28 protein-coding genes and 1 pseudogene (2 of these 29 running past the window's edge) are annotated in these 57,671 nt (G+C 68.1%); 19 read left to right on the plus strand and 10 right to left on the minus strand.

The genetic code is table 11. The annotated features are described in order from the left end of the window. The 5 genes and pseudogenes from EV278_RS03675 to EV278_RS24270 all read right to left on the minus strand — a co-directional run. A protein-coding gene (locus tag EV278_RS03675) for an OmpH family outer membrane protein (protein ID WP_132086764.1) crosses the window boundary here: on the minus strand, window positions 1-277 show its 5' portion. 254 nt of this gene lie to the left of the window's left edge; only the first 277 of its 531 coding nucleotides appear in the window; the start codon lies at window positions 275-277; its stop codon lies beyond the left edge, outside the window. A gap of 15 nt (window positions 278-292) precedes the next feature. Beyond that, window positions 293-730 (minus strand): outer membrane protein assembly factor BamE, encoded by a 438-nt coding sequence (locus EV278_RS03680; RefSeq protein ID WP_132086766.1) that lies wholly within the window; start codon window positions 728-730, stop codon window positions 293-295. A gap of 37 nt (window positions 731-767) precedes the next feature. After that, window positions 768-7,442 (minus strand): hemagglutinin, encoded by a 6,675-nt coding sequence (locus EV278_RS03685; protein WP_132086768.1) that lies wholly within the window; start codon window positions 7,440-7,442, stop codon window positions 768-770. A gap of 142 nt (window positions 7,443-7,584) precedes the next feature. Further along, window positions 7,585-8,166, minus strand: a complete 582-nt coding sequence (locus tag EV278_RS03690) for a hypothetical protein (protein ID WP_132086770.1) — start codon at window positions 8,164-8,166, stop codon at window positions 7,585-7,587. A gap of 1,736 nt (window positions 8,167-9,902) precedes the next feature. After that, window positions 9,903-10,880 (minus strand): annotated as a pseudogene (locus tag EV278_RS24270) (phosphatidylinositol-specific phospholipase C1-like protein); the annotation flags it as partial. 261 nt (window positions 10,881-11,141) lie between these two features. Between EV278_RS24270 and EV278_RS03700 the strand changes: the two are divergent. Then, entirely contained in the window at window positions 11,142-13,874 is a 2,733-nt protein-coding gene (locus EV278_RS03700) for a TonB-dependent receptor (protein ID WP_132086774.1), read from the plus strand. A 71-nt stretch (window positions 13,875-13,945) separates the two neighbouring features. Here the strand turns inward: EV278_RS03700 and EV278_RS03705 are convergent, their stop codons facing one another. After that, entirely contained in the window at window positions 13,946-14,686 is a 741-nt protein-coding gene (locus tag EV278_RS03705; protein WP_132086776.1) for a GntR family transcriptional regulator, read from the minus strand. A gap of 522 nt (window positions 14,687-15,208) precedes the next feature. On the opposite strand from EV278_RS03705, the gene EV278_RS03710 reads away from it, so the two are divergent. The 11 genes from EV278_RS03710 (at window position 15,209) to EV278_RS03760 (ending at window position 38,874) form a co-directional block, all read left to right on the plus strand. Beyond that, entirely contained in the window at window positions 15,209-17,878 is a 2,670-nt protein-coding gene (locus EV278_RS03710; RefSeq protein WP_132086778.1) for a TonB-dependent receptor, read from the plus strand. A gap of 181 nt (window positions 17,879-18,059) precedes the next feature. Beyond that, complete coding sequence (locus tag EV278_RS03715; RefSeq protein ID WP_132086780.1) at window positions 18,060-20,216, plus strand: glycoside hydrolase family 2 TIM barrel-domain containing protein; 2,157 nt, start codon at window positions 18,060-18,062, stop codon at window positions 20,214-20,216. Then, entirely contained in the window at window positions 20,216-21,865 is a 1,650-nt protein-coding gene (locus EV278_RS03720; RefSeq protein WP_132086781.1) for an alpha-L-fucosidase, read from the plus strand. Before EV278_RS03715 ends, EV278_RS03720 begins: the two co-directional genes overlap by 1 nt. A 15-nt stretch (window positions 21,866-21,880) precedes the next feature. Beyond that, on the plus strand, window positions 21,881-22,954 hold the full coding sequence (locus EV278_RS03725) for a glycosyl hydrolase family 18 protein (RefSeq protein ID WP_132086783.1): 1,074 nt from the start codon (window positions 21,881-21,883) through the stop codon (window positions 22,952-22,954). A gap of 10 nt (window positions 22,955-22,964) precedes the next feature. Continuing rightward, window positions 22,965-25,280, plus strand: a complete 2,316-nt coding sequence (locus EV278_RS03730) for a family 20 glycosylhydrolase (RefSeq protein ID WP_132086785.1) — start codon at window positions 22,965-22,967, stop codon at window positions 25,278-25,280. Between the two features lie 26 nt (window positions 25,281-25,306). Next, window positions 25,307-27,946, plus strand: a complete 2,640-nt coding sequence (locus EV278_RS03735) for a glycoside hydrolase family 2 protein (protein ID WP_132086787.1) — start codon at window positions 25,307-25,309, stop codon at window positions 27,944-27,946. Window positions 27,947-27,958: 12 nt separating this feature from the next. After that, a complete protein-coding gene (locus tag EV278_RS03740; protein ID WP_243692066.1) occupies window positions 27,959-30,586 on the plus strand; it encodes a glycoside hydrolase family 3 protein in 2,628 nt (875 codons plus the stop codon). Continuing rightward, entirely contained in the window at window positions 30,583-32,034 is a 1,452-nt protein-coding gene (locus tag EV278_RS03745; protein ID WP_132086789.1) for a glycoside hydrolase family 125 protein, read from the plus strand. Before EV278_RS03740 ends, EV278_RS03745 begins: the two co-directional genes overlap by 4 nt. Further along, window positions 32,031-34,358, plus strand: coding sequence for a GH92 family glycosyl hydrolase (locus tag EV278_RS03750; protein WP_243692067.1), 2,328 nt, complete (start codon window positions 32,031-32,033; stop codon window positions 34,356-34,358). The genes EV278_RS03745 and EV278_RS03750 overlap by 4 nt, the downstream gene beginning before the upstream one ends. Beyond that, window positions 34,355-36,784 carry a hypothetical protein gene (locus tag EV278_RS03755; RefSeq protein ID WP_243692068.1) on the plus strand — a complete coding sequence of 810 codons (2,430 nt, stop codon included), beginning with the start codon at window positions 34,355-34,357 and terminating at the stop codon, window positions 36,782-36,784. The genes EV278_RS03750 and EV278_RS03755 overlap by 4 nt, the downstream gene beginning before the upstream one ends. 14 nt (window positions 36,785-36,798) lie before the next feature. After that, a complete protein-coding gene (locus EV278_RS03760) occupies window positions 36,799-38,874 on the plus strand; it encodes an alpha-L-fucosidase (protein ID WP_132086791.1) in 2,076 nt (691 codons plus the stop codon). Window positions 38,875-39,017: 143 nt separating this feature from the next. Here the strand turns inward: EV278_RS03760 and EV278_RS03765 are convergent, their stop codons facing one another. Continuing rightward, window positions 39,018-41,951: a TonB-dependent receptor plug domain-containing protein gene (locus EV278_RS03765; RefSeq protein ID WP_132086793.1), complete on the minus strand. Its 2,934-nt coding sequence runs from the start codon at window positions 41,949-41,951 to the stop codon at window positions 39,018-39,020. Between the two features lie 385 nt (window positions 41,952-42,336). On the opposite strand from EV278_RS03765, the gene EV278_RS03770 reads away from it, so the two are divergent. The 7 genes from EV278_RS03770 (at window position 42,337) to EV278_RS03800 (ending at window position 53,735) form a co-directional block, all read left to right on the plus strand. After that, complete coding sequence (locus EV278_RS03770; RefSeq protein WP_132086795.1) at window positions 42,337-42,912, plus strand: RNA polymerase sigma factor; 576 nt, start codon at window positions 42,337-42,339, stop codon at window positions 42,910-42,912. Further along, complete coding sequence (locus EV278_RS03775; RefSeq protein WP_132086797.1) at window positions 42,890-43,846, plus strand: FecR domain-containing protein; 957 nt, start codon at window positions 42,890-42,892, stop codon at window positions 43,844-43,846. Before EV278_RS03770 ends, EV278_RS03775 begins: the two co-directional genes overlap by 23 nt. 122 nt (window positions 43,847-43,968) lie before the next feature. Continuing rightward, window positions 43,969-47,142, plus strand: a complete 3,174-nt coding sequence (locus tag EV278_RS03780; RefSeq protein WP_165916514.1) for a TonB-dependent receptor — start codon at window positions 43,969-43,971, stop codon at window positions 47,140-47,142. Between the two features lie 37 nt (window positions 47,143-47,179). Beyond that, window positions 47,180-48,871: a peptide-N4-asparagine amidase gene (locus tag EV278_RS03785; protein WP_132086801.1), complete on the plus strand. Its 1,692-nt coding sequence runs from the start codon at window positions 47,180-47,182 to the stop codon at window positions 48,869-48,871. 171 nt (window positions 48,872-49,042) lie between these two features. Beyond that, the gene (locus EV278_RS03790; RefSeq protein WP_132086803.1) at window positions 49,043-51,034 is read left to right on the plus strand and encodes a TonB-dependent receptor; all 1,992 of its coding nucleotides are present in this window, start codon (window positions 49,043-49,045) and stop codon (window positions 51,032-51,034) included. A gap of 329 nt (window positions 51,035-51,363) precedes the next feature. Then, on the plus strand, window positions 51,364-53,475 hold the full coding sequence (locus EV278_RS03795) for a beta-glucosidase (RefSeq protein ID WP_243692069.1): 2,112 nt from the start codon (window positions 51,364-51,366) through the stop codon (window positions 53,473-53,475). A gap of 62 nt (window positions 53,476-53,537) precedes the next feature. Continuing rightward, a complete protein-coding gene (locus EV278_RS03800) occupies window positions 53,538-53,735 on the plus strand; it encodes a hypothetical protein (protein ID WP_132086807.1) in 198 nt (65 codons plus the stop codon). 10 nt (window positions 53,736-53,745) lie between these two features. On the opposite strand, the gene EV278_RS03805 is transcribed toward EV278_RS03800, so the two are convergent. The 3 genes in view from EV278_RS03805 to EV278_RS03815 are tightly spaced (each overlapping or abutting the next) and all read right to left on the minus strand, a layout consistent with a single transcriptional unit that may run on beyond the window. Next, the gene (locus tag EV278_RS03805) at window positions 53,746-55,122 is read right to left on the minus strand and encodes an HlyD family type I secretion periplasmic adaptor subunit (protein ID WP_132086809.1); all 1,377 of its coding nucleotides are present in this window, start codon (window positions 55,120-55,122) and stop codon (window positions 53,746-53,748) included. Next, window positions 55,119-56,915 (minus strand): type I secretion system permease/ATPase, encoded by a 1,797-nt coding sequence (locus tag EV278_RS03810; RefSeq protein ID WP_132086811.1) that lies wholly within the window; start codon window positions 56,913-56,915, stop codon window positions 55,119-55,121. The genes EV278_RS03805 and EV278_RS03810 overlap by 4 nt, the downstream gene beginning before the upstream one ends. Further along, a protein-coding gene (locus tag EV278_RS03815; RefSeq protein ID WP_165916515.1) for a DUF11 domain-containing protein crosses the window boundary here: on the minus strand, window positions 56,912-57,671 show its 3' portion. The gene runs 2,603 nt beyond the window's last position; the window shows 760 of its 3,363 coding nt (coding positions 2,604-3,363); its start codon lies off the right edge, out of view; it ends in the stop codon at window positions 56,912-56,914. Before EV278_RS03815 ends, EV278_RS03810 begins: the two co-directional genes overlap by 4 nt.

A 57,671-nucleotide genomic window follows, 5' to 3' on the forward strand; every position in this document is an offset into this window, starting at 1 on the left:
GCCTCTGGAACTCGATCGGCGCGATCGCCGCTTGCCGCCCCTCAAGCGCCCGGCGCTGCACGTCGAGCGACGCCCGCCGCTGCGCCAGCTCGCTGTTCAGCGAGGCCTGCAGCTGGCGCAGCTGCACCTGCATCGACTGGCCGGCGCGCGAGGCGCCGATCGCCCCGACGCGCGACAGAAGGCACATGCCGGTGATGGGCGGCCCGAAGGTCTGGGCGGATGCTGGAGCACCGACCACCATTGCCAGGCCAATGACCAGTCCCCCGATCAAACGCATGTCGTCCTCGCCCGATCAGCCCGCGGCCGCGACCCGGTCCGCGCAGGATTTCTCCTGCCAGACCACCTCGGACACGGTGACATTGTAGTGCCCAGGCGGGCGGGTGAAGCGAATCTCCATCCTGCAGCGTACGCGTTCCACGCTGCCGGGCGCGACGGGAAAGAACAGGACGTAGTTCCACCGCCGCCGGACGCTCTCCGCGAAGTGCGGCGGGCCCAGCAGGGGATAGATGCTGAACTTGTCGACCCCGGGCGTGATCAGCCGCACGGACGTCGGGCTGACCGTCACGCCCAGCTTGTCACGCTCGCCCGGAACCTCGTGGAAGGCGGCGGGATCGACCGACGCCACATAGGTCGTCGCGGATGGGGAAGGGGTGTCGCGAGCGACCGCCGCGACCGGGCTCGCGAGGCTGAGTCCTGAAAGGATCGCAAGGGCGAGGCGCTTGGCTTTCATGGTGTCCTCCTTTGGAACGGGGCAAATGATGGCGGGATCAGAACTGGAAGCCGATGCCGAGATTGGCGCCGGTGCGTTCCTGGGTGTCGTAGGTCGCGCCAGCCTTGAGGATGGTGCGGCCGTCGTCCATGATCCGCGACAGGCCCATGGCGAAGGCGGATTGCCCGCCATAGGTGCCCGCGCCCAGGGAAAGCATGCTGCGGCCCGGTTCATAGGCCTGGGGCAGGCCCGCCGCCGCCAGCGCGCCCGCGTTGCCGGCGAAGGCCTCGCGCCGCGCCTTTGACATGTCGACCACGAAGCCCTGCATCCGAGCATCGGTGTAGGCGTTGGCGGTCGAGATCGCGTTCGACAGCCCGTCGTTGAGCTGCTGGACGTTGACCGCGTCGGTCGGCGCCACGCCAGCGGCGACATTGTGCAGCGTCGTCGCCTGACCGCCCGGATTGAACGTCACCGCATTGCCGCCGGCGTCGTACTGTACCGAATTGCTGGCCAGTTGCTGGACCTGGTGAAGTTGCGAGCCGTTCACCGCGTCGGTCGAGGTGGCGGTCACCGCGCCCGCCCCGACGTTGCGGACCACATTGCCGCCCATGTCCACGCTGGTGTTCTGGCCCACGGTCAGGCCGCCGTTGGCGTTGATCACCCCGTTGAAGGTCGGGTTGTCGGCCATGGCGATCTGCAGCTGAGCGCCGTTGAGGGTGACCACGGTGTTTGTCCCCGCGGTCACGTTGAGGGTGCCGTTGGACGGGACGTTGGTGGCCGGGCCGCCGTTGGCCTGGATGTTCCAGCCTGCGCCCGCCGTCTGGTTCAGGGCCTGCAGCGCGTCGTTGACGCTGCTGTAGTTGGCGCCGCCGACGTTGAGACTGGTGGTCACCGCGCCGGTCGTGGCGTTGTAGCTCGAATTGCCGCCCAGGCCGGCCGCCACGCTGTCGCCGAGATTGGTGACGTTGGAGCCGAGATTGGTGACGGTGTTCTCGACCGTGGTCACCCGGCCGTCCAGGTTGGTGACCGCCGTCGTCTGGGCGCCCAGGGCGTCCCCGACACTGGTGTAAGTGTTCCCGCCCACTGTGTAGGTGGGCGCGGTATAGGCTCCGGTCGTCGGGTCGTAAGAGGCTCCGCCGCCCAGCGCGCTGGCGGTGTTCTGGGCGACCTGGTTGAGCTGGCTGACGTTCACCGCGTCGGTCGGGGCCGACCCGGCCGCGACATTGGTGATTTGCCGCTCGGCGCCGGCGCTGCCCACCGAGACCTCGCCCGCCGAGTTCAGCGGCGCGGCCAGGCCGTAACCCGCATAACCGGTCCGCGAACCGATCGCGGTCGTCGCGCCCGCGCCCAGGGCGACGCTGCCCGAGAAGCTGGCGTTGGCGCCGGGGCCAATGGCGATCGACTGGATGCCGTTGGCGATCGAGTTGGTGCCCAGGGCGATGCCGTCGGCCTGCGAAACCTGGGCGTTCTGGCCGATGGCGGTTCCGCCCGGAGCGGTCATCTGCACGACCGCGCCATTGCCGATGCCGATGCCGTTGTCGCCGTTGACGACCGTGGTCGGGCCGACCGCCACCGAGTCCTGCCCGACCGCCAGCGAGTCGACCGCCGTCGAGTTGGCGTGGAAGTACCGCACCGGCGTCACCGAGACCGAGCCGATGGCGCCCTGCAGCTGGCGCAGGGTCACCGCATCCTGTGCGCTGGTGCCGTCGGCGACATTGGTGATCTGGCGATACTGGCTGGTCGTGGCGTTGCCGACCGAGACAGCGCCCAGCAGCGTCGCATCCGTGGTGTTGTAGGGCACGAAACCGATGCCGGCCGCGATCGTGCCCGAGACCGGCGCGATCGCCCGATCAGCGACCGAGCCGGAGCCCAGCGCCAGGGCGCCGTCGATGCTGGCGACCGCGTTGTTGCCCAGGGCGACGCTATCGGTGTTGTTGGCCACCGCCTGCGGGCCGACCGCCACGCTGTCGGTCCCAACCGCCTGGCTGTCGGCGAGGATCGAGCTGGCGCGGAAATACTTGATGCCGCCGCCGTTGTTGATGGTGGTGAGCTGGTTGGTGAGGCTGGTCAGGCCGCCATCGACCGCCGTGAGGCTGTCGAACAGCGTCGTATAGTTGCCGCCCAGGATGGTGTAGGTCGGTCCGGTGACGGTTCCGTCCGGATTGACCGTCGAGCCGCCGCCCAGATTGTCCGCGATGCTCTGGCTGACGCCGTAGAGCTGCGAGCCGTTGACCGCGTCAGTGCTGGTCGACGACACGGCGCCCGCCGCCACATTGGTCAGGTTCTGGGCCGCGCCCGGCGCGGCGCCGGTTCCCCCCGGCGCCACCAGGGCCAGCTGGTTGGCCGTTCCGGTCTGCTGCACCGGACCCGCCGTCCCATTGTTGACGCTGTTGGTCAGGTTGGTGATCGCGGTGGTGTTGCCGGCGATATCGGCGGTGTTGGTCGTCACCTGCTGGTTGGTGGCGAACAACTGGGAACCATTCACCGCGTCGGTCGAGCCGCCATTGAGCTGGCCCGCCGCCACATTGGTGATCGTCCGCTCGGCGCCGGCCGCACCGACGCTGACCGTGCTGAGCGGGGTGGTTCCAGCGAAGCTGTAGACGTTGCCGCCGATCGTCGCCCCGGCCGTGCCGACCGCCGCGCTGGTCGTGCTGCCCGAGCCCAGCGCGATGTCGCCGGCGTTGTTGGCCACCGCGTTCGGGCCGATGGCGACGCTGTCGGTTCCCAGGGCCTGGCTGTCGGCGAGGATCGAACTGGCATGGAAATATTTGATGCCCGCGCCGCTGTTGATGTTGGTGACTGTGCTGTTGAGATTGGCGATGTCCGTGGTGTTGGTCGTCACCTGCTGGTTGGTGGCGTAGAGCTGCGAGCCGTTGACCGCGTCGGTGCTGGTCGCCGACAGCGCGCCGGCCGCCAGGTTGGTCAGGTTCTGGGCCGCACCGGGCGCGGCGCCCGTGGCGCCAGGCGCCACCAGCGCCAGCTGATTGGCCGCGCCGGTTTGTTGCACCGGACCGGCCGTCCCATTGGTGACGCTGTTGGTCAGGTTGGTGATCGCGGCGGTGTTGGTCGCGATATTGGTCGTGTTGATCGTCACCTGCTGGTTGGTGGCGAACAGCTGCGAGCCGTTGACCGCGTCGGTTGAACCGCCATTGAGCCGGCCCGCCGCCACGTTGGTGATCGTCCGCTCGGCGCCGAGAGCGCCGATGCTGACCGTGCTGAGCGGGGTGGTTCCGGCGAAGCTGTAGGCGTTGCCGCCGATTGTCGCCGCGGCCGTGCCGACCGCCGCGCTGGTCGTGCTGCCCGAGCCCAGCGCGATGTCGCCGGCGCTGGCGATCGCCGTCGCGCCATTGCCGAGCGCGACATTGCCCGCGAGGCCGGCCGCGCCGGCGGTCGAGCCGTTGCCGAGCGCGATGCTGCCCTGGCCGATCGCGCGGTTGTTGTTGCCGATCGCGACGGCGCCGTTGGCCTGGTTGGCGACGGTCGCTGTGGCGGTCCCGTCGCTGTTGGCGATGTTGTTGGCGCCGCCGGTGAAGGCGCCCGCGCCGCTGGCGTAGCTGGGATCGCCGATCGCCACCGCGCCGTCGCCGAAGGCGGTGTTGGAGCGCCCGATCGCCACCGCGCCGCCGCTGGCCGTACCGGCGTTGGCGGTGCTCGCATTGCCGATGGCCACGTTCACGCCGGTCGCGCCGGTGCTGGCGAGGTCGCCCACCGCGACCGAAGATGCGCTGCCGACCGTGGCCCTGTAGCCCAAGGCGAGCGACTGGCTGAAGTTGGCCGTCGTGTTCTGGCCAATGGCGATAGCGCGAATGCCGGAGGCGGACGCTGGAGTCCCGAGGACGCCGCTCGCAGGGTTCCCGCCACCGATGGCAATGGCCCCGATTCCCGTCGCACTTGCCCCGGTCGGCTGGTCTGAGGAGGTCGCTCCTATCGCAATGGCGAAGGTGCCGCTTCCGATCGCCGCGTTCCCAAGCGCGACGCCGCCGGTGCCGGCTGTGGCTCTTCCCCCGATAGCCGTTGCGACGCCCGCAGTGGTCCGCGCCGAATCGCCGAGCGCAACCGAGCCAGTGGTCTGGCTGGGTATGCCCACGGCCTGATTGACAGCGCCGTTGCCGATGGCGACGCTGTTCCATGCGGCCGAAACCGCGCCCGATCCCATGGCGATCGAATTTGATCCGGTCGCGCCGTTGTTGCTGTAGTTGCCGCCCGTCACGCCGCCGTCATTGACGCTGAGATAGTGGATGGCGGTGGCCGTCACCGTATTGCTCAGCGTGGTCACCGCCTGGTTGGTGGCGAACAGCTGCGAGCCGTTGACCGCGTCGGTCGAGCCGCCGTTGAGCTGGCCTGCCGCGACGTTGGTGATCGTCCGCTCGGCGCCGAGCGCGCCGATGCTCAGCGTGCTGGTCGGGCCCGTGCCGGCGAAGTTGTAGGTGACCCCGCCGATTACCGCGCTGGTCGTGCCGACCGCCGTGGCGGTGACCGACCCCGAGCCCAGCGCGATGTCGCGGGCGTTGTTGGCCACCGCCGTGTCGCCGAAGGCCAGGGCGCCGGCCGCCAGCGCGCTGCTGGTGTTGCCGATGGCGACGCTGCCCTGGCCGACGACGGTGTTCTGGTAGCCGATGCCGACCGCGCCCTGCGCCGCCGTACCGGCGGTGCTGACCGCCTGGCCGCCGCCGCCGACCATGTTGGTGTTGCCCATCGCCACCGAGCCGTCGCCGGTGGCGGTGTTGTCCTTGCCGCTGGCCACCGCGCCGTTGCCGGTCGCGGTGTTGGGATCGCCGATCGCCACCGCGCCGTCGCCGCTGGCGACGTTGCCCGCCCCGACCGCAACCGCCTTGCCGCCCGTGGCGGTGGAGCTGCTGCCGATGGCGACGGCGTCGGCGGAGTCGGCGAGGGTGTTGGTCCCCATCGCAATGGCGTTAGATCCGCCCGCGAAGGAATTGTTCCCCAGCGCGGTCGCGCCTCCCACCCCGCCGGCCTGTCCGCCGTCTGATACGGCGTTAAAGCCCAGAGCGACGTCGTTGGTGGCCGTGGCGAAGGAATACGAGCCGATGGCGGTGCCGCTCGCGCCGGTGGCGATGGCGAGGTGGCCGATCGCCGTGGTGTCGGCCTGGGATGCGCCCACATCCGTGCCGATGGCGACGGCGTTCGCGGCGCCGGCGCTCGCCGTCCCCCCGGTCGGGCGCGTGCCGATATAGATGGAGTTCGCCCCGGACGCGACCGAGCCCAGGCCGAGCGCGATGGCGTTGGTGGCTGACGCGGCGGCGTTGTTGCCGACCGCCACGGACGAGGCCCCCGCGCTCTGGGCTCCCGAGCCCGCCGCGACAGAACCGACTCCGCCTGACACCGCCAAATTGCCCAGGGCGAGGGCGAAGTCGCCGGAAGCATTGGCGTTCGGGCCAAACGCCGCCGCGTGTTGCGCCGTCGCATTGGCGGCAGGACCAATCGCGGCGCTGTTAAGCGCCGATGCCACGCTTTGGCGTCCTATCGCAATGGCGTTGGTCTGAGACGCCGTCACGTCGGTGCCGATGGCGACGGCGCTTTCCGCGATGGCGCCCGTGCCCGAAATGGTGCGCGCGCCGAAATAGACCGAGTTCAGCCCGGTCGCGGCGGCCCCGCTTCCGATGGCCGCGCCATTGGTCCCTGTCGCCAGCGCGTTCTTGCCGATCGACGTCGTGGCGTTGCTGGCGACGCCGATACCGGCGTTGGTGCCGATCGCGATATTGTCGTTGCCCGTGACGAGGTTGCCCGCCGAGGCCTGCAGTGTCCCGTCATAGGTGACGGCGCCGTCGCCGGTTCCCAAGGCGAGGTTGCGTGTTCCAGAGACCCCCGAGCCGGCGCCCCTCATGACGCTGGGAACGCCGCCGCCAATGGCGGTGTTCTGGGCGCCGCTCACGAGCGTGCCGGCCGCGACGCCCATCGCGACCGAACTTGAATTGGCCACGGTTGAACCGGCGCCGGCGCCCTGACCGACCGCAACCGTGCTGCTGCCGATCGCCAGAGCCTGTGCACCCAGCGCGAGCGAACTGTTTCCCGTAGCCCGGGCGCCGTTTCCGACGGCGGTGGCGGCGCTATTCGTCGCTTGGCTGAAGCTGCCGATCGCGACAGCATTGGAGGAGGTCGCCTGGCTCGATACGCCAACGGCCGTCGCGGCGGCGCCGGCGGTGGCCGTTGAGCCGATGGCGGTTCCGCTGGCGGCGCTGACAGTGGAGTTGACCCCAAAGGCTGATGCTCCGTCCGCGAGGGCGCGGGCGTTGCCGCCGATGGCGAGGGCGTTGACGCCAGTCGCGTTCGCGAAGACACCCATGCCTATGGCGTTAAGGCCATTGACGCTCATCGAATAGCCGATGGCGATCGAAGCGTTGCCCGTTGCGCTGTTGGAGGTGCCCAACGCCACGCTTTCCACGCCATTGGCTTGGGTGCTGTTACCGATGGCGATGGCGTTTGCGGCTGACGCCGTGCCGCCGCCGGCCTGGTACTGCGCCTGGGCCGGGGCGGCGAGGCCGAGCGCGATGATCGCGGCCAGGCCGCCGATCGCGCTGGCCGGACGCAGCCCGCCGCCGGCGCCCAATGCGCCCAGGCCCAACCGGTCGCGCTTCAATCCAAGCACCCGATGGGCGTTGCGGAGCGCGGCCATCAGCCGGCGGCGTTGCGACCAGCGCGGCCCGTTTGCCCCGCCCGTCCAGTTGCGGACGAAACCAGCGAGACGACGATCCTTCGACACGTAGGTATTCATGGCTACGCTACCCCTCAATGCCGGCCCGCCAGCCCCTTGGACGTTGGCGAGAGCCGCGATCTGGGCCCGCTTCACTGCTCCCGTGCGGCGGGCGCCTGTCCGCACGATCGATCCTGCGAGCTTCGCCGACAGGCGGCGCGGTTCACTTGCGCTGGGTCATTCCGGACAGGGTGACCACCACGCAGTTGGAGCCGCTGGGGATCATCAGCGCCTGGCCCTGGGTTCCACCCAGTCGGTACTGCCAGACGCCCAAGAGGGCCTCGCCCGCCGTGCTTCCAGCCGGAAGGAGGCTGACGACCTCGGCGCACGGCTTCTGGAAGGGAGCCACGCGCACCAGATAGCCTTCGCATCCGTCAGCGCCGGGCGCGGCGAGGGCGATCCCGCCGGCGACCCCCTTGAGATCGGGCAGGTCGTAGCTCATGCCCATCACCCCTTGGACGATATGGGCGTCGGGGGCGCTTTTATCCGCTTCGGTCTTGACCGAGAACGCCGCCCCACGGGTAAGGCCCTGGCCGAGCGCCTCGTAAAGGTTCGCGCAGCTCTGCGCGCCGACCTTGTTGGCCTGGTCGCGGAAGACAGCGGCGTTCCCCTGGGCGGCGGTCGTCGCCGCAGCCGCGATGGGCGCTAGGAGACCAATGTCGACAACCAGCGCGAGCCCCACAACAGCCGCGAAAACGCGACGCCGGCGATTTCCGCCCGCCAATACTTCAGTCATCTTCGCCATTAGCCCTCTCTTTATGCCGATTAACGCCATTCTGGATGCCTTCGCTCCGGAAATGGCGTCACCTTCTCGCTTAGGTGGCATGCATTGCGGAGCGAACGGCCCAAAGCATTAACGAATGGTTAACAGGATGCTGCTGGTCCAGTTGAATTTATCGATATCAATTGCTAAAACGCCGTGGGAAATAGTATATCTATATTATAAATTGCGTATATATGGCGAGTTTCGACCGTCCTTTCCGCAAAATTACTTAAGATGAATTCAAAAATGGAGTTTAATTTCGATATTTCGGCGTATTTTGGTGACATGTGATGTATTTATAAGTATATATGGAAAAAAACGAAACGATCATTTCTCAAAACAGTGATGCTGAAGTTGTTGTGGGTGACGGGCTGTTTCTACAGGATTTGCCCCAGCGAGTTGGTAGTATAAATCGTATGATGGAATGGCGACGAGATATATGTGTTGCTGCGATATAGTTGACGGGGTGGTCGGGATTGCTGTCGGATGTGAATTGAAAATGGTTCTCGGGTAACGCTTGGCGCTTGTTCTATACTTATCTCTTATAGGTGCTTCGTATTGCAAACCGTCTAAGGGAATGTGTGCGTGGTGGCGCGTTCGTGGTTAAAGTAGACGAAATTCGGAGTAAATTTTTGCAAATCTGTCAAGAATGGAAGTATCTATTACCTTGGCGGTGATGCAAATGCCAGATGGTGGAGCAGTTTTGCATGTATAGATGAAGAAATGGAACGTAAAATAATGTTACATCATAAAATCTACCGAAATATATAGCGATTTTCCGAAATTATATAAGGATATAGAAGCGTAAATCAGGCTTTTATAAGTAAAGCTGAATCTATACGATTTCCGATTTGGCGTCGCTTTTTAAACGACAGTTTCGTCTCGATGATCGTCATCGTGGGCCGAACCGCCTCAAGCGAAGCTGTACCGTAGGGAGCGGGACGTTCTGGATTTGCTTTGCTTCCGTCCTCCGCCACCGGAATCGGCGTGACGGGAAACTCCGATTCCTGGGCCGCCGGTCATCGGGAGGGCGATCCAAGGGCCGCGTCCAGCTCCGCGCGGGCCATGTCCATGTCCCGACGGAAGATCGGCGAGGCGTGTTCCGCCGCATAGATCACCGCGCCGGCCTGGAGGCCGGCTTCCGTCGCGCTGAAGGTGTGCGAGCCGCAGACATAGCGGCTTTCGGCATAGTCGCGGCCCCGCGCGTAGAGGACGGCGGCGCGGGAGGGGGCCAGCTCGGCCAGGATCATCGCCACCTGCTCGCCATGGACGGAGTGCCCGGACGGATAGTCCGGATTGCCGGCCAGGTGGTCGCTCCTGGGCTCGCAGATCGGAGCGGCCTCCTTGCCGATATAGGGGCGTTTCGTCCCCCAGTAGGTCTTGGCCAGGCCGACCACCGAGCGATCCTCGCCGGCTCGTTCCAGCAGGGCGGTCAGCACCGGCGCGGCCTGGGGCGTCAGCCTTACGCCCAGGGCCTGGGCGAAGTGCTCGTACATGGAGCCGTCGACGTCGGCGGCGGCCTGGGCCCAGCGAGGCGTATCCTTCAGGGCGCGGGTCTGGTCGAAGATCGCCGCGTCGGCGACGGCGCGGGGCGAGTCTGGGGAGGGCGGCGGGGCCAGGATCCTGGTCAGGTCCGGCCGGGCCTGGGGTGTGAGATAGCCGCGCGCCGGGACGCCAGGTAAGGATTCCAGCGCCACGCCATCGCAACGATCGGCCGCCCGCACGGGGTTGCAGACGGCGACATCGCCTCCCGTCAGGCGCACGGTATAGCCGCTGGCGAAGCGCGGATCGGGCCAGAGGTAGTCGGTCGAGACATATTGCGCGCCGCTGGTCAGGGCGGCGCTGCGCTGCTTCACATCATTGTTTCGTGCGGCCCAGGTGTCGACGTCGGCGCGCGTGCGGACGATGAACCCCGCCTTCACGGCGGCGGCGATGCGGTCCTTCTGGGCGATCGGATCGTTGAGGGTCAGATAGGCCGCGTCCGGCGAGGCCTCGTCGGTGTTGACGAACATCGCGCGGCCCTCCAGCGATCGTCGCGTGCCCCGATAGGCCGCCACCTTGGCTGGGCTCTCATCCAGCGCGAAGAAGACCTTGCCGCGCGAGGCGGCCAGACTGGGCCAGCCGTCGGCCAGGACCGCCTCGCGCAGGGTGGCGCGCCGGCCGCGCACCAGGTCGGGGGTGATCAACTGACCGTTGTCGAACACCGAGCGGATCTCGGTGTCGAGGGCGTCGAACGTCTTTTCGTCGAAGGGCAGGGGGACCACCCCGCCGGGAAGGCTGGCCTGACCGTCCTTGGCGTTGAGCAGGATCAGGATCGGCACGTGGTCCGGATGGGCCTTGGACCAGGCCTTCACCTCGGTCAGGCACGCGACGAAGGTCGGGCATGAACTGCGGAAGTCGACGTCCGGCATGTGCAGGACCTTGAAGCCCGGCCTCGCCAGTGCGGCGGCGATGTTGGGCGACAGGACAGTTCCGTGCCCCAGGGCTGTCAGCGGTTTGGCGTAGAGGCCGCCGCGCGGGTCGGCGACGACGTCGATCTCCAGCTGTCTGGCCCCGGCGTCCAGCTGCTCGACCAATGGCCGGTGGGCATAGTCCACGCCCAGGGCGGCTTGTCCGCGTGCGGCGACCATGGCGGCCATTTCCTCGGGCGGGATCGCCAGCTTGTAGCTGTTATGCGTGCCAACGGTGGTGAGGTCGTTCATGTGCGGGGTGGCGGCGGCAGCGGCGCCCAGCATCAGCGCGGCAACGAGACTCAGCATGGGGCTCTCCGAAGGTCGCGGTCCGACTAGCGGCGCTCGATGACGGTTTCGCGTCCGTGGCGACGCCCCGCCGCTCCGACGTCACAAACCCTTATTCGAAACGAGAACGGGGAGTCACGGAACACCCCTAACGCCCGGCCTCTCGCCGGGCGCTCAACTTGAGCCTGTCTCCCTCCGGCGCCAGTACAGGGGCTTTTCATGTCACCAATCAAGAAGGCGCTGGTCATGAGCGCCGCGGCCGGCGTGCTCGTCACCGTTCTGCTCACCGGTTCGGCTCAGGCCGCCGAGGTCGCACCGACTTCCGCGCCGGCCGATCCGGGCGCAAACGCGGTCGACGAGGTGGTGGTGCAGGGCTTTCGCAAGTCGCTCGGCGCGGCGCGGGCGGCCAAGAAGGACAGCGCCATCGTCGCCGACGTGATCGTGGCCGAGGACATGGCCAAGTTCCCCGATCTCAACCTGGCCGAGTCGCTGCAACGCCTGCCCGGCGTGGCCATCAACCGCGAAGGCGGCGAGGGACGTCGGGTCAGCCTGCGCGGCCTGGGTCCCGACTTCACCCGCGTGCAGCTGAACGGCATGGAGGTGCTGGGCAACGTCGATTCGCCCATGGACAGCCGCGGCCAGACCTCGCGTGACCGGGCCTTCGACTTCAACATCTTCGCCTCCGAGCTGTTTTCGAAGGTCGATGTGCGCAAGTCGTTCTCGGCCGAGCAGGACGAAGGCGGCATGGCCGGCACGGTCGGCCTCTACACAGCCAAGCCGTTCGACTATGCGGGGACCAAGGCCGCCTTGTCTCTGCAGGGCGGCACCAATTCGGCGACCAAGGACTTTCAGCCGCGCGGCGCGGCGATGGTCAGCAAGAACTGGGACGACAGGTTCGGCGTCCTGGTCTCGGTGGCCTATTCCAAGCGTCAGACGCAAGAACAGGGCTACAACACCTACGCCGCCCCGACGACCAAGGCCCTGGCGGCCAATGTCGTCAATCTCAGCGCCGCCGACCAGGCCAAGGCCATGAACGGCGAACTGATCTTCCAGCGCGGCAATCGCCTGACCGTCTGGGGCTCGGACCAGGAGCGCCTGGGCGTGACGGCCGCGCTGCAATGGCGTCCGGTCGAGAACCTTACCCTGACCCTCGACGCCTTACACGGCAAGTTCACCAACGAGCGCGACGAGAACAGCCTGGCCACCCGCGCCACCCTGAACTCGACCATCCTGGGCGCGGCCACGCCCCATTCGGGCAATCTGGTCAGCCCGCCGCCAGTGCTGAACGCCATCCAGTACGACCGGTATAACACGGTCGTCTACGCCGATGTCGATAACACCGTCTTCGCCACCGAAACCCGCCGCCAGCAGACGAAAAACACCTTCGACCAGCTGGTGCTGACCGGCGAGTGGAAGGTCACCGACCGGCTGACGGTCGACGGCCATATCGGTCGGGAGACGTCGGACTATGACATTCCGATCTCGGACAAGTTCTATACCGAGGCGTTCGGGGGACTGATCACCGACTATCGCGGCGACACGGGCCACAACACCTACAAATGGAACACCACCGATCCGAACAACTACCGGGCCCACGAGATCGATTTTTCGGCCACCTACCAGAGCACCGAGTTGAAGAATGGTGAGCTGAACGCGGCTTGGGAATTGAACGACGCCCTGACCTTGAAGGCGGGGGGCTCGTATCGCGGCTTCGAGAACTCGGGCTTCACCCAGACCAATGACGACGTGAACAAGACGGCGTGGGAAAAGGGCGCGCTGGATGACCACGTCACCAGCTACTACACGATTTTCGACAAGCACCACGACCAGTCCTGGGTGAACGTCGACTTCGACAAGGCCCTGGCCTTCTACGGTGTCACCCGCACCCTGGGCGCGCCCAAGGCGATCTATCAGGTCGAGGAGGACACCAAGGCCGGATACGTCCAGCTGGACTGGAAGGCCGCCCTGTTCGGCAAGCCGGTGCGGGGCAATGTCGGCCTGCGCGCCTACGACACCGAACTGACCTCGTCGGGCGTCATGGCGGTCAAGGGCGTCAATACGCCGACCGAGGCCAAGAAGAGCTATTCCGGCGTGCTGCCGGCCTTCAACGTCGTGCTGGAAGTGTCAGACCAGTTCCAGGTCCGCGCCGCCGCGGCCCAGAACATCAACCGCCCGTCGCTGGCCGCCTATGCGATGAACGGCACGATCAGCGTCGATGGGACGAACGTGACGGTGTCGACCGGCAATCCCAACCTGAACCCCTACACCTCCGATGAGTTCGACCTGTCGGCCGAATGGTACTTTGGCGGCATCGGCATGCTGACCGCCGGCGTCTTCCACAAGAAGATCGACGGTCTAGTCAGCAGCCAGACCGTCAACAATGTCGCCTACGCCAGCACCGGCCTGGCCGAAGAGCTGTATCCGGGCGTCACGGGCTCGACGATCGTGACCTCCTACACGCGGTCGGTGAACCTCAACGAGGCGACCCTGACCGGCCTGGAGCTCAGCGCCCAGAGCGACTTCTTCTTCCTGCCGGGGCCGTTCAAGAACATGGGCGTCGTCGCCAACGTCACCTTCATCGACTCGGAGACGACCAACCTCGTCAACGGCAAGCCCCAGAAGGGCGCGATTTACGGAATGTCCGACCTGAATCACAACGTCACGCTCTATTACGAGACGGCCAGGTGGGGCGCGCGGGTTTCGTCGAACTACCGCTCGGACTACACGATCGATAGCGGCGGCTTCAAGGCCACGACCTATGTCGATGCCGCGGCCTTCTACCAGCTGACGCCGAGGCTGCGCCTGACGCTCGACGCCGTGAATCTCTCCAACGAGCGCGAGTCCCAGTACAACAGCTACAACAACGGGTTCGGCGCGATCGGCGCCCGCCGGCTGTGGAACGACACCACCAGCGGCCGCACGGTGTTCGTGGGCGCCAACATGCAGTTCTAGCTTCCGCAGAGACAGCCTCGCGGGGCCGCTCGAAGAACGCTTCGGGCGGCCTTTGCGATTCCGAAATCGCCCTACAGATTGTTGTTGAGCTCGGCGACGACGTCATAGGCGTCGCCGCGATAGTAGGATTGGGTGAACTCCGCCGCGCGGCCGTCCGGCAGGAAGCCGCGTCGTTCGATCAGCAGTCCGGCGTCGCCCGGACGAACGCCCAGCGTTTCGGCCTGCTCCCTGGTGAAGGTGACGGCGCGGAGGCGCTGCAAGGCCCTCACGGGCCGATAGCCGGCCTTGTGCAGCGCGTCGTACAGGGAGTCCTCCACCGCATCGAGCGAGGGCAGGCAGTAGGCCGGGATGGTCGAATATTCCAGGGCCATGGGCGAGTCGTCGGCGTAGCGGATCCGATGGAACCGGTAGACTGGCGCACCGGGAGACAAGACCAGCGAGAGCGATTCCTCGGGCGTCACGGCGCCGAGCGAACGATTGATCCAGGCGCTGTGGGGGCGGCGTCCTCGCGACAGCATGTCCTCCGAGAACGAGGACAGCTTGGAGAAGCTCTTTTCGACCCGGCCCGTGACGAAGGTGCCGGCGCCGCGGCGGCGGCTGAGGAGGCCTTCGTCGACCAGACCGCCGAGGGCCTTGCGCACGGTGATGCGGGAAACGGCGTATTCCTCGGCCAGGTCCCGCTCGGGCGGGATGGCGACATCCGGTGTCAGGACGCGGCGCTTGATCGCGTTTCGCACGACCCGCTGCAGTTGCAGGTACAGCGGCGTCGTGTCGTCAGCCTCGAGTCGACCCACGGTGTCGGAGAAGGACATGGGCTTGCCTAGGTCTTTCATGGGAAGCGAAGTCTCGGGCGGCTGGAAGGGATTAAAACGACCTGCCCCTTCCAGGGAGGCGGGCGGAGGGAAGGCTCACGTGGACCGTCCTGGAGTGACTAACCAGGCGCATACCACCTATGAGACCATTTTCAGCCCAATGAGCAACTAACATCAATTTGCTTTAATTACCACGTTCTGGCAGGGGCAAAACCGGCCAAGTGCGGTCTAAAGCCGCAAATTAACTCGCGCCATCGTCGCGAAAAAATATCATATATTACAATAGCTTATTTTCATTGTGGCCGAGATCCATCGCCAAAAACCGCCGGTCGTTTCAGAATTATATATGAAATTTAATTTACTAATTGACGAAAGTGGGAGCCCAAACGTAGGCTCAGGCTCGCATCAGGTATTCCAATGGTCCTGGATTGGTCTCTAGGGGTCTCGGAGCGCTTGAGCGGCTGTCGTGGCGACGGTCTGGCGAGGGTGGGTGCTGCGGCGCCCAAGGGGAGGGGACTCGAAATGAGCCTCAAAGCACATATTCTGCTGACGACCGCTCTGGCGGGGATGTTCGTGGCCGGCGCGGCGTCGGCCCAGACGGCCAGCGGCGCGACGACGGTCGACGAAGTCGTCGTCACCGGTCTGCGTGAGAGCCTGAAGAAGTCGATCCAGGTCAAGCGCGAGGCCAACGCGGTGGTCGACGTCATCACCGCCGACGGCGTGGGCAAGTTCCCTGATCGCAACGTCGCCGAAGCCCTGGCCCACGTGCCGGGTGTCAGCGTCGACCACCAGTTCGGCGAAGGCGAGCGGGTCGCGATCCACGGCACCGATCCGGCCCTGAACCGTATCCTGGTCGACGGCCACAGCATCGCCTCGGCCGATTGGGGCGGCAACCCGTCCGACCGATCGAGCCGCAGCTTCAACTATTCGCTGCTGGCGCCCGAGATCGTGGCGCGCGCCGAAGTGTTCAAGTCGCCGGAAGCCCGGATCGACGAAGGCAGCCTGGGCGGCACGGTCATCGTCCACACGCGCAAGCCACTGGACCTGGACGCCAATACGTTCTCGGGCTCGCTCGGCTACGCCTACAACGACCGTTCCGAGAAGGGCAATGCGCGCGCCTCCGGCCTCTACAGCTGGAAGGACAGCACCGGCAGCCTCGGCGTCCTGCTGGGCGCCACGTACGACAAGCAGCACCTGACCCGGGCCGGCGTCGAATACTTCGGCTACAGCGGCGGCGACAGCTTCAATAGCGCCTTCACCTACGACGCGGCCGGCAACGTGACCGGCGGCCCGACCATCAACGGCGCGGCGCCGACCAACGCCAGCCTGGCCACCCTGCGCGCCTCCCGCCTGCCGTGCTGCATCAACTTCGCCTATTTCGACCAGACGCGCGAACGGGTGGGCCTCTCGGGCGCCGTGCAGTACAAGCCGACCGACGACCTGGAGTTCCTGCTCACCGGCCTGCATATCGACGGCAAGTACAACAACTACAGCCAGTCGGAATATTCGGTCGCGGTCTGGACGCCGACCACCCTGCAGGCCGCCACGGTCAACAACGGCCTGATGACCCAGGGCGTGTTCGGTCCCAAGTCGAACGGCGACACCGCGCAGCTCGACACCAACTACCGCAAGACCACGATCAAGAACGACAGCATCAACTTGGCCGCCAACTGGCGTAAGGGCGACTGGGACATCCACGCCGATGGCGGCTACACCAAGGCCACGGGCGGCAAGGATCCTGAGTACCTGTTCTCGGCGATGACCAGCGCCGGGTTCACCTATGCCTTCGACGGCAAGAACACGACGGTAAACTATACGTCGGACCCGAGCGTCCCCGGCACCTTCGCCAGCCGCAAGAATGGCACGGTCACCCGCAACGGCCAGACGTTCACGGGTTTCCAACTCGGAGGCGTCTATACCGGCGTGACCTCGGACGAAGAAACCTACGGTCAGGTCGACTTCAAGCGCGACGTGGAATGGGGGCCTTTCAACAAGATCCTGTTCGGCCTGAAATATTCAGACCACAGCAATCAGGAATCCTCGGCCGGCACGTCCGACTATTCGGACACGCCGTTCAGCTTGGCGGACATCAAGACGATCACCACGCCCGATGACCTGTTCAGCGGCCTGGGCGCCAGCGGCAACGCCACCCAGTTCACGACCATTCCGAAGGAAGAGGTAATCCGTCTGCTGAAGGCGAGAAAATACTCCTTCTACAGCATCGACTACGGTTCGAGCTTCAAGGTCGATGAGAAGATCGCCGCCGCCTACGTTCAGGCCAACTTCGACCAGAACGGCTGGCGCGGCAACATCGGTGGCCGCTTCGTCAACACCAAAGACGACTCCACCTATTGGCTGAGCAGCGACAACGGTAACACCTATACCCAGACCACGGTTTCCAAGAGCTACGACAAGTTCCTGCCGGCTTTCAACGTCGCCTATTCGGTGACGCCGGACATCGTGGTGCGGGGCGCCGCGGCCCAGGTCATCGCCCGTCCGCGCTACGGCCAACTGGCCGGCGCGTTCAGCCGGGACGACAACCAGCACACCGCGGGCGGCGGCAATCCCAACCTGAAGCCCTATGAAGCCCTGAACCTCGAATTGTCGGCCGAGTGGTACTTCGCACCGGGCGCCATGCTGGCGGCGGAAGTCTTCCACCGCGACATCAGCTCCTACGTTGTGTCCAAGACCACCGACATGCAGCTGTTCAATCCGAACACGCAGCGCACCGAAACCTATAGCGTCACTTCGCCGATCAACGCGCAGGACGCCAAGGTCAACGGCCTGCTGGTGTCTTTCCAGAGCGATCTGCCCTGGGGCTTCGGCATTCAGACCAATGTTTCCTACTCGGAAGCGGAGGTCCAGGACTACAACATGCCGTTCCTGTCGAAGTACACGGTCAACGTCATTCCTTATTACGAGAAGGGACCGTTCCAGGCGCGCCTTAGCTACAACTATCGCTCGTCGTACTTCACCGGTATCGGCCGTCTGAACTCCAAGGACAGCACCGACGGCTACAACCAGCTCGACTTCTCGGCCTCGTACAAGTTCACCGATCGTATGTCGCTGAACCTGAACGCCCAGAACCTGCTGGACGAAACCTACTATTCGTATAGCGGCACCAAGGACGCCCCGACCGCCTTCTACAAGAACGGTCGCGTGCTGGCCCTGAGCTTCGCGTACAAGATGTAGCGTTTACCTTTCTCCCCGACTGGGCTGTCGCCGTGACTGCAAGGCGGCGGCAGCCCGTTTTTTGGGGGGAACAAGATCCGGCGTTCCGGTGCCGGGGCTTAAGACGATTTCGGGCGTACGGACCGGGCCAAGGCCCGGTTCTTCGACTATCGGCCTTCAAGGCCGAAGGGCGGGAGCGGGGATGAGGAAGATCGGCAATATCCTGCGCCTGCTTTTCCTTGTCCTGACCCTGGGCGGCCACGCCGCCCAGGCCGCCACGCGGCTTGACCTCGACGGCGATTGGCGCTTTCGCACCGACCCGAACGGAGAGGGGGTGGCCTCCGGCTGGACCGCCGGGCCGCCCGTAGGCGCCAGGGTCGTCTCCGTACCCCACACCTGGAACCTGGGCCAGGACCAGGCCTTCGACGGCGTCGGCTGGTATTTCAAGACCTTCGTCCTACCCGAAAGCTTGGTCGGCCGGCACGTCGAGCTTAATTTCGGCGGCACGTTCTACAAGAGCCGGGTGTTCGTGAACGGCGTCGAGGCCGGCGGCCACGAGGGCGGCTTCACGGCCTATCACCTGGACGTCAGCAAGCTGGTGCGTCCCGGCGGGAACCGGATCGCGGTAGCCATCGACAACCGGCCGGGCCTGGCCACCATCCCCGGCTACGCCATGCGGCTGCAGGCCGCGGACAATGTCTGGTACGACTGGTGGCGCAACGGCGGTGTCCTGCGGGATGTCTGGCTGAACGTCGCCGACAAGGGCTTGATCCGCCAGCAGACGATCACCCAGAACTTGTCCGCCGACCACGCGACCGCCACCGCCCGGGTGCGGGTCGAGAACGTCGATGCGACGCCCCGCGTCTACCGCCTGGCGGCCGCCATCGAGGACCCCGAAGGCCGCGTCGTGGCCCACGCCGAACAGGCCGTGCGCGTCGCGGCCGGCGTCGCGGCCGAGCCGTCGCTCAGCCTGAGGGTCGAGCAGCCCCAATTGTGGAACGTCGGAGCCGCCAAGCTCTATCGCCTGTCGACGCAGCTGCGCGACGAGGACGGGCGGCTGCTCGACGAACGCGCCGATACGGTCGGCTTCCGCAGGATCGAGATCCGGGACCGCCGTCTCTATGTGAACGGCCAGGCCGTGCGCCTGACCGGCATGACCCGGCACCAGGACTCCCCGTGGGAGGGCCAGGCCGAGAGCGCGGGCACGATCCGTCAGGACTGGAACGACCTGGCGGCGCTGCACGTCACCCTGACCCGGCCGGTGCACTATCCGCAGCCGCAGGCGGTGCTGGACGAGGCCGACCGTCAGGGTGTGCTGCTGATCCCGGAGATCCCGATCTGGCAGATGACCGAGGCCCAGCTGGCTGATCCGCGCCTGCTGCCGCTGGCCAAGCGCCAGATGGACGAGATGATCGCCGAGGCCGCCAACCATCCCAGCGTGCTGGCCTGGAGCGTGATGAACGAGAGCGACGCCTCCAAGCCTGGCGGTCTGGCGTTCTTCCGGGCCATGAAGGCGCACATCAATGCGCTCGACCCTGGTCGCTTCGTGACCTTCGCGGACTCGGACGTGTCGATCGCGCCGTGGAAGCCCGCCCAGGCCCTGCGCGAGGCCGACTTCATCATGGCCAACGCCTATTTCGGCACCTGGAGCGGCGGCGCCGAGTCCGTGGAGCCGTGGCTGGACTTCTTCGACAAGGCCTATCCCGACAAGATGCTGGTCATCTCGGAGTTCGGCTGGCCCGGCCCGTTCTCGGCCGATCCCAAGGCCGCCGACGCGGCGCGGGTCGAGAACCTGCAGGGCCAGATGGCGGCGTTCGAGAAGCGGCCGTTCGTGGGCGGCGCGATCTTCTGGACCTACCAGGACTACCACTCCAACCGGAACCTCTACGCCGGCTCGGTTGATGGTTATGTGGATCACGGGGTGGTCGACCAATATCGCCAGCGCAAGCCGTCGTACGCGGCCTGGGAGCAGCGCAACCGGGCGCTCGACGTTTCGGTTTCCTGGACCGTGGGCGACGGCGGCCTCAGGGGATTCACCGCCAAGGTCGCGCCGCGTGCGACCGGGACCTTGCCGTCCTATCCGCTGATCGGCCAGAAGGTCCGCTGGAAGGCGCTGGACCAGAATGGCGTGGTCGTCGGCGAAAGTGCGCCCACGGATCTGGACCTCGCGGCCCCGGCGGCCGTCACCGGCGCCTGGGACAAGCCCGTGGACGGCATCGTTCGCCTGACCCTTGATATTCTGACCTCGACCGGAGTCCGCTCGGGCGGCGAGATAGCAGAATATCGACCCTTCAAGTTGGGCTCGGCGCCGTTCCAGCCCGATCCCGCGCAGCTTTCCAACAACCCGGTGACGCCCTGATGTCCAAGACCGATCCGACCAGCCTCGACCGTCGCGCTTTTCTGGCGGTCGCCGCAGCCGGCGCGACGACCGCTGCCGCCGCGCCGAGCCTGGCGGCCGAACCGGCGGTCTCACCGACCGCGCCGACGGCTAAAACGTTGAGCCCGGAAAAGATCGACCAGGCCTGGCGCCGGGCGGCTGCCAAGTTCGATGCGCCGCGCGCCACTGTGCTCAAGCGGGCCCGTACGATGACGGAGCATGGCCCGTTCCGCGCCGACTGGCCGTCGCTGAAGGCCTATGAGCCGCCGCTCTGGTACCAGGACGCCAAATTCGGGATCTTCATCCACTGGGGCGTCTATTCGGTGCCGGCGTTCGGCGGCGAGTGGTACTCGCGGCTGATGTACCAGGAAGGCTCGAAGGAGTACGAGCACCACCGGGCCACCTACGGACCGCAGGACCGCTTCGGCTACAAAGACTTCATCCCCCAGTTCACCGCCAAGGCCTACGACCCGGCCGGCTGGGCGAAGCTGTTCAAGCAGGCGGGCGCCCGCTATGTGGTGCCGGTGGCCGAGCACCACGACGGCTATGCGATGTACGACACGCGCCTGTCGGACTGGACCGCCGTCAAGACCGGTCCCAAGCGCGACCTGATCGGCGCCTTCGCCAAGGTCGCCCGGGCCGAGGGTCTGCATTTCGGCCTCTCCAGCCACCGCGCCGAACACGACTGGTTCTTCGACGAGGGCCGCAAGATCCCGTCCGACGTCAACGACCCGCGTTACCTGGAGCTCTACGGCCCGGCCCAGTTGCGGATGTCCGGCAAGGACGACGCCGACCTCTACGGCGACTTCACCGCAGTTTCCCAGGCCTGGGTCGACGACTGGCTAGCGCGCACGGCCGAGCTGGTCGAACTCTACGATCCCGAACTGATCTATTTCGACTGGTGGATCGGCAAGGCCGAGTTCCGCGCCGCCCTGCCGGCCATGCTGGCCCAGTACTACAACACCAAGGCCGCCCAGGGCCGCCAGGGCGTCGTCAATTACAAGCTGGGTTCGATGCCGGCTGGCGCCGGGGTGCTGGACATCGAGCGCGGTCAGGCGCCGGGCATCCAGTCGACGGTCTGGCAGACCTGCACCTCGATCAGCGACAAGGCCTGGGGCTTCATCGAGAACGACACCTACAAGAGCGCCGGCCAGCTGATCCATCTGCTGATCGACGTGGTCTCCAAGAACGGCAACCTGCTGCTCAATGTCGGCCCGCACGCCGATGGCAGCATCCCCGCGGCGGCGCGCGACACCTTGCTGGCCATGGGCCAGTGGCTGGGCGTGAACGGCGAGGCGATCTACGGCTCGCGGCCCTGGCGGGTGTTCGGCGAGGGGCCGACCGAGATCGCCGACGGCTCGTTCCAGGAGACCAAGACCAAGCCCTATACGGCCAAGGACTTCCGGTTCACCACGCGAGAAGGGCGGCTCTACGTGCTGCAACTGAGCGCGCCTGAGGGCGACCGGGCCCTGATCACCACGATCAAGCCGAGCGACCGCGTCCAGTCGGTGACCGCGCTCAGCACTGGCCGGCCAGTGACTTTCAGCCAGACGGCCGAGGGCCTGCAACTGGCGGTCGGCGACCAGCCGGCCGGCCAAGCCGCCTACGTCTATCGTATCGAACTCGCCTAAGTGAAAAGGGCCGCCATGCGCCGCATCCTGACCCGCATACTTCTCGCCACCGCCCTGGGTTTCGCCGGGACCGCCGGCGCTCTGGCCCAGGGCAGGGCGACCCAGCCGGTGGCGCTGTTCTACCTGATGGAAACGCCCAAATCGACGCGCTCCTTCGAGCAGCACATCGACAAGATCGGCCTGCTGGTGCCCACCTGGTACGGGGTGTCCAAGGACGGCCTGGTCACCGGCGCGCCCAACCCGGGGATCCTGGCCAAGGCCAAGGCCGCGCGCCTGCCGGTGATGCCGATCATTTCGCTGACCGACCGCGCCGGCCTGCATCAGCTGATGGGCAACGAGGCGGCCAAGAAGAGCATGATCGAGGCGCTGGTCCGGGAGGCCAAGGCCAACGGTTATGTCGGCTTCCACTTCGATTTCGAGAACATCAGCTATCTGGACCGCGACGCCTTCACCCTGATGGCCAAGCAGACCGCCGACGCCCTGCACGCCAACGGCTTCACCATGGGCGTCGCCGTCGTGCCCAACGCTCCCGGCCATCCGGGCAAGGGCGCCTATTCCAAGTGGATGTGGGAATACTGGCGCGGCGCCTATGACATTGAAGCCCTCGGCAAGATCGCCGACGAGGTCAGCCTGATGACCTACGACCAGCATACGCGCTGGACGCCGCCAGGCCCCGTCGGCGGCATGCCCTGGGTGATGGAAAACCTCGACTACGCCCTGAAGGTGGTTCCGCGCGAGAAGATCTCGCTGGGCATTCCGCTCTACGGCTATCGCTGGTTCGCCGACAATCCGGTGCGTCCCGACGGGACCGAGGCGGTCAACATCAACGGGGTCTATTTCGACGGTGACGAGTCCATTCCGATGGCCCGCGAGTATGGCGTCAAGGTGCAGTGGGACGATGTCCAGAAGGAGAGCTGGTACGTGCTCTATCGCGACCAGATGAACGAGTGGGTGTCGATGCCCGACGCCCGCAGCTTCAAGGCCCGCTACGATGTGGTGAAGCAGCAGGGCCTGGCCGGGTTCAGCGCCTGGGTGCTGGGATCCGAGGACCCTGCGATCTGGGACGTCCTGCCCGTGGTCAAGCGCTGAGGATTGCCGGATGCGACCCGCTCACCGTTTCGCGACCGCCAGCCTGGCGGCTTTTTCCCTGACCCTGGCTGCGGGTACCGCCCTGGCCGCGACCAAGGCGCCGCCGATCATTCCGGCTCCAGCCGAGCTGACCCCCGGTCGCGGCGCGCTAGTCGTCCGCTCGGGCGCCGTGGTTTCGGTTCCGGCCGGCGACGCCGCCGCCCTGTCAGCCGCTCGGCTGCTGGCCGGCCAGGTCAGGCAGACGCGCGGCCTGGACCTTGTCGCGCAAGAGGGCAGGGCGGGCTCCATCGTGCTGGTTCGCGATCCGTCGGTGAGCGCGGCGGAGGGTTACACGCTGACCGTGACGCCAAAGGGCGCGCGCATCGCCGCCAAGGACGACGCGGGCCTGCTGTACGGCGCCATGACCCTGGCCCAGCTGCTCAGCCCCGACGCGGCGTTCGGCCGGCTGGTCAAGATCCCGGCCCTGACCGTCCGCGACCAGCCGCGCTTCGCCTGGCGCGGGATCATGGTCGACGTCGCCCGCCACTTCCAGCCGGCCGAGTCGCTAAAACCGCTGATCGACGCCATGGCCGCGCACAAGATGAACGTGCTGCACCTGCACCTGTCCGACGACCAGGGCTGGCGGGTCGAGATCAAGCGCTATCCCAAGCTGACGCAGATCGGCGCCTGGCGCACCCCGCCGACGGCGGGCGAGGCGCCGTCGACCCAGCCCTATGGCGGCTTCTACACCCAGGACCAGATCCGCGAGCTGGTGGCCTATGCGCGCGAGCGGTCGGTGACCATCGTGCCGGAGATCGACCTGCCGGGCCACGCCCAGGCCGCCGTCGCCGCCTATCCGGAGATCGGCGTCTTTGGCGACCGGCCGCCGGTCGCGGTGGACTGGGGCGTCAATCCGTACCTGTTCGACGTCGATCAGCCCAGCCTGACCTTCATCGAGGGCGTGCTGGACGAACTGATGGACCTATTCCCCTCGACCTACATCCACGTGGGCGGCGACGAGGCGATCAAGGACCAGTGGCAAAGCTCGCCCGCCGTCCAGGCCCGCATGCGCGAACTAGGCCTGAAGAACGAGCACGAGATGCAGAGCTGGTTCATCGAGCACCTGGGCCAGTATCTGGCGTCGCACGGCCGGCGGCTGATCGGCTGGGACGAGATCCTGGAGGGCGGCCTGCCGGCCTCGGCCTCGGTGATGTCGTGGCGGGGCGAGCAGGGGGCCATCGACGCCGCCAATGCGGGTCACGACGTGGTGCTGTCGCCGGCGCCGACGCTGTACCTGGACAGCCTGCAGAGCAACCGCGCCGACGAGCCGCCCGGCCGTCTGTCGATCGTGACCCTGAAGGACGTCTACGCCTACGAACCCATGCCCAAGGGCATCGCGCCCGACAAGGCTGGCCACGTGCTGGGCGCCCAGGCCAACGCCTGGACCGAGTACCTGGTGACGCCGTCGCAGGTGCGCCACGCCATCTTCCCGCGCCTGGACGCCGTCTCCGAAATCACCTGGTCGCCGAAGGACCGGCGCGACTGGACGGGCTTCCTGGATCGCCTCGACATCCAGCGCTTGCGCTACGCCCGCCAGGGGATCAACGCCGCGGACGGCGCCTTCGCCGTCAACTTCGCCCTGGACGGCGGTCGCGGCGCGACGCTGCGATCGGGACAGGCGAGCTTGGCCCTGTCGACCCAGTCCGGCTTCGGCCAGATCCGCTACACGCTGGACGGCAAGACCCCGACGGCGCGCTCGCCATTGTATGGGAAGCCGCTCAAGGTTCCGGTGGGGACCACGGTCCGAGCGGCCGCCTTTACCGCCGACGGCCGCCCAACTGCCGAGCCCCGCGCCTTCGACACCGGCCGGATGGCGCTGCTGACCCGGAGCAACACCGAGCTGACGGCCTGTCCGAAGGGGGCGCTGGGCCTTCGCGTGCCGCTGACCTCGGAAGCCCAGGCCGACGCGCCGGCCTTCAACGTCAACCTGTTCGACACCTGCGCGATGTACCCCGCCGCGCCGCTGGACCTGGCTGGCGGGTTCGACGTCAAGGTCGCGCGCGTGCCGCGCCACTACGGCCTGGCCGGCGACACCGACAAGGTCCGCTGGCACTACAACGCCACGCGGTTCGGCGAGCTGGTCGTCCGTGCGGGCGGCTGCGAGGGGCCGGTGGTCGCGACCTTCCCGTTGCCCGATCCGGCCATCGCCGACAACCGGCTGAAGTTCCAGGGGGCCCTGCCGTCGGGCACGGGCGATTCCGACCTTTGCCTGTTGTTCACCGCGCCCCTGTCCGGCCCGTTCTACGCGGTCGAGGCCCTGACCCTGACGCCCCGCTCTTCCCACTGATCAAGTCCTCAAGGCGAGACCAGACCATGCTTCGATCCGCGCTGCTTTCCGCCTTCGCCCTGGCGGCCATGGGATCCACCGCCCTGGCCGGGCCGGTCGAAACCCGCAGCCTCGACCAGGGCTGGAGCTTCCGGCTCGATCCCGACGACGCCGCCGCCAAGACCCACGCCGCCGAGGCGGCGCAATGGCGTCCGGCGACCGTACCGGGCACGGTGCAGACCGACCTGCTGGCCGCAGGCCGGATCCCCGACCCCTTCGTAGGGACGAACGAAGCGCAGCTGCAGTGGATCGGTCTGGCCGATTGGCAGTACCAGCGCACGCTGGACGTAGACCCGGCCTTGCTGGCTCGCGATCACGTCGATCTGGTCTTCGACGGCCTGGACACCTTCGCCGAGGTGTTCGTCAACGGCGTCAAGCTGCTGTCGGCCGACAACCAGCACCGCCGCTGGCGCGTGCCGGTCAAGGCGGTGCTGAAGCCCGGCGCCAACCTGATCACCATCGCCTTCAAGTCGCCGATCAAGAAGCTGCAGCCGGACCTGCTCAAGCAGCCCTATGTGCTGCCGGGAGCCTACGACTCCGCGTTCGGCGACGAGCCGCCGGCCAAGCACACGTCTACCTACGTTCGCAAATCGCCCTACCACTACGGTTGGGACTGGGGGCCGCGCTACGTCACCGAGGGCATCTGGCGCGAGGTGCGGCTGGAGGCCTGGGATGAGGCCCGCATCGACGGTTTCCGCATCCGCCAGGACCAGGTGACGGCCGACCACGCCCGTCTGTCGGCCGAGTTTGAGATCGAGTCCGACGGGACGCGCACCGTCGAACTGGCCGTGGCGCCAACGGCTCCCGACGGCTCGGCGCTGCCGGTCGTGCGCCAGACCGTCACCCTGGCGGCTGGCCTCAACCGCGTCTCCGTGCCCGTGCCGATCGCCGCGCCCAAGCTGTGGTGGCCGGCGGGCTATGGTCGCCAGGATCTCTACCGCTTCAGCGCGTCCGTCGCCCTGGACGGCGCGGTCGTGGCCAAGGCCGAGCGCCGTTCGGGCCTGCGCACGGTCGAGCTGCGGCGCGAGGCCGACGCCTGGGGCAGGAGCATGGGCTTCGTGATCAACGGCGTGCCGGTGTTCGCCAAGGGCGCCAACCTGATCCCGTTCGACAGCTTCTCGCCGCGGGTCAGCGACGAAAAGATGCGGGAAATCCTGACCTCGGCCCGCGACGCCAACATGAACATGCTGCGCATGTGGGGCGGCGGCCACTATCAGAGCGACGCCTTCTACGCGATGGCCGATGAACTGGGCCTGATGATCTGGCAGGACTTCATGTTCGGGGGCGCCATCCCGCCCTACGATGTGGCGTTCCGCGAGAACACCCGCGTCGAGGCGGTCGAGCAGGTCAAGCGCCTGGGCGACCATCCCAGCATCGTGCTGTGGAGCGGCAACAACGAGGTACAGACCGGCTGGGAAAACTGGGGCGACCGGGTCAAGTTCAAGACCTCGATCCCGCCCGAGGAGCGCGAGAAGATCGTCGTCGGCATGACCACTCTGTTCGGCCAGGTGCTGCGCGGCGCGGTCGCCGAGAACGACCCCGACACGCCCTATTGGGCTGGCTCTCCCACCACCGACTACGACGGCGCCGCCGACCAGCTGACCGACGGCGACCGCCACTACTGGGACGTCTGGGGCGGCTCGAAGCCGGTCGAGGAGTACCTGCGCGTCAGCCCGCGCTTCATGTCGGAGTACGGCCTGCAGTCGCAGCCCGAGATGCGGACGCTGAAGACCATCGCCAAGCCGCAGGACATGTCGGTCAATTCCACCGTCATGCGCGCCCATCAGAAGTACGCCAAGGGCGAGGGCAACGAGCGGATCCTGTTCTACATCCGCCGCAACTACGGCGAGCCGAGAACCTTCGAGGACTTCGTCTATCTAAGCCAGGTGATGCAGGCCGAGGGCATCGAGCTGGCGGCGCTGCACCACCGATCCTCCCGCCCCCAGACCATGGGTTCGCTGTACTGGCAGCTCAACGACGTCTGGCCGGGCGCCTCGTGGTCCAGCGTCGACTATTACGGCCGCTGGAAGGCGCTGCAGTATCACGCCCGCCGCTTCTACGCCCCGGTCGCCCTGGCGGCCGTGCACGACCAGGGCGCCACGACGATCACCCTGCTGTCCGACCGCACGGCCGCCGCGCCGGTCCGGTGGCGGGTGCGGGTGATGGATGTCGACGGCAAAGTCCTGTCGGACACGACCTCCGACGCCGAACTCAAGCCGCTGGCGGCCACCCAGGTGGCCAACCTGCCGGACGCGACGCTGTTCAAAGACGCAGACCCGGCCCGCACCTTCGCGGTCGTGGAGCTGATCGAGGCCGGGACGACGATCTCGCGCGCGGTGGTCACCCAGGTTCCAGCCAGGGCCATGGCCTTGCCTGATCCGCACCTCCAGGCCAGCTGGTCGAAGACCCCGGACGGCTATGCGGTGACCGTCAAGGCCGCCAAGCTGGGCCGGGCGGTCTGGCTCGGCTTCGGCGACCTCGACGCCACCCTGTCGGACAACGCCTTCGACCTGCCGCCCGGCGAGGCGGTCACGATCAAGGTGAGTTCAAAGGCCTCGCTGAGCCAGCTGAAACGGGCGCTGACCCTGCGCAGCCTCTACGGCGCCACCAAGCCCGTGACGCCCTAGGAGCTGACGATCATGGTCCGATCCCAAGCCCTGGCGGCGTCGCTGCTGCTGTTCGCCACCACGGTCCAGGCCGCCGAGACGAAGACCGTCGAGACGCCGGCGGCCCTGGTCGGGCGTTTGTCCCTTGAGGAGAAGGCCGCCCAGCTGCAAAGCGCCGCGCCGCCGATCCCGCGGCTGGGAATCCGCGGTTACGAATGGTGGAATGAGGGCCTGCACGGCCTGGCTCGCAACGGTCCGGCCACGGTGTTCCCCCAGGCCATCGGTCTTGCCGCGACCTGGGATGAGGACCTGATGGGCCGGGTCGGGGAGGCGGTGTCGACCGAAGCTCGGGCCAAGTTCAACGCCGTCGGCGACCGCGATCCGGGCCGCTACGAGGGCCTGACCATCTGGTCGCCCAACATCAACATCTATCGCGACCCGCGCTGGGGACGGGGGCAGGAAACCTATGGCGAGGACCCGCACCTGACGGGAACCCTGGCCACGGCCTTCGTGCGCGGCATCCAGGGACCCGACCCCCAGCACCCCCGCGCCATCGCCACGCCCAAGCACTTTGCGGTCCATTCGGGCCCCGAGGCCGGCCGCCACGGCTTCGACGTCGATGTCTCGCCCCAGGACCTGGAAGCCACCTATCTGCCGGCCTTCCGCCAGGCGGTGGTCGAGGGCGGGGCGCGATCGGTGATGTGCGCCTACAACGCCATCCACGGCTTCCCGGCCTGCGCCTCGCCGCTGCTGCTGGACGAGACCCTGCGCCGGGATTGGGGGTTCAAGGGCTTCGTCGTCTCCGACTGCGACGCGGTCGACGACATGACCCAGTTCCACTATTTCCGCCTCGACAACGCCGCCTCATCGGCGGCGGCCCTGGCGGCCGGCGACGACCTGAACTGCGGCAACGCCTACGCTCAGCTGCCGGCGGCTGTGCGCCGGGGCGACCTCGACGAGGCCGTGCTCGACCGCGCCGTGGTCCGGCTGTTCGAGGCCCGCGCGGCGCTCGGCGCGCTGTTCGCGCCCGATCCGACCAATCCCTACGCCAAGCTGGGCGCTGATGCGGTGAATTCGCCGGCCCATCGAGCCCTGGCGCTGGAGGCGGCGCGCAAGTCGATCGTCCTGCTGAAGAACGACAAGAACCGCCTGCCGCTGGCGCCGACAGCCAGGATCGCCGTGATCGGGCCCGACGCCGACGCCCTGGAGGTGCTGGAGGCCAACTATCACGGCACGGCGGTCGACCCCGTGACGCCGCTGCAGGGCCTGCGGGCCCAGTGGGGCAAGGCCAATATCCGCTACGCCCAGGGCTCGACCGTGGCCGAGGGCGTGCCCGTCGCCGTGCCGGAGACCGCGCTGCGCACCGGCGTCGGCGCCGACGCGGTCCAAGGCCTGACCGGCGCCTATTTCGACGATCCGGCCCTGAGCGGCGCGCCGCGCGTGACCCGCACCGACCGGGTCGTCAATTTCGACTGGGACCGCGCCGCGCCGGCGCCGGGCCTGGATCCGGCCCGCTATGGCGTGCGCTGGACCGGCGCCCTGGTCCCGCCGGGACCGGGCCAGTACACCCTGGTCGTCGGCGTCGCCCGCTGCTTCGACTGCAAGGGCCACGATCCTGTCCGACTGTGGATCGACGACAGGTTGGTGGTCGACGACGACGGATCCGGCAAGGCGGTCGAGGCCGCGTTGACTTTCGCCGACACCCGTCCGCGCCGCATCCGCCTGGAGCTGTCGCATACCGGCGAGGACCAGGGCGTGCGCCTGCAATGGCGCGCCCCGGCCGCGCCGCAACTAGCCGAGGCCGTCAAGGCCGCCGGCCAGGCCGACGTGGTCGTGGCCGTGGTCGGGCTATCGCCCGACGTCGAGGGCGAGGCGTTGCAGGTCACGGTGCCGGGCTTCGACGGCGGCGACCGCACCGATATCGCGCTGCCCGCGCCGCAACGGCGCCTGCTGGAGACGCTGGCCGCCACCGGCAAGCCGCTGATCGTCGTCCTGACCTCGGGCGGGGCGGTCGAGCTGGACTGGGCCAAGACCCACGCCGACGCCATTCTGGCGGCGTGGTATCCGGGCCAGTCGGGCGGCGTCGCCCTGGCCGAGACCCTGGCGGGCCTGAACAATCCGTCCGGCCGCCTGCCGGTGACCTTCTACAAGTCGGCGCGCGACCTGCCGCCGCTGGTCGAGTACGCGATGAAGGGGCGGACCTATCGCTATTTCGAGGGCGAGCCGACCTATCCGTTCGGTTACGGCCTCAGCTACACGCGCTTCGACTACGGCGCGCCGACCCTCTCGACGTCGACCTTGAAGGCGGGCGACGAACTGATCGTCGAGGCCGAGGTGACCAATGTCGGCGCCCGGGCCGGCGACGAGGTGGCCCAGGCCTATCTGATCCCGCCCAAGCCCGCGGACTATCGGGGACGGCAGGCCGATCGGCTGCTGCTGCGCACCCTGGTCGGCTTCGACCGGGTCACCCTGAAGCCTGGCGAGCGGCGCAAGGTCCGCTTCACGCTGTCGCCCCGCGATCTTTCACAGGTCGCCCGCAACGGCGCGCGGGCGGTGGTTCCGGGCCAGTACACCCTGTTCGTCGGCGGGGGGCAGCCGGGTCAGGCTCCGGGTCACGAGGTGCGCTTCACGATTGAAGGTCAGCAGGAGCTTCCGCGATGAACCCTGGACTCTCCCGTCGCCAGGCGCTGCTGGCCGGTGCGGCCGCCGCCCTGGCCGCAACACCGGTGATGGCTGCGCCGTTCGTCTCGAACCGCCCGCCGCCCGAGGCTCGACGCTTCGTCAGTCCAGCGGTCGAGGCCCTGATCAAGCGCGTGAAGGCCAAGGTCGCTGACCCCGAGCTGGCCTGGCTGTTCGAGAACTGCTTTCCCAACACGCTGGACACCACCGTCTTCCTCGGCGAGGCGGGCGGCAAGCCCGACGCCTTCGTGATCACCGGCGACATCGACTGCATGTGGCTGCGGGATTCCTCGGCCCAGGTCTGGCCCTATCTGCCGCTGGCCGCCAAGGCCCCCGAACTGCGGACCCTGTTCCGCGGCGTGATCGGCAGGCAGGCCCGCTGCATCCTGATCGACCCCTACGCCAACGCCTACATGCACGACCCCGAGGCGCGCACGAATCTCAAGTGGTCGCAGCAGGATGTCACCGAGATGCGGCCGGGCGTCGCCGAGCGGAAGTGGGAGGTCGACAGCCTCTGCTACCCGATCCGCCTGGCCCACGGCTATTGGCGGGCGACCCGCGATCCGGCGCCGTTCGACGCCGAATGGCGTCAAGCCATGGCCGTGGTGGTGCGCACCTTCCGCGAGCAGCAGCGCAAGACCGGTCCCGGTCCCTACAGCTTCCAGCGGCCCAGCACCCTGGCGACGGAAACTCTGATGCTGGAAGGCAAGGGGGCGCCGACCCGCAAGGTCGGGCTGATCCACTCGATGTTCCGGCCGTCGGACGACGCCTGCGTCTATCCGTTCCTGATCCCGTCCAACCTGTTCGCCGCCGCGAGCCTGCGGCAGCTGGCCGAGCTGGCCACCGAGGTGCTGAACGACGCCGCCTTCGCCGCCGATTGCACGGCCTTCGCCGACGAGGTGACGGCGGCGTTGCAGGCCCACGGCCTGACCCGTGACGCCGACGGCCAGCCGGTCTGGGCGTTCGAAGTCGACGGGTTCGGCAATGCCGCCTTCATGGACGACGCCAACGCGCCGGGCCTGCTGAGCCTCGCCTATCTGGGCTGCGTGCCGCACGACGATCCGGTGTTCCGCCGCACCGCCCGCCTGGCCTGGAGCGAGCGCAATCCGTACTTCTTCAAGGGAACGGCGGCCGAGGGGATCGGCGGTCCCCATGCGGGCCTCGACCTGATCTGGCCGATGTCGATCATCATGCGGGCGCTGAACGCCCTGGCCGACGGCGACGACGCCACGGTCTTAACCTCTCTGCGGACCCTGAAGGCCACCCACGCCGGCAAGGGCTTCATGCACGAGGCCTTCCACAAGGACGACCCGTCCAACTTCACCCGTGACTGGTTCGCCTGGGCCAACACCCTGTTCGGCGAGCTGATCGTCGAGATCGCCGATCGCCGTCCCGCCTTGCTCGCCCGTTCCCTGGATCCGACCGCATGACCCAAGTTCCCACGATCGATCGCCGCGCCCTGATGGCCGGCGCGGGCCTTGCCGGGCTGGCCGCCGCCGCCCCGGCCTGTTCGGCGCCGCGCAAGCCGCTGTGCGACTTCGTCGACCCGTTCATCGGCACCGGCGGCCACGGTCACACCTATCCGGGCGCGACCCTGCCGTTCGGCATGGTCCAGCTGAGCCCGGACACCAGCAACAACGGCTGGGATTCCTGCTCGGGCTACCACCAGCAGGACGGCTCGATCATGGGTTTCTCGCACACCCACCTCAGCGGCACCGGCTGCGCCGACCTGCTGGACGTGTTGGTGGTCCCCGCCACCGGACCGGTGCTGCTGACCCCAGGCGAACCCGGCAAGCCCGACGACGGCTATCGGTCGCGCTACGACCGCGCCACCGAGCGCGCCTCTCCGGGCTACTACAGGGTCCGCCTCACCGACACGCGCATCGACGCCGAGCTGACCGTCACCGAGCGCGTCGGCCTGCACCGCTACACCTTTCCCAAGGGGGAGCCGGGCCATCTGCTGATCGACCTGCAGCACGGCCAGAAGGACTGGTGGGAGAAGTCGCCGGAGACCCGGGTCAAGAACGCCAGCCTGCGCCTGGTTGGCGACGACACCCTGGTGGGCGCGCGCCAGGTGTTCCAGTGGGCGCCCGGGCGATGGATCTATTTCGCCTTGAAGCTGTCGCGTCCGTTCAAGAGCGCCCAGCTCTATGCCGCCGACCAGCCGCTGGGCGCCGACACCCGCGAGGCCAAGGGCGAGAACCTCAAATGCGCCTTGCACTACCCGGACGCCGGCGAGGCGCCGTTGCTGGTCAAGGTCGGCCTGTCGGGCGTCGATATCGAGGGGGCGCTGTCCAATCTGCAGGCCGAGGTTCCCGGCTGGGATTTCGATGGCGTGCGGCGCTCGGCCCGGGCGACCTGGGAGAAAGCGCTGTCCTCGATCCGCATCGACGGCGCGCCCGAGACCGACGCAAAGATCTTCTACACCGGCCTCTATCACAGTCTGCTGGCGCCGACCCTGTTCAGCGACGTCGACGGCCGCTACCGGGGCATGGACCAGAAGGACCACAAGGTTCCCGCCGGTCGCCGCAACTACAGCACCTATTCGCTGTGGGACACTTATCGGACCCTGCATCCGCTGCTGACCCTGGTCCAGCCGGCCCGCGCGGCCGACGTGATCGCCGGTCTCGTGCCGATGGCCGAGGAGAGCCCCAAGGGACCGTCCGTCTGGCCGCTGCAGGGCATCGAGACCGGCACCATGAACGGCTGGCACGCCGCGGTTGTCCTGGCCGAGGCGCAGGGCAAGGAGCTGGGCGGCCTGGATCCGGTCCGCACCTGGAAGGCGTTCCGCAAGCGGGCCTTCGACGACGATGTGCTGGGCCTGGACTGGTACAAGCGCCTGGGCTTCATCCCGGTCGACGAGGTCATGGAAGGCGCCAGCCGCACGCTGGAATACGCCTATGACGACTGGGCCATGGCGCACCTCGCCGCCGCGGCCGGCGCCCATGACGACGCCAAGGCCCTGCTGGAGCGCTCGCGGAACTACCGCAACCAGTTCGACGCCTCGACCCAGTTCATGCGGCCGCGCAACGCCGACGGATCCTGGGTGACGCCGTTCGAGCCACGCGCCATCGGCCACATGGAGAAGTGGCGCGACTTCACCGAGGCCAACGCCTGGCAGGCGACGTTCCTGACCCAGCACGACCTCTACGCCTACATGGACCTGTTCGGCGGCGAGAAGGGGCTGGAGGCCAAGCTCGACGCGCTGTTCACCGCCAGTTCGGAAATGCCGCCGGGCTCGCCGCCCGACATCGCCGGCCTGGTCGGCCAGTACGCCCACGGCAACGAGCCGTGCCACCACGTGGCCTATCTCTACGCCTATTGCGGCGCGCACCATAAGACCCAGGCCCAGGTCCGGATGCTGCTCAAGAGCCAGTACCAGGCCAAGCCGGACGGCCTGTCGGGCAACGAGGACTGCGGCCAGATGAGCGCCTGGTACGTGATGAGCGCCCTGGGCCTTTATCCGGTCGACCCGGTCATGGGTGCCTATGTGTTCGGCTCGCCATTGTTCCCCCGCGCTGAGATCGCGGTGGGCGAGGGGCGCAAGCTGGTGATCGAAGCCCACGGCGTCGCGCCGGACCGCTTCTACATCCAGTCGGCGACCTGGAACGGCGCGGCGCACGATCGCTGCTGGATCGGCCATGACGAGCTGGCCAAGGGCGGGCGGCTGGTGTTCCAGATGGGCGAGCGACCGAACCCGGCGTTCGGCGCGGCCCGGTCGTCGCGTCCGCCCTCGGCGCCGAAGTTCGCGTGAAGCCGCGCCGCCGCCTCGCGCTGGGATTGGCCGTCCTGGCCGCCGGCGTGGCCGCGGCGGCGCGGGCCGAGGACCTGACGCAGGCGCGGCTGGTCGAGACCGGGGCGGAGTCGGCGCCGGCCGCGCGGTTCCTCGCCGAGGAAATCGCCGCGCGCATGGGGGGGGCATGGGGCGCGAGTTCGAAGCTGAATGCGCCCCTGGTCGTGGTGGCGCGACCCGCTGCGATCGAGGGGCTGCTGCCGCCGGCCCTGCGAGCAGCGTGGCGAGCCCGCCCCGCCGGGAGCGCGGCCCGGACGCCGGAGGGGTTCTCGGTGCGAAGCTTGCGCGCCGGATCGCGGAGGGCGGTGGTCGTCGCGGCGGAAACGCCACGCGGCCGTCTGTTCGGCGTCGGCTGGCTGCTGCGCAAGCTGGAGATGGAGCCGGGCAGGGTGGCCGCGCCCGACGCCCTGGCCATCGACACCGCCCCAGCCCAGGCCGTGCGCGGCGTGCAGATCGGCTATCGCTTCAAGAACAACAGCTACGACGCCTGGACGCTGGCGATGTTCGAGCGCCGGGTGCGCGACATCGCGATCTTCGGCGGCAACACGATCCAGGTCATCGCGCCGGTGTCGGACGACGCGGCGGCCAGCCCGCTGTTCCCGGCCCCGCCGCTGGAGACGATCGTCGGCCTGTCGACCCTGGCCGACCGCTACGGCTTGGATTTCGCGCTGTACTATCCAGAGTTGGCCAAGGACTATGGCGACCCGACCGCCGTGGCGGCGGAGCTGAAGGCCTTCGAGGCCTTGGTCCGCCGGCTGCCGAAGGTCGACGCGCTGTACGTGCCGGGCGGCGACCCCGGCCACACCCCGCCGGATAGGCTGTTTCCGCTGGTCGAGCAGGAGGCGCGGATCCTGGCGCGCATCCATCCGGGGGCCAGGGTCTGGCTGTCGGCGCAAGGTTTCGACCAGACGGAAAGCCAGGCCTTCTACGCCCAGCTGGAGCGCGAGCCCGACTGGCTGACCGGCGTGTTCTTCGGGCCGCAGACCCGCGATCCCGTGGCCGTGCAGCGTCGACGGATCCCGGCGCGCTATCCGATCCAGGTCTATCCCGACATCGGCCACACGATGCACGCCCAGTTTCCGGTTCCGGAGTGGGACCCCGCCTTCGCGATCACCGAGGGGCGCGAGCCGATCAATCCGCGTCCGCTGGGGCAGGCCACGATCTTCCGCCACTTCGCGGCGCTGAACACCGGAGCGGTGACCTATTCGGAAGGGGTCAACGACGACGTCAACATGGCGCTGTGGTTCCAGCTGGGCTGGTCGCCGCAAGTCGCCCCACGTGAGGTGTTGGAGGACTACGCCCGGGTGTTTCTGGGCGTGCGCCTTGGCGATCAGTCCAGCAACCGGTTCGCCGATGGGGTGATGGCCCTGGAACGCAACTGGTCGGGCAAGGCGGCCGACAATGCCGGCATCGACGCCACCCTGGCCCTGTTCGACGGCCTGGAGCGCAGCGCTTCGCCGATCCAGCGCGCCAACTGGCGGTTCGAGTCCGCGCTCTATCGGGCGGTCTACGACGCCTGGGTCCGGGCGCGATCGCGGGCCGAGGCGGCGCGGCAAGCCGCGGCGATGACGGTGCTCGCCCAGGCCCCTACGATTGGGGCGGACGCCGCCATGGCCCAGGCCGAACACGCCCTGGCCGAACCGGACACGGCGGAGGCCCTGGCGCTGCGCGGCCGGCTGTTCGACCTCGCGGGACGGCTCTACGTCCATGCCGGCCTGCAGCTCAGCGTCCAGCGCTACGGCGCCTCGGCGATCGAGCGCGGCGCCAATCTGGACCGGGTTGACGCCTCGCTGAACGACCGGGTCTGGCTGACGCGCCAGTTCGCCGACATCCGGGCGCTCCCGGACGAAGCCCAGCGTCGGGCTCGCCTGGCCGAGATCGCCGACGCGCCAATGACCAGGCAAGGAGCCTTGTACGACGACCTGGGCGATCCCGATCGTGAACCGCACCTGGTGCGCGGCGCGGGCTTCGGCCGCGATCCCCAACTGCTGGACAGCGCCATCGACGGGATCGCCGACAAGATCCCCGACGACGGCTGGCGCGGCGCTTGGACGACCTATGCCGAAACGCTCTACGACCGTCCGATCACCCTGGTCTATCGCGACCTCGATCCGAAGCGGACCTGGCGGCTGCGCGCCACCTACGCCGGCGAGGACTACCAGCTGCCCATGCGCCTGACCGCCAATGGCGTCGAGCTTCATCCGCCGCTGTCCCGCGCCACCAACCCGATGACGATTGAGCTGGCCATTCCGCCCGAGGCGACGCGGTCGGGCGCGCTGCGTCTGGACTGGACCCGCCCACCCGGCGTCGGCGGCGGCGGCCGCGGCCACCAGGTGGCCGAGGTTTGGCTGATCCCCGATCCCGTTTCCTCTTCCCCGTCTCACTGACCGGAGCCTTGTCAATGCGCCCCGAACTTCACCTGTCCCGCCGTCGCCTGATGCTGGCCGGCGCCGCCGCCTCGGCCTTGCCCGGAGTAGTCTTCGCGGCCGGCTTGGCCCCCTACGGCGCGACGCCGTCGGCCCGGCAACTGGCCTGGCATGGCCTGGAGACCTACGGCTTCGTCCACTTCTCGATCAACACCTTCACCGATCGCGAATGGGGCTATGGCGATGAGTCGCCGGCCCTGTTCAACCCGACCGATTTCAGCGCCGACCAGATCGTCGCCGCCGCCAAGGCCGGCGGACTGAAGGCCCTGATCCTGACGGCCAAGCACCATGACGGCTTCTGCCTGTGGCCTAGCCGCTTCACCGAGCACAGCATCAAGAACAGCCCCTACAAGGGCGGCAAGGGCGACATCGTCCGCGAGATGTCCGAAGCCTGCGCGCGCGGGGGGCTAAAGTTCGGCCTCTACCTGTCGCCGTGGGATCGCAACCACGCCGACTACGGCCGGCCGGAATACGTCACCTACTATCGCAACCAGCTGCGCGAGCTGCTGACCCAGTACGGCACGCTGTTCGAGGTCTGGTTCGACGGCGCGAACGGCGGCGACGGCTATTACGGCGGGGCCCGCGAGGTGCGGAAGATCGGGCCCAACTACTACAACTGGCCGTCGATCATCACCTTCGTCCACGAGCTCCAGCCCATGGCCGTGACCTTCGATCCCAAGGGCGCCGACCTGCGCTGGGTCGGCAACGAGAGGGGGTTCGCCGGCGACCCCTGCTGGGCGACCATGGATGACGGGCCCTATACCGAGGCCAAGGGCATGAGCGGCGTGCGCGGCGGTTCGGTCTGGTGGCCGGCCGAGGTGGACGTGTCGATCCGCCCGGGCTGGTTCTGGCACGCCTACGAGGACGCCGAGGTGAAGTCCGCCGGACGGCTGCAGAAGATCTATTTCGAGTCCGTCGGACGGGGGGCGAACCTGCTGCTCAACCTGCCGCCGGACCGCCGGGGCCGCATCCCGGACGAGGACGTCGCCGCCCTGACCGCCTGGGGCAAGGCCCGGCGCGAACTGTTCGCCCGCAATCTCGCCGACGGGAGCAGGGCCCGGGCCAGCAACGCCCGCGCCGGTCACGCCGCCGCCAACGTGCTGGACGGCGTGCGCGACACCTACTGGGCATGCGACGACGACGCGACGCCGCCGGAACTGACCCTGACCTTGCCGCAGGCGCGGACCTTCGACGTCGTGCGCCTGCGCGAGCATCTGCCGCTGGGCCTGCGGGTGACCGAGTTCGCCCTGGACGTCTGGGACGGTGACTGGCGCGAGATCGCCCGCCATCAAGGGATCGGGGCGCAGCGGCTGGTGCGGCTGGCCGCCCCCGTCACGACGCGCAAGCTGCGCCTGCGGGTGCTGGACGCTCCGGCCGGCCCGGCGATCAGCGAGATCAGCCTGTTCCGGCAGCCGGTGCTGGTCGATCCGCCGGCCATCCAGCGCGACCGTGAGGGCCTGGTGTCGATCATCGGCGACGCGCCGGGACTGGAGCTGCGCTATACGGTGGACGGCTCCTCGCCGACCCGCGAGGCCCTGCGCTTTACCGCACCGTTCCCTCTGTCCGAGGGCGGGCAGGTCAGAGCCGTCGCCATCGAGCCGGCCAGCGGCGTGACCAGCGCGCCGGCGAGGCGGGCCTTCGACGTGCGGAAATCCGACTGGCGCATCGCTGAGGCCAGCGCCCCCGGCGCCGAAGCGCTGATCGACGACGAGCGCGGCACCGTCTGGCGAGCGCCGGTCCCGGCGGTCGTGGTGCTGGACCTGGGCCGAGCCCGGTCGCTTGCCGGTTTTACGTTGCAGCCAGCCTGGGATCGTCCCCAGGGCGCCGGGGCGCCGGCGGGCTATCGGGTCGCGACCAGCGCCGATGGCGTCGCCTGGACCGCGGCGGGCGAGGGCGAGTTCCCCAACATCGCCGCCAGCCTGGCGCCTCAGCGCGTGACCTTCGCCCGTCGGGAGGGGCGGTATCTGAAACTGGAAGTGACGCGGGCGGCGGCGGGCGAGGCGCAGGTCGCGTTCGCCGAGCTGGGAGTCATTACCTTGGACGGCGCGTAAACCTGCCTGACGTGTTTCTTCACGCGAACCGGTTCCGGCTCGCGTGAAGAAATGGCTTGCAGAGACGCTTGCTGACGCCAGGGTCTCGAGGTTCGAGGCGAAGCACGAGCCGCGCCGTCCCGGGACGGCGCTGCTCGCTCACATCAGAAGTTGTATTGCAGGCTGACGTTCACCGCCCGGCCCAGCGGATCATAGAGACCCGTATAGGTGTTGGGGTTGTTGGTGGTGCCGTCGACGAAGGTCGCGGGGACGACCGGCGGCGACTTGTCGAACAGGTTGTTGATCGAGATCCGCGCCGTCATGTCCTTGACCACCATCACCGACGCCGCCAGGTCGAAATAGCTGTAGGCCTTCATCTTGGTCAGGATCTTGTAGCCTTGAGGACCGGCGCCGCCGTTGAGGGCGTTGTCGGTGCTGTTGGCCGAAAGCTTGGTGTCGCCGATATAGCGCCAAGCCAGCGAGATATTGCTGTTGCGCCACGGCGTGCTCCAGGTGGCGCGCGCGTTATGCGCCCACTTGGGGGCCGGGGCGTAGCAGCTGGGCTGGCCGTAATAGCCCGCGCAGTCCTGAGCTGGCGTGGTCGGCGAGTCCTGGCCCATGCTGCTGTCCAGCAGCGTGCCGACCATGTTCAGGTCCATGCGGCCGTACTTGCCGATGTCGAAGTTGTAATCGGCCTGGATGTCGGTGGCCTTGTAGTTGAGGATGTTGGTGTTCTCGGTGCCGCCGGAGATGAAGCCGGTGGTCGTCGACGTGCCGTCCAGGCGGCCGGTGGTCGGGTCGCGCTTGACGAAGCGGCAGTAGTACTGGAGGCCGGTGGTCAGGCAGTTCGACAGGGCGACATTGGCGTCGATATAGCCGATGAAGTCCTTGATCTTGATGTCGACGTGGTCGATCGAGAACATCAGGCCGGGCACGAACGACGGCGTGTAGACCAGGCCCAGGGTCTGGGTGATCGCCTTTTCGGGCAGGAGATTGATGTTGCCGCCGCCGGCGTAGCGGCGACAGCCGTTCGGCCCGCAATCGGCGATGGACTTGTTGGCGTACTGCGCGGCCGTCACGCCGGTGTTGGCGCACTGGGCCGCCGTCGCCGCGCCCGGCTGGCTGAGCGAGGTCGCCGAGCAGGGATCGACGCCGTTGTAGCTGAAGTTCCGCGGCGAATAGAGTTCGGAAATGTTGGGCGCGCGGGCGGCGGAGTTGTAGCTGAACCGCACCAGCAGGTCGCTGACCGGACGATACAGGCCCTCGACCTTGGAGGTGTAGAGTTCCTTTTTCTGGTTGTCGTACTTGGACGCCCGGATGCCGGTGTTGAACACCAGGCTCTTGACGAAGGGCAGGTCGTTGGCGATCGGCAGCTGGGCTTCGCCGTACAGTTCCTTGACGCCGTAGTGGCCGCCCGTGGTGCTGAACCAGCCCTCATAGTCGACGGTGGCCTGGTCGGCGTTGACCTTCAGGCTTTCACGGCGGTACTCGGCGCCCAGGGCGACGGCGACGCCTTCCTTGGCCCACGGGCTCTTGATCCCGTACTGGCCCAGATCGCCAGTGATGTTGGCCGTCACGTCCCGTTGTTCGACGACATTGGTCCAGCGGTAGTTGTCGTAGACGTAAGGATAGACCTTGGGGTCGATCTTGTTGGCCTGGAAGATGTTGGCGGCGACGCAGTTGGTGTCGGTCTTGTCGACCACCGACTGACAGGTCGGCGCGCCGCCGACGCTGACGACGTTCACGGCGCGGGCGAAGCGGTCGGGGTTGATCTCGTTGCGGTCGGACAGGGTGTTCTCGACGCGCGAGGCGATGAAGTTGACGTCGTAGTGCCAGCCGTCGAACAGGTCGCCCTTCAGCCCGCCGCTGAAGCGGTAGTCGGCGTTCACGATGCGGTTCTGGACGGGAATGCTGCCGGGACCCTGCTGCAACAGGTAGTAGTCGGCGCTGACCGTGCTGGCCGTGCCGGCCGAGGCGCCGCACAGGCTCTGGGCCTGGCTGGCGGACAGGAACGGGTTGTTGCAATTGATGTCGAGGGTCTGGCCGTAGGCGCCGGACTGCTGCTCGACCGACACGTCGCGCATCACCAGCAGGTTGGCGTAGGCTTCGAGCGCGTCGTTGAAGTGATAGTTGGCGAACAGGCCGCCGGTGAACCGCTTGTCGGAGCGGATGAAGTTCCAGTCCTTGCGGGTGTTGCTGGCGTAGTCGGCGGCGTTGGCCGTCGACACGAAGCTCTGGCTGCCGTCCTTGTTGATGAAGTAGCCGTTGCCGGCGTTCGGCCCGCTGGCGATGTCGAGGCGGCCCCACGGCGTGTAGCTGGTGTTGACCGAGCACGACAGCGCGGTGGTGCTGCCCGCCACGCGGCACGACGAATAGTCGCGCGCGCTCCACTTGACCGGGTTCTGGTCGCGATAGTCGGCGAAGATGCTGATGTTGCCCTTGTCATCCGCGAAGTTCTTGCCGGCCGCGAAGTTGATGTCCCAGCGGCCGCCGTCGGTCACGTGCTTTGAGGGCAGCGGGAAATTCGGATACTGCGAGATCAGCCCGCGCATGGCGGTGTCGTCGTTGGTGTGCTGGAAGAAGCTGTAGGAGGCGTTGACCTGCACGCCGTCGAACTTCTTGTTCAGCACGAAGTTCACGACGCCGGCCACGGCGTCGGAGCCGTAGGTCGAGGAGGCGCCGCCCGACAGGACGTCGACGCGCGAGATCAGGGCCACCGGCACGATGTTGAGGTCGATCGCCTGGACGGGCAGCAGGCGCTCGCCGTCCAGGAGCACCAGGGTGCGCTGGTTGCCCAGTCGGCGCAGGTTCACCTTGGCCTGGCCGCCATTGTCGAAGCCGGCGCCGAACTGGTTGTTGTCGGGGCGGACCTGCGGCAGACGGTTGAGCGCGTCCTCGATGTTCAGCACGCCCTGGAACTGCAGTTCCTGCTTGTCCATGGTCACGATCGGCGCGGCCGACTGGACGTTCGGGCGGCGGATGCGGGTGCCGGTCACGATGACCGCGTCGACGGTATTGTCCTTGTCGGCCTTCACCTCGGACTGCTGGGCATGTGCGGCCTGGGAGAAGGCCAGGGTCGACACGGCGATGGACGCCATGAGACCCGCTTTGAACCGGTCAGATCTGCCAATCATCTAGATTATCCCCTAGGCGCGGGTGAATTCCCGGCGTCCCCTAGAGGTCAAGACGGACGCCCGGCGCCGTTCCTTGGGTCGGTTGACGAAATTATGTGATTTTCGCGACAATCGTGGTTGGTCGCCTTTCGGGCCGGTCCGGCGTCGTCGATGTCGATGGGCGGCTGCCTCCTCAAAGGGCAGGCGGCCGGAAAGGGGATGGCGACTGTGTTCTTGACTCGCCGCCGCCTCAGGTCGCCCCTAGTAGGCGCAGCTTGCTCAGAGTCGCCATTCCAATGATCGATCAGATCGCGCCAAGGTTCCCGGCGCCCGCACGGTCGCCGCCCGGCCCTTCGAGGCGGCGTGCGCCGTGACGTCCGATCGGGAACACATCGTCAAATGGGTGGCCAACGAGGTCATGCCGCATGAGGCTGGCGTGCGGGCCTGGTTGCGCCGCGCGCGGGTGCCGGCCGACGAGATCGACGATTTGATGCAGGAGGCCTACGCCAAGCTGGTCGGCTTGCAGCACGTCGATCAGATCGAGAGCCCGGACGGCTACTTTTTCCAGGTCGTTCGCAATCTGCTCACGGACAAATTACGTCGCGCCAAGGTGGTTCGTATCGAAACGGCTACGGAAATCGACACGCTGTCCGTCTGTTCTGATGAGCCGTCACCCGAACAGGCCACGGCTGCGCGTCGTGAACTGTCCCGGGTGCAGGCTCTGATCCAAGCTTTGCCGGAACGCTGCCGGCGGGTATTCGAGCTGCGAAAGGTCCTGGGCGTGCCGCAACGTGAAATCGCCCGACGGCTGGGCATCAGCGAGAGCGCCGTCGAGAACGAGGCGGTCAGGGGCATGCGCCTGATCATGCGCGCGCTGCAGGAAGAGGGCGCCGAGGTGCGTGGCGACCGGGTGAGAAAGACGAATGACCGATCGCGAAACGGCTGAGGATATCGAGGCGGAAGCCGCCCGATGGGTCTGGCGATTGGATCGCGACGGCCGCCTCCCGGAACTGGAGATCCAGCTCGAGACCTGGCTCGCGGGCGACGCGCGCCGTCGTGGCGCCTTCCTGAAAGCCGAGTCGGTGTGGACGCTGCTGGACCGGGCGGGCGGAACGGCGTCGCGATCTTTCGCGAAGCCCGCTCGGCCGGTGTCGCGCCGCGTCCTGTTGGCCGGTGCGGGCGGTGCGATCGCCGCGGCGATGGTCGGGGCCAGTGTCCTGATCCTGCGCGAGGATCAGTTCAGCACAGGCGTCGGCGAGGTTCGCCGCGTGCCGCTTGAGGATGGTTCGGCTGTCGCCATCAACACCGCCTCGGCGGTGGAAGTGGCCTTCCAACGGACGCAACGGACCGTTCGCCTGAAGGACGGCGAGGCCTGGTTCCAGGTCGCCAAGGACGTCCAGCGGCCGTTCGTGGTCGAGGCTGGCGCGGTCCGCGTGCGAGCCGTGGGCACGGCCTTCTCGGTGCGTCGTCGCGCCAATGGCGCCGATGTCCTGGTCACCGAGGGCGTGGTCGAGGTCTGGGCCGAGGGCGCAACCCGCGCGCCGTCGCGCCTCAGAGCCGGGCAGGGGGCCTTCGTCGATGCGAGCGCTGTCGTGCGTCCGGCGGTCGCCGCGCCTGACGCGGTCGATCGAAAGCTGGAGTGGCGTTACGGCAAGATCGATCTGGCCGGCGAAACCCTGGGCGAAGCGGTCGCCGACTTCAACCGCTACAACGAGCGCAAGCTGGTCATCGCCGATCCTGGGATCGCCGACGAGCGCCTCTATGGGGCCTTCAATACCGGCGGGCCAGACGCCTTCGCCGCTGCGGTCGGCGCCAGCCTGGGGATCGAGGTCGAGGTCCGCGACAGCCAAATCATCCTGGGCCGGAGGCGCGCGTCATAACCTCGCCGCCCGCTCTCGAAGACCTCGCAGACGGCGTCGGGCCATCGCCTCGGCCCAGGTCGAGGTCTTCGCGCGGACGCCAGGGACGCCTTTTGGCCTGCCTGATCGTAATCGGGGCGGCGTTGGCGCATCCTGCGCTGGCCGGCGTGAAGACCTTCCGGATCAAGGCGCAGGACGCCGGCCCAGCCGTGACCGAATTCGCCCGTCAGGCGGATGTCCAACTGGTGCTGTCGGCCGCCGCGGCGCAAGGCCGGCGCGCCAACGCCCTGAACGGGACGTTCGATGTCGGCCAGGGGCTGGAGCTCTTGTTAAAGGGCACTGGCCTGCGGGCCCGGCGCATCGCCCCGGGGATCTACGCCGTTACCCTGGAGCCCAGGCCGCGGTCGCCTTCGGCGCCTGTCGTGGTTCAGCCCGTTCCGCCGACCGAGAGCGCGACGCCGACCTCGCTGGATGAGCTGGTGGTGACGGGCACGCGCATCCGCCGGGCCAACACCACGGCCGCCGCGCCCGTGACGACCCTGTCCCAGGCGGAGCTGCGTCTGAGCGGGGTGCTCAATCTGGAGGAGGCGATCAACCGGCTGCCGGAGGCGCGCGCCGACTCGACCCAGTTCACCAACGGCTCGGACGCCGACGGCCGGGCCCAGATCAATCTGCGGAACCTCGGCCATCAGAGGACCCTGGTCCTGCTGGACGGTGAGCGCCTGGCCCCGGTGCAGGCCGTCGACCTCAACATCATACCGGCCGCCCTGGTGCGGCGAGTCGACATTCTGACGGGCGGAGCCTCGACCACCTACGGCTCGGACGCCGTGGCCGGGGTTGTCAACTTCGTGCTGGATCGCGACTTCGAGGGCGTGCGGATCGATGGCGGCTACAGCGTCTACCAGCACGCCAATGACGACGTAGCGGTCCGCGGCGTGATCGCGGGCTTCGCCAACATAAAGACCCCGGCGCGGCGCGTCACCGACGGCGTCCGCAGGGACCTGACCCTTACGGCGGGGACCCGGTTCGCCGGAGGACGCGGCGAGGTCGCTCTTTTTGGCGCCTACCGCAGCCAGGATCCCGTGCAGTGGAAGGATCGGGACTTCTCCGCCTGCCGGATCATCGCGAGCGACGACGACGGCGCGCCGTCCTGTGCGGTCAGCACGCTCTACACGCACCATGGCCGCTTCCAGCCGATTACCGGCCCTTCGGCGGGGCAGGTCTTCTACACCGGGGCGGATGGCGCGTTCGCGCCGGCGGCCGACGGCGACCTTTACGCCGCCAACACCCGTGAGAACTTCAACTTCATGAGGTCGGACGAGCGACGCTCGGCGGGCGCCTTCGTGAACTTCCGGGCGTCCAAGGCCGCCCAATTCCGCGCCAGCCTGCTCTACATGAAGGACGCGACCTACAGTCAGTTCTACCCCTACATCAACACCGTGGACGTGCCCGCGGGGGGCTTCCAGATCAATTGCCGCAACCCTTTCCTGTCGGCCAGCCAGGCCGCCTTGCTGTGCGGTTCGGCGGCCGGATCAAGCCAGATGGTCTCCACCCGATACACCGCGATCATGGGCGGCTCGGGCAGCCGGCCGCTGCGCGCGGAAGCGATCAATCAGGACTACAGGATCAGCCTGGGCCTGGGCGGCGAGGTGTTCGACCATTGGCGGTATGATCTGTCGGCGATCCGCTCGACGGTCTTCAGCTCGCTCTCCGACAGCAACGAGGTCGACCCGAGCCGGCTCAACAGGGCTCTGAACGTCGAGCTGGTCGACGGCGTGCCGACCTGCGTCGCCAGGATCGACGGGACCGATCCCGCCTGCGTGCCGGCCGACATCTTCCGGCAAAACGGCGTCGACCCGCGTTTCTACGCCTATGCCTACCGCGACTATGTCTGGGCCAATCACTATGGGCAGACGGACCTGATCGCCAATTTGTCGGGGGACCTGACGGATTACGGCGTGAAGAGCCCATGGACCGGCCAGGGCGTCGCCGTCGCGCTGGGCCTCGAATACCGCGCCGACTCCCTCAAGCAGAAGATCGACCCGGCGGCGCTGGCGTTCGAACAGCTGAGCCCGCCGCTGCGGGGACGCCAATCGGTGCGCGAGATCTACGGCGAACTGCAGGCGCCGATCGCCGAGGGGCGGCCCTGGATCGAACGGCTGGAGGTCAATGCGGGCGTTCGATATTCAAACTACAATACCGGCGGCGGCCTTCTGGCCACCCGGAAATATGAGCTGCAGTACCAGCCCACGTCCGACTGGCTGGTCCGCGCCAGTCTCAACAAGGCCGCTCGCGCGCCCAATATTTCCGAGCTCTATACCGGTTCGACTTACGGCGTGATCGGCCTGTCGGACCCGTGCTCGGGGCCGTCTCCGGCCGCAAGCCTCATCGCCTGCCAGCGCACCGGCGTGAGCGCCGCCCAGTACGGCCGCATCCCTGATTGTCCAGACCAGCTGTGCCAGACCTATGGCGGCAACGGCAATCGAAGCCTGCATCCCGAGAACGCCAGGACCCGGACGATCGGCCTGGTCTATACGCCGCGCGGCCTGCCCAGCTTCAGCGTCTCCGCCGACTACTACAGGATCGCCGTGAAGGGCTATATCGGCCCGATCCTGGCCGACAGCGTGTTTCAAAGCTGCCTGGACACGGGCCAGGACTACTATTGCCGGTTCGTGCATCGGGCGGCCGATACGGGTGCTCTGTTCGGCAGCCCGGCGACGGGGGGATATATCGCCACCGGCGCCCAGAACACCGCCTTGCTGATCAACGAAGGCGTGGACATCCAGGCCAGCTATAACCTGTCGCTGGGCGCGCTCGGGCGACTGGGTCTCGATCTGACCGGCATGCGGCTGATCACCACCGGCGGCAGGAGCGCGCCGGACGATCCCTTGCGCAACTGCGCCGGCTATTTCGGACCGCCCCAGTGCCATGCGCCCCAGCCGCTCTGGCGTCACAACCTCGTCGCCACCTGGCGGTCGCCCTGGCGTGAGGCGGTCGTGTCCCTCAACTGGCGCCACATCGGCCCGACGCAGCTGGCGGCCAACAGTCGGGACGCCGCCCTCAGCGCCGGGGCGCCCCCGTATGCGTATCCGTCGTTCGCCAAGCTGGAGGCCTATGACTATTTCGATCTGGGAATCTCGATGCGGCTGCGCCCCGGCCTGACCGTCCGCCTGGTGGCCAACAACCTGTTCGACCTGACTCCGCCGGTCGTTCCGTCGACCTTCGTGGACGGCACCACCAACAACCCCAACACCTACACCGGAACCTACGACCCGCTGGGGCGCGACCTGCATCTCGCCTTCAGCCTGGGTTTCTAGCGCCGGCCCGTTTTCATCCTTCATTCGAGTTCCGCTTATGACGTCTCGCCACGCCCTGGTTTCCGTTCTCGCCGCCGCGCTCGGCCTCGCCGCGCCCCTGGCCGTCGCGCGAGCGGAAAGCGCCACCCCCGCCGGCTTCGCCGCGCCGCCTCCGCCAGCGCCCGGCGTCAATACGGTCGCCGACGTCGAGCCACGTGTTTCGCGGCCGGCGGGTCAGCCCTGCGTCACGCCGCTGTTCGCCCCGCGGCAGTTCGAAGGCGTGGAGCCCGTCGCCTTCTCCTATGCGCCGCCGGCGGCTTGTCCGGGGCCGTGGGCCAAGGTCGTGCTGGAAGCCGATTTCGACGTCACCGCGGGCCGGCAGTTCGATCGCACCGCCATCATCCATCTGGGCGGGGTGAACCTCTACTACGGCACCACGATGGAGCCGCGCAAAGCCATCGCCCCGGCCTGGCACGTGGAGCGCGACGTCACCGACTACGCCGCCCTGCTGGCGCAGCCTGGCGCCGGGGAGGTCCTGATCGCCAATGTCGTCAACGAGACCTACACCGGACGGCTAACCGCCAGCGCGCGCCTGCTGTTCTATCCCGCTTCGGCCGCGATACCCGCCGCGGCGGCGCCGCAGATCGTGCAGCCGATCTCTGGCGGCCTCGCCAAGCTCACCAAGGACAAGGACCGCCTGGCGCAGACCGTGGTGTTGCCGGCCAATGTCGAGCGCCTGGCCCTGGACGTCATCGCCCAGGGACAGGCCGACGACGAGTTCTGGTACGACTGCGTTCCTGATCACCTGGCCTCAGACAAGGAGGGACGTTGCGGGGGCGGGGCCTTCCGGCAGGTCGAGGTGTTCGTCGACGGCCAGCGCGCGGGCCTGGCCTCGCTGTTTCCCTGGATCTTTACGGGCGGGATCAATCCGTACCTGTGGTTCCCGGTTCCCGCGCCGGAGACCCTGAACTTCACACCTTCGCGGGTCGACCTGACGCCGTTCGCCGGCCTGGTCAACGATGGGCAGCCGCACCGCATCGAGGTCGCCGTGCCCGGGGTGCGCAACTACTATCTGGTCACCGCCAGCCTGCTGGCCTGGCGCGACGCTGGCGCCAGCGCCACCCGCGGACGGCTGCTCCACAACACGCTGGCGGCCCCGCGCGAGACCACGGACGCACGCCGCGTCCGGGCCGGCGAGCAGGGCCTGAACGGCCGGATCGACACGCGTTTCGCCCAGAAGGGAGAGGTCGCGGGCGTTCTCCAGACCTCTCACGGTGAAGTCACCACCAGCGTGCGCTATGCGATGTCGTTCTCGAACCGCCAGGACTATGTCTCCAATGACAAGGTCCAGATCGGCCGCATGCGGCAGTCGACGCGCCTGCAGGTCGATACGCGGCGGACCGACGCGTCGGGGACCGCGACGCGCCGGGAAGTCGCGTCCTATCCGTTCAGCAGCGTTACCGAGGAAACGGTCACGGCCGACGGGACCAACCAGACCGCCGCCGTCGACCTGACCCTGGCCCGGACCGAGCGCGAAGTCTCCGCGGACGGCAAGGTCTGGACTCGCACCCTCAGCAACCACGTCGCACCGACCGCCCAGGGGCAATTCAACCGCGCCGCCCGACGGTTCCAGAACGCCTCGGGCTCGTCGGTCCAGGCGTATCGACTCGAAGACAGCGCCCTCGGCTGCTACGGCCGCACCGTCGTGGTGAAGGACAACGCCGTGGTCATGGCCCGGGACGGCTGCTGAACACGATCCGGCCATAAGGGCGCGTTTCATGCGCCCAGCAGCGATCGGGCCGGATTTGCGGCGCCTAAAAGCAACGCAGATCCGGCCGTCGTTCCGCAGGCCTAAAAATCCGCTTGGAGCATGTTACGATATAACATAAGTGAAGCCCGAGCATTCTTTTGTGAGGGTCAAATGCGACTGCGTACGATGTTGCTGGCGGCGGCCGGAGTTGGAGGCCTGTTGGCCTGCGCCGCTCAAGCCGGAGCCCAGGATCTGGGCCATTCGGTGTCCGAGGTGGTGATCACCGCCTCGCCCCTGGCCGGCGATCCTGACCGTTTCGCGACCATCGTCGAGCAGGTGAGCCGCGACCAGGTCCTGAGCAACGGCGGGGCCAGTCTGGCCGACGCCCTGCGCAATGTGCCCGGCGTCGCCGGCACGGGCTTCGCGGCCGGCGCCAGCCGTCCGGTGATCCGCGGCATGGACGCCCAGCGCGTGAAGCTGGCCGAGAACGGCCTGTCCAGCTCGGACGTCTCGGACGTCGGTCCCGACCACGGCGTGCCGATCGACCCGCTCGCCGCACAGCAGATCGAGGTCGTGCGCGGCGCGGCCACTCTGCGCTACGGCAGCCAGGCGATCGGCGGCGTCGTCAACGTCATCAACAACCGCATTCCGCTCAAGCCGATCGATGGGATCGAGGGCGAAACCACCGCGGCCTATTCCACCGGCGCGGCGACCGGCGAGGGCACGATCAGCCTCGACGCGGGGCAGGGGCCGTTCGCGGTCCACCTGGACGGCTTCGGCCGTCGGGCCAGCGACTACAAGACGCCGGACGGCGTCCAGCCGAACTCGTTCTTCCGCGGCAACGGCTATTCGGGCGGCGCGTCCTACTTCTTTGGCGACGACAGCCGCGTCGGGGCGAGCGGCACGCACTACGAGGCCCGCTACGGCATTCCGTCCGACGACACCTTCATCCGCATGAAGCAGGACAAGGGCGCGTTCGGCGGGTCGTTCAAGTTCGGCGATGGCGTCCTGCAGCGGGTGAACGTCGACGCCGGCTATGCCGACTACACTCACAGCGAGATCGATCCGGAGAGCAACGAGGTCCTGTCCACCTTCAACAACAAGGAATGGGACGGGCGGATGGAGGCGCTGTTCGGCGCCACGGGTCCGCTCTCGGCCTCGGCGCTCGGCGTTCAGTTCCAGGACCGGAAGTTCAGCGCCCTCGGTGAAGGGGCCGACTATCTGCTGCCCACCCATACCCAGAGCGCCGCGGCCTTCGCGTTCGTGGAGGCGCCGGTCGGCGCTCTGCAATTCCAGGGCGCGGCGCGCGTCGAGCATATCAAGATCGACGGCACGCCGGCCTCGGGCGTCGAGACCAGCCGCGACTATACGCCGTTCAGCGTGTCGGCGGGCTTCACCTATGACGCCTCCGATGCTCTGCGCCTGGGCCTGACGGCCGCCTCGGCGGCGCGAGCGCCGGCCCAGACCGAACTGTTCGCCCGCGGCCCGCACGACGGCCCGGCGACGTTCGAGACCGGCGATCCGGAGCTGAAGATCGAACGCGCCAACTCGCTTGAAGCGACCGCCCGCTACAAACTCGGCTCCGAAGGCCGCATCGAAGCGTCGGTCTGGGGCGCGCACTTCGACAATTACATCTACGGCGCCCTGAGCGGCCGCATGTGCGACGAGGACGGGGTCTGCGAGGCCGGCGGGGCCGGCGAGCTCAAGGAGCTCAACTACGGTCAGCGCGACGCCAACTTCTGGGGCGTCGAGGCCAAGGCCTTCTTCCCGCTGACCTCGGTGGCGGGCGGCAACCTGTCGGGCCAGGTGCTGGGCGACTATGTTCGCGCCAAGTTCACGGGCGGCGGCGACGTGCCGCGCATCCAGCCCGGCCGTTTCGGCGGCGGCCTGGACTGGGCCAACGACAGGGTCGACGCCAGCTTCCTGGTGCTGGCCGTGTCGTCCCAGGACCATGTCGGCGTGGCCGACCTGGCCACCGACGGCTACACCTCCATCGACGCCCAGGTCCGCTGGCGGCCGTTCAAGGCCAAGCCGGGGATCGAGCTGCTGCTGGTCGGCCACAACCTGGCCGACGAGACGATCCGCAACGCCACCGCCCTGAACAAGGACTCGGTCATCATGCCGGGCCGCGACGTGCGCCTGGTGCTCAGCGCCAAGTTCTGACCAGAAGCGACGCCCGCCTCTCCAGGAGACGGGCGTCCCTCGAACATCGACGTCCGCTGCGTCCTCGTGATGGCGGCATGATCCCGTTTTCGGCGGTGAAATTCCTTCGACAGCGGTGTCTTTCTCCCGCGCTATAGACAACGTTGTCGTAGCTTCGTACGACAACGTTGTCGTTGCGGTCGTCGAGCCGCCGGCGAAAAGGCCTCCGTGGAGAGGCCGGAGGAAACACGGGGCCTGTCATGACCATTCGCACCCTCACGCTCGTCTCAAGTCTCGCCATCCTGGCTGCGACATCAGCGCAAGCCGCCCGACCGTCCGAGCAGCCTTGGATGAATTCCAAGCTGTCGGCGGACGAGCGCGCGGCGCTGCTGGAGAAGGAGCTGACCCTCGACGAGCGCATCGGCCTGCTACACGGGCCGATGTCGATGCCGATCTTCGGGATCACCAAGCCCGAGGGGGCGATCGGCTCGGCGGGCTACATCCCGGGCATCGCGCGCCTCGGCGTGCCAGCCCTGCAGGAAAGCGACGCCAGCCTGGGCGTCACGAACCCGCTCGGCGTGCGCCCGGGCGACGGCGCCACGGCCCTGCCGTCGGGTCTGGCGCTGGCGGCGACCTTCAACACCAGGCTGGCCTATGAGGGCGGGGCCGTGGTGGGGCGCGAGGCGCGGGCCAAGGGGTTCAACGTCCAGCTGGCGGGCGGCGTCAACCTGGCGCGCGATCCGCGCAACGGCCGCAACTTCGAATATCTCGGCGAAGACCCGTGGCTGGCCGGCAACCTGGCCGGCGCGTCGATCAAGGGGATCCAGGACCAGGGGATCATCTCGACGATCAAGCACTTCTCGCTGAACGGCCAGGAGACCAGCCGCCACTTCGCCAATTCGGTGATTGACGAGGCGGCGCATCGCGAAAGCGACCTGCTGGCCTTCCAGATCGCCATCGAGAAAGGCCAGCCGGGCTCGGTGATGTGCGCCTATAACCTGGTCAATGGCGACTACAGCTGCGGCAACGACCACCTGCTGAACAGCGTCCTGAAGGGCGACTGGGCCTACAAGGGCTGGGTGATGTCGGACTGGGGCGCGGTCCACGCCACCGACTACATCGTCAAGGGCCTGGACCAGCAATCGGGCGAACAGCTGGACGCCAAGATCTGGTTCGGCGCGCCGTTGAAGGCCGCCGTCGAGAAGGGCGAGATCCCGGCCGCGCGGCTGTCGGACGCCAGCCGCCGCATCCTGCGCTCGATGTTCGCCGCGGGCCTGTTCGACAAGCCGGTGTCGCCGGGCGGCGCCATAGACTACGCGGCCAACGCCGAGGTGGCCGGGGCGGCGGCGGCCGAGGGCGTCGTGCTGCTGAAGAACCGCGAGGGCCTGCTGCCCCTGGCCGCCACGGCCAAGACCATCGCCGTGATCGGCGGCCATGCCGACGCCGGCGTGCTGTCGGGCGGCGGCTCGTCCCAGGTAGTCCCGCCGGGCGGGGCGAAACGCGTGGTGCCGCTGGGCGGCGAGGGGATGATGGGCCCGTTCCGCAGCGAGTACTTCAACGGATCCTCGCCCCTGGCCGCCATCCGCAAGGCCGCGCCGGACGCCAAGGTCACGTTCGACGACGGACGCTACGTGTCCGCGGCCGTCGCCGCGGCCAAGGCCGCCGACGTGGTGGTGGTGTTCGGCAACCAGTGGATGGGCGAGGGGGAAGACGCGGCGGACCTGTCCTTGCCGGACGGCCAGGACGCCCTGATCGCCGCCGTCGCGGCCGCCAACCCCAACACCGTAGTGGTGCTGCAGACCGGCGGTCCGGTGGCTATGCCCTGGCTGGACCAGGCCGGCGCGGTGGTCGAGGCCTGGTACTCGGGCGCCAAGGGCGGCGAGGCGATCGCCGACGTGCTGTTCGGCGCGGTCAATCCCTCGGGCCGCCTGCCGGTGACCTTCCCGGCTTCGCTGGCGCAATATCCGCGCGAGGCGCTGCCGGGGCGCGGCCTGCCGGAAAAGACCCAGTTCGACGTAGTCTATAGCGAGGGCGCCGACGTCGGCTATCGCCGCTTCGCCACGAGCGGCCAGAAGCCGCTGTTCCCGTTCGGCTATGGCCTGTCCTACACCCAGTTCGCCTATTCGAACCTGAAGGTGACCGGCGGCGACAGCCTGACGGTCAGCTTCGATGTCGCCAATACAGGACAAAGGGCCGGCAAGGACGCGCCTCAGGTCTATCTGACCGATGCGGCCGGCAAGCCGGTCCAGCGGCTGATCGGATTCGACAAGGTCGACCTGAAACCGGGCGAAACGCGCCGCCTCGCCCTCACCGCCGACGCCCGTCTGCTGGGGCGCTTCGACGCCAAGGCCAGGCGCTGGGTGATCGACGCCGGTCGCTACCAGGTGGGCGTCGGCGGGGCCTCCAATGACCTGGCCCTGAGCGGCGCCGCCAAGCTGAAGGCCAGGACCCTGAAACCCTGACCTTGCGCGCGGGCGTCGCCGGCGAGGCGGCGCCCGGCCATTCGAATCTAGGAGCGCATCTGATGAATATGGTTCTCGTCGATGAGGAACAGGTCCTCGCCTTTCGCGCCGCGCTTCCGGCGGTGACGAAGGTCTGTCTCCAGGAAGTGCTGGGCGTCAGCGAGACGACCTGGACGCGGTTGAGGAAGGGGCGACCGATCCGTCGCTCGACCTATGATCGCCTGCTATGCCGGCTCGCACGGATCTCGGCCGCCGCCTGACGACGGCGCTTCACTGTTCTCGGAAAGCCCGGAACAGGCGCTGCTGCAGCGGCTCGACGAGGTACTGCAGGGCGGTGCGCTTGCGAAGCGGCACCACCACCTCGACGGGCAGTCCGGCCTTCAGCATCGGCGGGTCGCGGCCGGGCTGCCTCAGGGCGGCCAGTTCCTCGGGCGGCACGGCGACTTCGGCGCGGAAGTAGCGCGCTCCGGTCTTCTCGTCGGTGAAGCCGTCGGCCGACAGCTTGGTCACCTTGCCTTCCAGCAGCGGCAGGTGGCGGTCGTGGAAGGCGCTCAGGCGCACGTCGGTGGTCTGGCCGACATGGATGTCGTCGGCGTCGTTGGCCGCCACCCGAGCCTCGATGACCAGGGGCGCGCGCCGGGGCACGATTTCCATCAGGGTGTCGCCAGGCTGCGCCAGGCCGCCGACCGTGAACACCTTCAGTCCCACCACCTGGCCCGAGGCCGGGGCCCTGACCATGCCGCGGGACAGCTGGTCGCGCGCCGCCGCCAGCTTGGGCTTCAATTCGTTGAGCTCGACCTCGGCCGCGCGCAGGTCGACGATGACCTCGTCCATCTGCTGGCGGTCGACCTGCAGGGCCTGCATGCGGGTCTCTCCGATGCCCTCGCGGGCGCTGGCGGCCTGGGCGCGGAAAGCCCCGTCGGCCCCGGCCAGGTCGGCGGCGGCGCGCTCCAGGGCCCGCACCCGGGTCAGGGGCGCATAGCCCTGGGCGGCCAGCTTCCTCATGCCCTCCAGCTCATCGCCGATCAGCCGCTGCTGCTCGCGATTGGCGGCCAGCTGGCGTTCGTAGCCGTGGATCTGCTCGCTCAGCTGACTGGCGCGCTCACCCAGAACCCCATGCTGCGACGCCCGCGCGCTGCGCCGGGCGGCCAGTTGACGGCGTTCCAGCGCCATGGCCTCGTCGGCCAGGAGTTTGTCCTCGGGAGGCAGGCCGATGAAGGCCAGGGGCGTGGCCGGTCCGGCCAGGCCGTCGCGCTCGGCGATCAGCCGGGCCCGCTGGGCCTCGAGCGCGAACAGCCGCGAGGCCAGGGCCCGCTCCTGGGCCCGGATATCCTGGACATTGATCTCGACCAGCACCTGGCCCTGGCGAACGACGTCGCCCTCCTGCACGCGAAGGGCCGAGATGACGCCGCCCTCGCGATGCTGCACGGCCTGGCGGCTGCCCGACACCGCCACCACGCCGGGGGCGTAGGCGCCGGCGTCTAGCGGGGCCAGGGCCGCCCAGCCCAGAAAGCCGATGAAGAAGGCGCCGGCCGCCGCCAGACCGACGCGCAACTCCCAGCGGGTCCCGTCGTCCGGACCGTCGTCCTCCAGGATGCCGGCCGGAATGATCTGGTCATAGTTCGATTGGATCAGCGAACCGCTCATGGTTGCCTCGTGGCGCGCAGGTCGGGACCGGCGTTGGCGGCGCGCGGCAGGCTGGCGACGCGCGCCTCCAGCGCCTTGAGCACGTCGCGGCGGGGGCCGTAGAGATCGACCGCGCCCTCGCGCAGCACCAGCAGCTTGTCGGCGATGCCCAGGATGTTGAGCCGATGGGCGATGATCACCAGGGCCGCGCCCCGGGCCTTCTGGGCGGCGACGGCGTGCTCCAGGGCGGTCTCCCCTTCGGAGTCGAGGTTCGAATTGGGCTCGTCCAGCACGAAGATCTTCGGCTCGCCGTACAGGGCCCGCGCCAGGGCCAGGCGCTGGGCCTGGCCGGCCGACAGCCCGCCGCCGTTCGGACCCAGGCGGGTCTCATAGGCGTCCGGCAGCCGCAGGATCATCTCGTGGGCCCCGGCGGCCATCGCGGCGGCCACGGCGCGGGCGTCGATCTCGGCCGGGTCGCTTTCGAGGATGCTGGCGAAGCGGGCGATGTTTTCCTTCACCGTGCCGGCGAACAGGCCGCAGTTCTGCGGCAGGTAGCCGATATGGGCGGCCAGCCGCTCCTGCTGCCAGTCGGCCAGGTCGGCGCCGTCGACCCGGATGCAGCCGTGATCCGGCGCCAGGGCCCCGACCAGCAGCCGGGCCAGGGTGGTCTTGCCGGAGCCGCTGGGGCCGACGACGCCGATGATCTCGCCGGGGTTCACGTCGAACGACACGCCGCGCAGGATCATGCCGGAGCCGTCGGCGGCGCGGATGCTGGCCTGTTCGGCCCGCAGGCGCCCCTCGGGATCGGGCAGGCGGGTGCGCGGGATCGGCGTGGGGGCCTGGCGGAACAGCTCGACCAGGGTGTGGAACCCGTCGCGGGCCTGGATCACGCCCTTCCAGGCGCCGACGATCTGCTCGATCGGCGCCAGGCTGCGACTGAGCAGGATCGAGGCGGCGATCACCCCGCCGGCCGAGATCTCGTGCCGCACGGCCAGCCAGGCGCCCGTGCCCAGGGCCAGGGATTGCAAGGTCAGGCGCAGGAAGCGGATCAGGCCCGAATAGACGCCGCCGGTGAACTGGGCGCCGGCCTGCAGGCCGACCGCCGCGCGGCGCTCGATCAGCTGGCGGACGATCAGCGGCTGGCGCATGCCCAGGGCGCGGACCAGTCCGCCATGCGAGGCGATGGCCTCCTGGGCGGCGTAGGCCTGGGCCGAGGCTTCGTGCAGCGCGCCGAGCTTGGCGCGGGTGGCCCTCTCGTTGAGGATCGCCAGGACCAGCAGGGCCCCGGCGCCGCACACCGAGATCACGCCCAGCACCGGATGGAGGATGAAGCACAGGGCCAGGTAGATGGGCGTCCACGGGGCGTCCAGCAGGGCCAGGGCGGCCGGGCCGGCGACGATGTTGCGGAAGGCGTCGAACTCTCGCATCGCTTGGCGCAGCCGAGGTCCGGCCGCGTGGTCCAGGCCGCCGGTCAGGCGGGCCAGGACCTCGGCGGCCAGTTCGCGGTCCAGCCGCAGGCCCAGCCGAACCAGCACCCGCTGACGCAGGCTGTCCAGCATGGCCAGGGTGGCCAGGGCGAAGACCACCGCCACCGTCAGGAAGGCCAGGGTCAGGGTCCCGCCGGTGGGCAGGACCCTGTCGTAGATCTGCAGCATGTAGAGCGTCGGGGCCAGGTACAGGATATTGACCAGGGCGCTGAAGCCGGCGGCGATCAGCACATGCCGCCGGCAGGTCCGCAGCGCGGTGGCGAGCGGCTCCGGGATCCGTTTCCGGGACCGGTCCGCTCGTCCCCCAGCCGCGCTGCGCCCGCTCATGCCAGCACGTCTTCGTGGTAGCGGGTCAGGGCGTCGACGAACACGTGGTCATCGGCGCTGCAGGAATAGAACACGCCGTTGACCGTGCCGTGGTTGTTGTACTCGTCCAGGGCGGTGTGAAGCCCCGCACCAGACCCTTGCCAGGCCGCGCTGTTCTGCTTGATGGCGGGGCCGTTGAAGTCGGCGACCCCGTCATGGTTGGCGTCGGCGTACTGTTGCAGCCAGTCGATCGCCAGGTCCATCTTGTGGGCCGGACTGTTGGGGTCGGCCGGACTGCCGGCGCCGTTGCCGGCCTCGAAGTTCAGCCAGGCGGCGATCACGTCGCGTCCCAGCACATAGCGGGCGTCCTGCTGGACCTTCTGCGAGGCGTCGAGCACCTTCAGGGCCAGGGCCAGCGACATCTGCAGGGTGTCCTCGCCGGCGTCGGTGATCCCGTTGCCGTTGTCGTCGCCCAGCAGGATGTAGCGTTCCTCCTTGTTGCTGCTGCCCGCGTCGGGACCGTCATTGATGCCGTTGTTGAAGGCCAGAAGTTCGCCGGTCGCGAACTCGGGGCCGGACTTGGTTTCGTTGCCGACCGTGCCGTCCCAGAAGGTCAGGCCGTTGGGCGACAGCCAGAAGCCGGGGGTCCGAGTGCCGACGCAGTCGATCAGGCCGTAATAGTAGGCCAGGTCGTGGTCGGTGGCCGTGCCGCCGGAATAGGTCCCGCTGGCCGTGGCGTCGTTGACGTGTTGCCCGGCGGTCCAGGCGGCGTCGTAG

Source organism: Caulobacter sp. BK020 (assembly GCF_004342605.1).
Classification (GTDB): Bacteria; Pseudomonadota; Alphaproteobacteria; order Caulobacterales; family Caulobacteraceae; genus Caulobacter.

Coding starts and splice junctions, on each gene's coding strand:
- EV278_RS03680 (WP_132086766.1), bottom strand. CDS start 730: ATGAAAGCCAAGCGCCTCGCCCTTGCGATCCTTTCAGGACTCAGCCTC.
- EV278_RS03775 (WP_132086797.1), top strand. CDS start 42,890: ATGACCGATCGCGAAACGGCTGAGGATATCGAGGCGGAAGCCGCCCGA.
- EV278_RS03810 (WP_132086811.1), bottom strand. CDS start 56,915: ATGAGCGGGCGCAGCGCGGCTGGGGGACGAGCGGACCGGTCCCGGAAA.
- EV278_RS03735 (WP_132086787.1), top strand. CDS start 25,307: ATGCTTCGATCCGCGCTGCTTTCCGCCTTCGCCCTGGCGGCCATGGGA.
- EV278_RS03745 (WP_132086789.1), top strand. CDS start 30,583: ATGAACCCTGGACTCTCCCGTCGCCAGGCGCTGCTGGCCGGTGCGGCC.
- EV278_RS03750 (WP_243692067.1), top strand. CDS start 32,031: ATGACCCAAGTTCCCACGATCGATCGCCGCGCCCTGATGGCCGGCGCG.
- EV278_RS03700 (WP_132086774.1), top strand. CDS start 11,142: ATGTCACCAATCAAGAAGGCGCTGGTCATGAGCGCCGCGGCCGGCGTG.
- EV278_RS03710 (WP_132086778.1), top strand. CDS start 15,209: ATGAGCCTCAAAGCACATATTCTGCTGACGACCGCTCTGGCGGGGATG.
- EV278_RS03685 (WP_132086768.1), bottom strand. CDS start 7,442: ATGAATACCTACGTGTCGAAGGATCGTCGTCTCGCTGGTTTCGTCCGC.
- EV278_RS03730 (WP_132086785.1), top strand. CDS start 22,965: ATGCGACCCGCTCACCGTTTCGCGACCGCCAGCCTGGCGGCTTTTTCC.
- EV278_RS03790 (WP_132086803.1), top strand. CDS start 49,043: ATGCGACTGCGTACGATGTTGCTGGCGGCGGCCGGAGTTGGAGGCCTG.
- EV278_RS03715 (WP_132086780.1), top strand. CDS start 18,060: ATGAGGAAGATCGGCAATATCCTGCGCCTGCTTTTCCTTGTCCTGACC.
- EV278_RS03705 (WP_132086776.1), bottom strand. CDS start 14,686: ATGTCCTTCTCCGACACCGTGGGTCGACTCGAGGCTGACGACACGACG.
- EV278_RS03795 (WP_243692069.1), top strand. CDS start 51,364: ATGAATTCCAAGCTGTCGGCGGACGAGCGCGCGGCGCTGCTGGAGAAG.
- EV278_RS03765 (WP_132086793.1), bottom strand. CDS start 41,951: ATGGCGTCCATCGCCGTGTCGACCCTGGCCTTCTCCCAGGCCGCACAT.
- EV278_RS03720 (WP_132086781.1), top strand. CDS start 20,216: ATGTCCAAGACCGATCCGACCAGCCTCGACCGTCGCGCTTTTCTGGCG.
- EV278_RS03690 (WP_132086770.1), bottom strand. CDS start 8,166: ATGGCGAAGATGACTGAAGTATTGGCGGGCGGAAATCGCCGGCGTCGC.
- EV278_RS03760 (WP_132086791.1), top strand. CDS start 36,799: ATGCGCCCCGAACTTCACCTGTCCCGCCGTCGCCTGATGCTGGCCGGC.
- EV278_RS03785 (WP_132086801.1), top strand. CDS start 47,180: ATGACGTCTCGCCACGCCCTGGTTTCCGTTCTCGCCGCCGCGCTCGGC.
- EV278_RS03805 (WP_132086809.1), bottom strand. CDS start 55,122: ATGAGCGGTTCGCTGATCCAATCGAACTATGACCAGATCATTCCGGCC.
- EV278_RS03800 (WP_132086807.1), top strand. CDS start 53,538: ATGAATATGGTTCTCGTCGATGAGGAACAGGTCCTCGCCTTTCGCGCC.
- EV278_RS03740 (WP_243692066.1), top strand. CDS start 27,959: ATGGTCCGATCCCAAGCCCTGGCGGCGTCGCTGCTGCTGTTCGCCACC.
- EV278_RS03725 (WP_132086783.1), top strand. CDS start 21,881: ATGCGCCGCATCCTGACCCGCATACTTCTCGCCACCGCCCTGGGTTTC.